At 64.4% G+C, this 57092-nt stretch carries 51 protein-coding genes, 2 tRNA genes and 1 pseudogene (1 of these 54 running past the window's edge); 37 read left to right on the top strand and 17 right to left on the bottom strand.

The window, feature by feature from the left end:
* The 6 genes from Q2941_RS20145 to Q2941_RS20120 all read left to right on the top strand — a co-directional run.
* Positions 1 to 1805, top strand: partial view of an efflux RND transporter permease subunit gene (locus Q2941_RS20145; RefSeq protein WP_458193514.1) — the 3' portion only. It extends 1297 nt beyond the left edge of the window; the window shows 1805 of its 3102 coding nt (coding positions 1298–3102); the start codon falls outside the window, past its left edge; it ends in the stop codon at positions 1803 to 1805.
* 57 nt (positions 1806 to 1862) lie between these two features.
* The gene (locus Q2941_RS20140; RefSeq protein WP_254112386.1) at positions 1863 to 2603 is read left to right on the top strand and encodes a tRNA-uridine aminocarboxypropyltransferase; all 741 of its coding nucleotides are present in this window, start codon (positions 1863 to 1865) and stop codon (positions 2601 to 2603) included.
* 105 nt (positions 2604 to 2708) lie between these two features.
* Complete coding sequence (locus Q2941_RS20135) at positions 2709 to 3506, top strand: ABC transporter permease (RefSeq protein WP_084801747.1); 798 nt, start codon at positions 2709 to 2711, stop codon at positions 3504 to 3506.
* 9 nt (positions 3507 to 3515) lie between these two features.
* Complete coding sequence (locus Q2941_RS20130; protein ID WP_458193513.1) at positions 3516 to 4283, top strand: ABC transporter ATP-binding protein; 768 nt, start codon at positions 3516 to 3518, stop codon at positions 4281 to 4283.
* Between the two features lie 360 nt (positions 4284 to 4643).
* Positions 4644 to 4717 (top strand) — tRNA-Cys (locus Q2941_RS20125).
* 196 nt (positions 4718 to 4913) lie between these two features.
* Positions 4914 to 5066 carry a hypothetical protein gene (locus Q2941_RS20120; RefSeq protein WP_458193512.1) on the top strand — a complete coding sequence of 51 codons (153 nt, stop codon included), beginning with the start codon at positions 4914 to 4916 and terminating at the stop codon, positions 5064 to 5066.
* Between the two features lie 46 nt (positions 5067 to 5112).
* Here Q2941_RS20120 and Q2941_RS20115 read toward each other — a convergent pair whose 3' ends face one another.
* Positions 5113 to 5292 carry a hypothetical protein gene (locus tag Q2941_RS20115; RefSeq protein ID WP_027527053.1) on the bottom strand — a complete coding sequence of 60 codons (180 nt, stop codon included), beginning with the start codon at positions 5290 to 5292 and terminating at the stop codon, positions 5113 to 5115.
* Between the two features lie 262 nt (positions 5293 to 5554).
* Between Q2941_RS20115 and Q2941_RS20110 the strand changes: the two genes are divergently transcribed.
* The 11 genes from Q2941_RS20110 (at position 5555) to Q2941_RS20060 (ending at position 17438) form a co-directional block, all read left to right on the top strand.
* The gene (locus tag Q2941_RS20110) at positions 5555 to 5815 is read left to right on the top strand and encodes a hypothetical protein (RefSeq protein WP_027527052.1); all 261 of its coding nucleotides are present in this window, start codon (positions 5555 to 5557) and stop codon (positions 5813 to 5815) included.
* 290 nt (positions 5816 to 6105) lie between these two features.
* Positions 6106 to 7269 carry a PspA/IM30 family protein gene (locus Q2941_RS20105; protein WP_458193511.1) on the top strand — a complete coding sequence of 388 codons (1164 nt, stop codon included), beginning with the start codon at positions 6106 to 6108 and terminating at the stop codon, positions 7267 to 7269.
* 10 nt (positions 7270 to 7279) lie between these two features.
* Positions 7280 to 7951 (top strand): OB-fold-containig protein, encoded by a 672-nt coding sequence (locus tag Q2941_RS20100; protein WP_254112388.1) that lies wholly within the window; start codon positions 7280 to 7282, stop codon positions 7949 to 7951.
* Between the two features lie 11 nt (positions 7952 to 7962).
* Positions 7963 to 9666 (top strand): flotillin family protein, encoded by a 1704-nt coding sequence (locus tag Q2941_RS20095; RefSeq protein ID WP_254112389.1) that lies wholly within the window; start codon positions 7963 to 7965, stop codon positions 9664 to 9666.
* Between the two features lie 229 nt (positions 9667 to 9895).
* Positions 9896 to 10264: a hypothetical protein gene (locus Q2941_RS20090; protein WP_027527048.1), complete on the top strand. Its 369-nt coding sequence runs from the start codon at positions 9896 to 9898 to the stop codon at positions 10262 to 10264.
* A 154-nt stretch (positions 10265 to 10418) separates the two neighbouring features.
* A tRNA-Asn gene (locus tag Q2941_RS20085) sits at positions 10419 to 10493 on the top strand.
* A 165-nt stretch (positions 10494 to 10658) separates the two neighbouring features.
* Positions 10659 to 10838: a hypothetical protein gene (locus tag Q2941_RS20080; RefSeq protein ID WP_254095211.1), complete on the top strand. Its 180-nt coding sequence runs from the start codon at positions 10659 to 10661 to the stop codon at positions 10836 to 10838.
* A gap of 139 nt (positions 10839 to 10977) precedes the next feature.
* A complete protein-coding gene (locus Q2941_RS20075; RefSeq protein ID WP_458193510.1) occupies positions 10978 to 11643 on the top strand; it encodes a protein-L-isoaspartate O-methyltransferase family protein in 666 nt (221 codons plus the stop codon).
* Positions 11644 to 11842: 199 nt separating this feature from the next.
* Positions 11843 to 13249 carry a TolC family outer membrane protein gene (locus Q2941_RS20070; RefSeq protein ID WP_027523246.1) on the top strand — a complete coding sequence of 469 codons (1407 nt, stop codon included), beginning with the start codon at positions 11843 to 11845 and terminating at the stop codon, positions 13247 to 13249.
* Between the two features lie 413 nt (positions 13250 to 13662).
* Positions 13663 to 14421, top strand: coding sequence for a PopZ family protein (locus Q2941_RS20065; protein ID WP_254112391.1), 759 nt, complete (start codon positions 13663 to 13665; stop codon positions 14419 to 14421).
* Between the two features lie 143 nt (positions 14422 to 14564).
* Entirely contained in the window at positions 14565 to 17438 is a 2874-nt protein-coding gene (locus Q2941_RS20060) for a valine--tRNA ligase (protein WP_458193509.1), read from the top strand.
* Between the two features lie 110 nt (positions 17439 to 17548).
* Here Q2941_RS20060 and Q2941_RS20055 read toward each other — a convergent pair whose 3' ends face one another.
* Positions 17549 to 18151, bottom strand: coding sequence for a DNA-3-methyladenine glycosylase (locus Q2941_RS20055; protein ID WP_458193508.1), 603 nt, complete (start codon positions 18149 to 18151; stop codon positions 17549 to 17551).
* Between the two features lie 129 nt (positions 18152 to 18280).
* Here Q2941_RS20055 and lipA point away from each other — a divergent pair, with 129 nt between their 5' ends.
* Both lipA and Q2941_RS20045 read left to right on the top strand, forming a co-directional pair.
* Positions 18281 to 19237 carry a lipoyl synthase gene (gene lipA / locus Q2941_RS20050; RefSeq protein ID WP_458193507.1) on the top strand — a complete coding sequence of 319 codons (957 nt, stop codon included), beginning with the start codon at positions 18281 to 18283 and terminating at the stop codon, positions 19235 to 19237.
* A gap of 6 nt (positions 19238 to 19243) precedes the next feature.
* A complete protein-coding gene (locus tag Q2941_RS20045) occupies positions 19244 to 19714 on the top strand; it encodes a type II toxin-antitoxin system RatA family toxin (protein ID WP_027523251.1) in 471 nt (156 codons plus the stop codon).
* Here Q2941_RS20045 and Q2941_RS20040 read toward each other — a convergent pair whose 3' ends face one another.
* The 8 genes from Q2941_RS20040 to Q2941_RS20005 all read right to left on the bottom strand — a co-directional run bounded on the left by Q2941_RS20040 (position 19715) and on the right by Q2941_RS20005 (position 26823).
* Positions 19715 to 20530 carry a c-type cytochrome gene (locus Q2941_RS20040; protein ID WP_458193506.1) on the bottom strand — a complete coding sequence of 272 codons (816 nt, stop codon included), beginning with the start codon at positions 20528 to 20530 and terminating at the stop codon, positions 19715 to 19717.
* Positions 20530 to 22152 (bottom strand): b(o/a)3-type cytochrome-c oxidase subunit 1, encoded by a 1623-nt coding sequence (locus Q2941_RS20035; RefSeq protein ID WP_027523253.1) that lies wholly within the window; start codon positions 22150 to 22152, stop codon positions 20530 to 20532. The genes Q2941_RS20040 and Q2941_RS20035 overlap by 1 nt, the downstream gene beginning before the upstream one ends.
* Entirely contained in the window at positions 22139 to 22705 is a 567-nt protein-coding gene (locus Q2941_RS20030; RefSeq protein ID WP_027523254.1) for a cupredoxin domain-containing protein, read from the bottom strand. The genes Q2941_RS20035 and Q2941_RS20030 overlap by 14 nt, the downstream gene beginning before the upstream one ends.
* Entirely contained in the window at positions 22702 to 22878 is a 177-nt protein-coding gene (locus Q2941_RS20025; RefSeq protein ID WP_027523255.1) for a hypothetical protein, read from the bottom strand. Before Q2941_RS20025 ends, Q2941_RS20030 begins: the two co-directional genes overlap by 4 nt.
* Positions 22879 to 22886: 8 nt before the next feature.
* A complete protein-coding gene (locus Q2941_RS20020) occupies positions 22887 to 24140 on the bottom strand; it encodes a cytochrome c (protein ID WP_027523256.1) in 1254 nt (417 codons plus the stop codon).
* 10 nt (positions 24141 to 24150) lie between these two features.
* Positions 24151 to 24852 (bottom strand): c-type cytochrome, encoded by a 702-nt coding sequence (locus Q2941_RS20015; RefSeq protein WP_027523257.1) that lies wholly within the window; start codon positions 24850 to 24852, stop codon positions 24151 to 24153.
* A gap of 183 nt (positions 24853 to 25035) precedes the next feature.
* Positions 25036 to 25638 (bottom strand): CinA family protein, encoded by a 603-nt coding sequence (locus Q2941_RS20010; RefSeq protein WP_254112393.1) that lies wholly within the window; start codon positions 25636 to 25638, stop codon positions 25036 to 25038.
* Positions 25639 to 25641: 3 nt separating this feature from the next.
* Complete coding sequence (locus tag Q2941_RS20005; protein WP_027523259.1) at positions 25642 to 26823, bottom strand: bifunctional 2-C-methyl-D-erythritol 4-phosphate cytidylyltransferase/2-C-methyl-D-erythritol 2,4-cyclodiphosphate synthase; 1182 nt, start codon at positions 26821 to 26823, stop codon at positions 25642 to 25644.
* 279 nt (positions 26824 to 27102) lie between these two features.
* Between Q2941_RS20005 and dusB the strand changes: the two genes are divergently transcribed.
* The 7 genes from dusB (at position 27103) to hflX (ending at position 36640) form a co-directional block, all read left to right on the top strand.
* Complete coding sequence (gene dusB / locus Q2941_RS20000; protein WP_084801452.1) at positions 27103 to 28104, top strand: tRNA dihydrouridine synthase DusB; 1002 nt, start codon at positions 27103 to 27105, stop codon at positions 28102 to 28104.
* Complete coding sequence (locus Q2941_RS19995; RefSeq protein ID WP_458193505.1) at positions 28101 to 29276, top strand: two-component system sensor histidine kinase NtrB; 1176 nt, start codon at positions 28101 to 28103, stop codon at positions 29274 to 29276. The genes dusB and Q2941_RS19995 overlap by 4 nt, the downstream gene beginning before the upstream one ends.
* A 9-nt stretch (positions 29277 to 29285) precedes the next feature.
* Positions 29286 to 30728, top strand: coding sequence for a nitrogen regulation protein NR(I) (gene ntrC, locus Q2941_RS19990; protein WP_458193504.1), 1443 nt, complete (start codon positions 29286 to 29288; stop codon positions 30726 to 30728).
* A gap of 254 nt (positions 30729 to 30982) precedes the next feature.
* A complete protein-coding gene (locus tag Q2941_RS19985; protein WP_027523263.1) occupies positions 30983 to 33355 on the top strand; it encodes a sensor histidine kinase NtrY-like in 2373 nt (790 codons plus the stop codon).
* 17 nt (positions 33356 to 33372) lie between these two features.
* On the top strand, positions 33373 to 34743 hold the full coding sequence (gene ntrX, locus Q2941_RS19980) for a nitrogen assimilation response regulator NtrX (RefSeq protein WP_254112395.1): 1371 nt from the start codon (positions 33373 to 33375) through the stop codon (positions 34741 to 34743).
* Between the two features lie 254 nt (positions 34744 to 34997).
* Positions 34998 to 35246 (top strand): RNA chaperone Hfq, encoded by a 249-nt coding sequence (hfq, locus tag Q2941_RS19975; RefSeq protein WP_007591126.1) that lies wholly within the window; start codon positions 34998 to 35000, stop codon positions 35244 to 35246.
* A gap of 11 nt (positions 35247 to 35257) precedes the next feature.
* On the top strand, positions 35258 to 36640 hold the full coding sequence (hflX, locus tag Q2941_RS19970; protein ID WP_027523265.1) for a GTPase HflX: 1383 nt from the start codon (positions 35258 to 35260) through the stop codon (positions 36638 to 36640).
* Positions 36641 to 36660: 20 nt separating this feature from the next.
* On the opposite strand, the gene mazG is transcribed toward hflX, so the two are convergent.
* Entirely contained in the window at positions 36661 to 37518 is an 858-nt protein-coding gene (gene mazG / locus Q2941_RS19965) for a nucleoside triphosphate pyrophosphohydrolase (RefSeq protein ID WP_458193503.1), read from the bottom strand.
* Positions 37519 to 37643: 125 nt separating this feature from the next.
* On the opposite strand from mazG, the gene queC reads away from it, so the two are divergent.
* The gene (queC, locus tag Q2941_RS19960; RefSeq protein ID WP_458193502.1) at positions 37644 to 38357 is read left to right on the top strand and encodes a 7-cyano-7-deazaguanine synthase QueC; all 714 of its coding nucleotides are present in this window, start codon (positions 37644 to 37646) and stop codon (positions 38355 to 38357) included.
* Between the two features lie 133 nt (positions 38358 to 38490).
* Here the strand turns inward: queC and Q2941_RS19955 are convergent, their stop codons facing one another.
* From Q2941_RS19955 to nthA, 3 genes are read right to left on the bottom strand one after another with little or no spacing between them, the layout of a single operon-like run.
* On the bottom strand, positions 38491 to 38874 hold the full coding sequence (locus Q2941_RS19955) for a nitrile hydratase accessory protein (protein WP_035662477.1): 384 nt from the start codon (positions 38872 to 38874) through the stop codon (positions 38491 to 38493).
* Positions 38874 to 39533, bottom strand: coding sequence for a nitrile hydratase subunit beta (gene nthB, locus Q2941_RS19950; protein ID WP_254112397.1), 660 nt, complete (start codon positions 39531 to 39533; stop codon positions 38874 to 38876). The genes Q2941_RS19955 and nthB overlap by 1 nt, the downstream gene beginning before the upstream one ends.
* Positions 39533 to 40168, bottom strand: a complete 636-nt coding sequence (gene nthA, locus Q2941_RS19945) for a nitrile hydratase subunit alpha (RefSeq protein WP_027523270.1) — start codon at positions 40166 to 40168, stop codon at positions 39533 to 39535. Before nthA ends, nthB begins: the two co-directional genes overlap by 1 nt.
* Positions 40169 to 40370: 202 nt before the next feature.
* Here nthA and Q2941_RS19940 point away from each other — a divergent pair, with 202 nt between their 5' ends.
* The 6 genes and pseudogenes from Q2941_RS19940 (at position 40371) to Q2941_RS19915 (ending at position 46788) form a co-directional block, all read left to right on the top strand.
* A complete protein-coding gene (locus Q2941_RS19940) occupies positions 40371 to 41846 on the top strand; it encodes a DASS family sodium-coupled anion symporter (protein ID WP_458193501.1) in 1476 nt (491 codons plus the stop codon).
* A 221-nt stretch (positions 41847 to 42067) separates the two neighbouring features.
* Complete coding sequence (locus tag Q2941_RS19935) at positions 42068 to 43189, top strand: methionine ABC transporter ATP-binding protein (RefSeq protein WP_458193500.1); 1122 nt, start codon at positions 42068 to 42070, stop codon at positions 43187 to 43189.
* The gene (locus tag Q2941_RS19930) at positions 43179 to 43844 is read left to right on the top strand and encodes a methionine ABC transporter permease (protein ID WP_027523273.1); all 666 of its coding nucleotides are present in this window, start codon (positions 43179 to 43181) and stop codon (positions 43842 to 43844) included. Before Q2941_RS19935 ends, Q2941_RS19930 begins: the two co-directional genes overlap by 11 nt.
* Positions 43845 to 44034: 190 nt before the next feature.
* Positions 44035 to 44709: an HAD family hydrolase gene (locus tag Q2941_RS19925; protein WP_458193499.1), complete on the top strand. Its 675-nt coding sequence runs from the start codon at positions 44035 to 44037 to the stop codon at positions 44707 to 44709.
* Between the two features lie 96 nt (positions 44710 to 44805).
* Positions 44806 to 45795, top strand: a pseudogene (locus tag Q2941_RS19920) (PAS domain-containing sensor histidine kinase); the annotation flags it as partial.
* 150 nt (positions 45796 to 45945) lie between these two features.
* Positions 45946 to 46788, top strand: coding sequence for a hypothetical protein (locus tag Q2941_RS19915; RefSeq protein WP_458193498.1), 843 nt, complete (start codon positions 45946 to 45948; stop codon positions 46786 to 46788).
* Positions 46789 to 46857: 69 nt separating this feature from the next.
* Here Q2941_RS19915 and Q2941_RS19910 read toward each other — a convergent pair whose 3' ends face one another.
* Both Q2941_RS19910 and Q2941_RS19905 read right to left on the bottom strand, forming a co-directional pair.
* Entirely contained in the window at positions 46858 to 48183 is a 1326-nt protein-coding gene (locus Q2941_RS19910; protein ID WP_458193497.1) for a GDSL-type esterase/lipase family protein, read from the bottom strand.
* 138 nt (positions 48184 to 48321) lie between these two features.
* Positions 48322 to 49572 carry an acyl-CoA dehydrogenase family protein gene (locus Q2941_RS19905; protein ID WP_458193496.1) on the bottom strand — a complete coding sequence of 417 codons (1251 nt, stop codon included), beginning with the start codon at positions 49570 to 49572 and terminating at the stop codon, positions 48322 to 48324.
* 169 nt (positions 49573 to 49741) lie between these two features.
* On the opposite strand from Q2941_RS19905, the gene Q2941_RS19900 reads away from it, so the two are divergent.
* Complete coding sequence (locus Q2941_RS19900; protein WP_458193495.1) at positions 49742 to 50695, top strand: helix-turn-helix domain-containing protein; 954 nt, start codon at positions 49742 to 49744, stop codon at positions 50693 to 50695.
* Between the two features lie 20 nt (positions 50696 to 50715).
* Here Q2941_RS19900 and Q2941_RS19895 read toward each other — a convergent pair whose 3' ends face one another.
* Positions 50716 to 51912: a M24 family metallopeptidase gene (locus Q2941_RS19895; RefSeq protein ID WP_458193494.1), complete on the bottom strand. Its 1197-nt coding sequence runs from the start codon at positions 51910 to 51912 to the stop codon at positions 50716 to 50718.
* Between the two features lie 463 nt (positions 51913 to 52375).
* Between Q2941_RS19895 and Q2941_RS19890 the strand changes: the two genes are divergently transcribed.
* Genes Q2941_RS19890 through Q2941_RS19880 form a run of 3 tightly spaced genes read left to right on the top strand, consistent with a single transcriptional unit; the run spans position 52376 to position 56976 of the window.
* On the top strand, positions 52376 to 53395 hold the full coding sequence (locus tag Q2941_RS19890; RefSeq protein WP_027523280.1) for a TRAP transporter substrate-binding protein: 1020 nt from the start codon (positions 52376 to 52378) through the stop codon (positions 53393 to 53395).
* 21 nt (positions 53396 to 53416) lie between these two features.
* On the top strand, positions 53417 to 55306 hold the full coding sequence (locus Q2941_RS19885; protein WP_027523281.1) for a TRAP transporter large permease: 1890 nt from the start codon (positions 53417 to 53419) through the stop codon (positions 55304 to 55306).
* Between the two features lie 20 nt (positions 55307 to 55326).
* Positions 55327 to 56976 carry an acyl-CoA synthetase gene (locus Q2941_RS19880; protein WP_458193493.1) on the top strand — a complete coding sequence of 550 codons (1650 nt, stop codon included), beginning with the start codon at positions 55327 to 55329 and terminating at the stop codon, positions 56974 to 56976.
* The last annotated feature ends 116 nt before the right edge of the window (positions 56977 to 57092 follow it).

Here is a 57092-nt window from a genome sequence, read left to right as displayed (position 1 = left end):
GCTTCACCGTGCTGTCGATCAGCCTGTCGCTGATCGCGGCGTTCACGCCGCTGATCTTCATGGACGGCATCGTCGGCCGGCTGCTCCGCGAATTCTCGCTGACACTGACCTTTGCGATCGTGGTCTCGACGCTGGTCTCGCTCACGGTCACGCCGATGATCTGCGCCCATTACATCCGTCAGACCACCTCGGGCACGGCGACGCTGTTCGACCGCGTCATCGAAGGCTCGCTGTCGCGCATCGTCGCCTTCTATGCCCGAACCTTGCGCACGGGGCTCGAATTTCCGCTGCTGACCTTGCTCGTCTTCTTCGCCACCATCGGGCTGACGGTGACGCTCTACATCAAGATCCCCAAGGGTTATTTTCCGACCGACGACTCCGGCTTCGTCATCGGCGCAACGCGGGCGTCTGCCGATATCTCGTTCCAATCGATGCTGGGTCTGCAGCAGCAGCTCGCCGACATTGTGATGGCCGACCCGGCCGTCGCCGGCATCGGCTCGGTGCTGGGCGGCGGCGGGCCCGGCCCGGCCACCTCGAACCGCGGCACCATGTTCATCAGCCTGAAGCCGCCGGCCGAGCGGAACTATGTCTCGACCGAGATCGTCATCGATCGCCTGCGCCGCAATCTCTATCGCGTCGCCGGCATCCGCCTGTTCATGTTCGCGGCACAAGACGTCCGCACCGGCGGACGGCAGAGCGACTCGAACTACCAATATACGCTGTCGAGCACCGATCTCGACCTGTTGCAGCAGTGGGCGCCGATCGTCGCCAAGCGAATGGAGACGGTCGAAGGCATCACCGACGTTTCCGCCGATCGCGATCCGGGCGGATTGCAGCTCACCCTCTCCATCGACCGCCAGAACGCCTCGCGGCTCGGCGTCCGCGTGCAGGACATCGACAATGCGCTGAACAACGCGTTTGCGCAGCGGCAGATCTCGATCATCTACACCCAACGCAACCAGTACATGATCGTGCTCGAGACCGACCCGAAATTCCAGGTCGACCCGACCAATCTCGACCGCATCTATGTTGCGGGCGCCAATGACGTGCAGGTGCCGTTGTCAGCCGTGGTCCGCGCCCAGCGCGGGCTCGCCTCGCTCGCCGTATTTCACTCGCAAGGATTCCCTTCGACGACCGTCTCGTTCAACACCTTGCCGGACGTGCCGTTGCAGGTCGCGACCCAGAACATCCAGCGCGCGGTCGAGGAGCTGCACATGCCCGAAGGCATTCGCGGCAGCTTTGACGGCAGCGCCGGCGATTTCGCCCGGACCAGCGGCCGGCAACCGCTGCTGATCCTTGGCGCGCTGGTGGCGATGTATATCGTGCTCGGCGTGCTCTACGAGAGCCTTGCCCATCCACTCACGATCATCTCGACCCTGCCATCAGCCGGGCTCGGGGCGCTGCTCGCGCTCCAGCTCACCAACACGCCGCTGACGGTGATTGCCTTCGTCGGCATCATCCTCCTGATCGGCATCGTCAAGAAGAACGGCATCATGATGGTCGACTTCGCTCTCGATGCCGAGCGGCAGCGCGGCCTGTCCTCGGCGGATGCGATCTTCGAGGCCTGCCAGGCGCGCTTCCGCCCGATCCTGATGACGACCATGGCGGCGCTGTTCGCCGGCATTCCGCTGGTCATTGCGACCGGACCCGGCACGGAACTGCGGCGTCCGCTCGGCATCACCATCATCGGCGGACTGTTCGTATCGCAGATCCTGACGCTCTACACGACGCCGGTGATCTATCTCTTGATCGATCGCCTGCGCCGCCGCTCCGAGCCGGGCGCAGCGCATGTGCCGGCGGAATAACGGTTGTTGAAGGCAATAACGGTTGTTGAAGGCTTGGGCCAAGCGTATAGCGGCTGGATGTCGAACCCGTCTGACGTCGCCACCATAGCGCCCGAACCCGTCGCCGATTGTCCGCACTGCCAGAAGCCGATGCCGCTGTGCATCTGCGACAGCGTCACGCCGCTCGACAGCCGCATCGCGCTGCTGATCCTTCAGCATCCGCAGGAGCAGGACAGGGCACTCGGCACCGCGCGGCTGACGGCGCGGCATTTTGCCGATGCGACGGTGCGGGTCGGGCTGTCATGGCCGAGCCTTGCCAAGGCGCTTGGGCAACCCGTGGCGGATCCCGCGCGCTGGGCGGTGCTCTATCTCGGATCGGCGCGCGCCACTGATCTCGATAGCGACGCCGAGATCATCGCGCTTACGCGCAAGGGAGATATCGCCGACAACCAACGCGCCATCCTGAACAGGATCGAGGGCGTGGTGCTGCTCGACGGCACCTGGAGCCAGGCCAAGGCGCTGTGGTGGCGCAATCCCTGGATGCTGAAGTGCCAGCGCGTGATCCTCAATCCCGCAGCCCCCTCACGCTATGGGCGCTTGCGACGCGAGCCGCGCCGCGACGGGCTTGCCACCATCGAGGCTGCGGCCATGATGCTCGCGAGCCTCCAGCAGCGTCCGGATATTGCCGAGACGCTGCATGCGAGTTTTGAACGGATGTTAACACGCTATCGCAAAGTGCTGGCGGAGATGCCGGAACTTGCGCCAAAACCGGCAGGCCGAGGCCGCCGGCGCGATTTTCGCCGCAGCCGCCGCGGCTGACCGCCTGCGCCAAGGGCTTGCCCGCTGCGGAGCGGGAAGATAGAGACTCGGGGGCAGATATTGCCATCCCGTGATCGGGCCTAGCGTTGGAAAGCCAGGAGCGGGATGGGAAGTCGCATTCAGGCTGCGGCCAGAGAAATCGTCCGGCAAGGCGCGCAATTCGATCGCTGGGGCACGCTTGCCCTGATGGACATCTCCTTGCGGTATCGCCGCACGGTGATCGGCCCGCTCTGGATCACGCTGACGCTCGCTGCAACCATCGCCAGCGTCGGCACGGTCTATGCGACGCTGTTCAAGCAGGACGTCGCGGTCTTCCTGCCGTCCTTCGCCGTCGGCCTGATCGTCTGGATCCTGATCGCCGCAACGCTCCAGGAAGGCTCCAACGTCTTCGTGGCGTCCGGCCATCTGATCAAGGCCGTGCCGGCGCCGCTGATCGTGCACGTGCTGCAGATGACGGCGCGCAACGTCGTCATCTTCCTGCACCATCTGCTGCTGGTCGGTCTGCTCTATGTCGTGATGCCCTGGCCGCTGCACTGGACCTTGGTGCTCGCCGTTCCCGGCTTTGCTATCCTGCTGGTCACGCTGGTCGGCGGCGCGACTGCGCTCGGGCTGCTCTGCGCGCGCTTTCGCGACATCGGATCGGCGATCGTCAGCGGTCTGCAATTCATCTTCTTCCTCACGCCGATCATCTGGACCGAGGACGCAGTGCGCGGCACCGCCTTCCACTGGCTGACGCGGGTCAATCCGTTCGCAACGTTGCTCGATCTCGTGCGCAAGCCGCTCTTGTCGCAGCCGGCCGATCCGGAGCAATGGCTGCTCGGATCGCTCTACGCGATCGGCATGGCGCTGATCGGCCTTGGCTGCTACGCGAGATACCGCCATCGCGTGGCGTACTGGCTCTAGGTGCGCGCCATGAGCCCCGCTGCCTACATCGTGCTGCGCAATGTCTCGGTCGCGTTTCCCGTGCTGTCGTTTCGCGACCGCTCGCTGCGCAGCCGGTTCGTGCGCGCGGTGACGTTGCGCAATGCCGGCAATGCGCCGCGCCCGCACCTTGTCTCCGCGCTGAACGGGGTCGATCTCGATATCCACGCCGGCGACCGGCTCGGCATCATCGGCGCCAATGGCGCCGGCAAGACGACGCTGCTCAGGGTGCTGGCCGGCATCTACCATCCGACCGCAGGTACGGTCGATGTCTGCGGCCGCTGCCTGTCGCTGTTCGATCTCGCCGCCGGTTTCGACGAAGAGGCGACCGGCTACGAGAACATCCTGCGGCGCGGGCTGGTGATCGGAGCGCGGCGTACCGAGATCGAAGCGCGGCGTGCGGAGATCGCTGAGTTCACCGAGCTCGGCGACCGGCTCGACCTGCCGCTGCGTACCTATTCCAGCGGCATGATGCTGCGCCTGATCTTCGCGGTCGCAACTGCGATCGAAGGCGAGATCGTGCTGCTCGATGAGTGGATCGGCGTCGGCGACCAGCAGTTCCGCAGGAAAGCGCGCCAGCGGCTCGACGCGATCGTGGCGCGCGCCGGTATCCTCGTGCTCGCCTCGCACGACATCGATCTCATCAAGAACACTTGCAACCGCGCGATCCTGTTGCGCGAGGGACGTATCGTTGCCGCAGGTTCGACCGAAGAGATCCTCGGCCAATACCTGGCTGGCGCCGGCGAGGGCAGGGGCTGACTCCCGGCTGTTGGCCCTCTGAGTCGGATGCCTCGGCTGGTTCGCGTTTGTGACCTGACCAAGGCGGGCGCGGCAAAAAAAATCGAAATTATGTGCTGGAGCCCATCGCAAGGCTGAGCGATCGTAGAAATCGAGCACCACGGGCTAAAGTGGTGCCACAGGGAAAAGCGCTCATGCTCGCCGCGCTCGAGATTAATTTTGCGCTGTGGGGGATGATCATCTGTGCAAGCATCAAGCTCGCTCAGATGTTTGGGTAGCGGCCGCCCCGCCGCAATTTGGACGACCTTCCACAACTGATCGGAAGTCGGACGAAGGCGGTTGCCTAAGTCTTTGATCCCCTATATCAGTCCGGCCTTACGGGGCCACGTGGCGGAGTGGTTACGCAGCGGTCTGCAAAACCGTTTACACCAGTTCAATTCTGGTCGTGGCCTCCATCACAAACTCCTGATTTCCCAGCACAATTACGCCGGCGCGCGGGGGGCTTTTTTCCGCCGGATGCTGGGACGCGCCCGGAACTCACCCGGATTTGTCCGGGGTTGGCGGTTGAGCGCGATTCAGGTGCCTTGGCATGAAGATCGCATCACCTAGATCTGGATGATGAATCCTTGAACCGAGAATCCTGGAGCGCACGTGGGCGAGATCGTCCGATTTATTCCGAAGTCCGAGATCGAGCGGGCCCGTCTGATACGGGAAGCCCGCGCGATCTATGAGAGCATCTTTCCGTCCACTGGTCCCGTCAGGGATCCGCGTGAGTCGGACGACCAGTCGGGCACCCAAAGCTGATTGGTTGACGCGGAGCTAACGGAGAAAGGAGCGCGGGACGTCGCGATCAGCCGGCGGCGTACCAGCCATCCGGAAACGGCAGCAGCGGCCAGGCGCCCTCGTTATCGTTGGCGGCTTTGAGCGGCGCGTCAAAATTCCACGAGCGGGGCACGAATTCCTCCTCCGGCACGGGCTCGATGGCGGCCCGCACGGCATCCAGCAGCAAGTTGAACTCGGCTTCGCTCATCGCATCCTCCGGACTCAGTCCCGACGGCGCAAATTCGCAAAACCGGCTTTTTTCCCAATTGAGCGGATCGATCGAATTTTATCGATCCGGCGATCGGCGCTCGATTGGTTAGCGTTTCCCTAAGAAACCCGCGCGGAAGCTAGGCGGTTCCACCGCCCGGACAGTGTGAAAGAGATCACATTCCCAGAAGTTTCTTTCCCGTAAGTCTGACGTGACGCCGGCCGAGGTGGGCCGGGGGCGAAGCCGACGGGAGACGTCAGTCATGAAGGCGAGGTTCCTAAAGTTCGCAGGCGTGAAGAGCCGGGCCCGCCGGGCCTCGACTCTCGGATTGTTCCTGACGCTGTTTGCTTCCGCCGCTCATGCGCAAGGCACGCCCGAGCAGCGCCGGGCCTGCACCCCCGACGTCTATCGCCTCTGCGCCGGCGAGATCCCCAACGTCCGCGCCATCACCGCGTGCCTGCGGCGCAACAAGACGAGCCTGAGCGAGGCCTGCCGCGCCGTGTTCGAGCAGGCGGGCGGCTGAGCCGGCCACCTGTGGGTTCGTGCGCAGCAAGTTGGCGCATGTACAGTCGAAATCGACGCCGTTGCCATGTGGATATGCTGCGGACAAGCTGTGCGTGGCCGCTGCCGGCCGTTCCCATTTCGATGAAAATTGCAACCACCGCGTGCAAGAAGTCTTGATAGGCGGTGATCTATCAGTGACCGGCCGCCTTGAACGCCGCCGGTATCAGCGGCGACTAACCAATACAGTGCATAAGGATCAGTGGAACGTGATCGTCGATCCCGCTTGTAAAGCACCAAAATGATGCTTTAGTGCTTTCCATGAGCCAATCGCCCCGACAAGCGCCATCCGCGCTGCGTTACAGGCTCGCCCCTGAGCCGGCCGTCAAAGCCGCGCTGGAGGCGACCTTCGAGGCCTATGACCGCATGATGGAGATTCTGGAGGAGGTTGCCCGCACGCATAATGTGGGCTCCAACGTCGTGCTGCTGCATGCCCACGCCTACGACGCGATCCGAAAACAGACCGGGCTGCCGTCACGCCTGGTAACGCTGGGCCTGCGCGACCGCGCCGACTATCGCGCGGCAAGCGGCCGGCGGCTGCCGCTCGACGACAAGCTCGCCAAGCTCAAGGGCCCGACCACGATCTCCATCGCCACCGTGCAGGGGCGCTTCAGCGTGCCGTTCGATTACGTCGGCTACGCCGAGGGCTGGGGACAAAGCGTGCCCGCCCATCTGATCCGGACCGACGATGGTTTCGAAATTCACTACGGCGTCACGCCGAACAATCTGCCAGAGGAGGAGAACGCCGTGGATACCATCGCTGCCGCCCCCGAGAACTTCCTGTCCCGGGTCGGGCGCCTGATCGCGGGCATCGCCTATGACGCGATCGAGCAGGCCGAAGGCAAGAACAAGCTGAAGGTCGTGGGCCAGGCCATCCGCGAGATCGAGAACGCGGAGAACGAAGCGCGCGAGGCGCTCGCGGCCGCGCGCGCCGAGGAATATCGGCTGAACGCCCGGCGCAGCGAGATCGAGCGCGCGATGACCGATCTTGCCGAGAAGATCCAGGGCGCGATCGACGACAGCCGTGACGACCTCGCCCGCGCCGGCATCGCGCGGCAGATGGACCTCGAAGCGCAGTTCGAGGTGCTGTCGCGCGCGATCGACGAGAACAACGAGAAGATCGAGCAATGCGTCACCTCGCTGCGCGCGGTGCTCTCGGCACTCCAGGATGCCGAGCAGCGGCGCGCCGACCTCGAAAAAAGCGAGGCGGCCGCCGGCACGCATTCGACCGAAACGTCGAAGAAACAGACCGGCAACTCGGCCGCAGCAAAGGCGCTGCGTGCGGGCAAGGCGGTGGCGCGGGCCACCGGCGTGCCGGCGGGCATTCCGTTTTCGAGCGACATCGACGAGCTCAGCGCGTTGCATCGCGACAAGGAGATCGCGGCGAGGCTTGCGCGGTTGAAGACGCGCTCCTGAGTTCGCTCCGATGAGCACATTGCTCGAACATGTAATGGCGCCGGAGGTCAGGCCGTTCGCAATCGCGGCGGCCATGATCGTCATCGTCGGATCGGTCGAGGTGGTCTCGATGATGGTCGGGGCTTCCCTGAGCGAGATCCTAGGCACCAACATCGATTTCGGCCACCACAGCGACAATGGTGTGATCAACGCCATCTCCTGGATCAATCTCGGTGGCGTGCCACTGTTGATCTTCCTCCTGCTGTTCCTCGGCGCCTTTTCGATCACCGGCTTCCTGATCCAGGACATTGCGCGGATGGTCGCCGGCCCGTTACCGGCGAGCGTCGCCGCGCTCGGCGCGGGGGCTGCGTCAATTCCGCTGGTGCGCATCTCCAGCGGCTTCATCGCCAGGATCATTCCAAAGGACGAAAGCTATGCCGTCGGCCTCGGAGATCTCGTCGGTCGTATCGGCGAGGTCGTCATCGGTCCCCTGGACCAGGGGCCGCCCGGGCGCGTCAGTGTCGCCGACGTCCATGGCAACCGGCATTTCGTCTGGGCGGTCGCGGCGCCTTCGTCCGAGCCGCTGGCGCAGGGAAGCCTCGTCCTGCTGGTCGATCGCGTCGGCACCCGCTTTTTGGCGGTGAAAGCCGACGATGAACTCAAACCATCCAAATCCACTCTAAGCAATCAGCAAAGTAATTAGCGGAGAAATCTATGTTTGACATCGCAGTCCCGGCCATGATCGGCGTTGCGCTGATCCTCGTCCTGGGCATCGTCTTCACCACCCTCTACAAGCGCGCCACGCGCGACGAAGCGTTCGTCCGCACCGGCCTCGGTGGCAAGAAGGTCGTGCTCGACGGTGGCGCCATGATCCTGCCGATCTTCCACTCCTATGCTAGCGTCAACCTGAAGACGCTGCGGCTCACGGTCGAGCGCAAGGAGCGGGAATCCCTGATCACCAAGGATCGCCTGCGCGTCGACATCGTCGCCGAGTTCTATGTCCGCGTCCGCCCCGACGATGAGAGCATTGCGCTGGCGAGCCAGACGCTGGGCGCGCTGACCAATGACGCCGAAGCGCTGCGCAACCAGGTCGAAGCCAAATTCGTCGACGGCCTGCGTTCGGTGGCAGCCACCATGACCATCCTGGAACTGCAGGAGAAGCGCAGCGATTTCGTCAAGCACGTGCAGGCGACCGTGGAATCCGACGTCAAGTCCAACGGTCTTGAGCTGGAGTCGGTGTCGTTGACAAAGCTCGACCAGACCGACGTCAAGTTCTTCAACCCGGAAAACTTCTTCGACGCGGAGGGTCTCACCCAGCTCAAGACCATCACCGAGACCCGCCGGCGCGACCGCAACGCCATCGTCCGCGACAACGAGGTGGCGATCGCACAAAAGGACCTCGAGGCGCGGCAGCAGACCCTTGGGATCGAGCGCACCAAGAAGGAGGCCGAGCTCTCACAGGAGCGCGACATCGCCAACAAGACCGCGAGCACCCGCGCGGAAGTCGCCACCGCGACACAGACCGCGCGCCTCACGGAAGAGAACGCCCGCATCGACACCGACCGCGCGGTCGCCGAGAAGGAGGCCGGCGCCAAGCAGATCAAGGAAACGGCGGTGATCGAATCCGATCTCGCGATCAACAAGCGCAAGACCGACGCGCAGCGCGAAATCCAGATCGCGACGCAGGAGAACGAGATCCAGATCGCCGCCAAGAGCAAGCAGACCTCCGAAGCCGTCGCCGAAGCCAAGACTGCGGAAGCCGTGGCCGTGTCCGCGGAGGAAAAGGTCGTGACCGCACGCGCGGTCGAGGTTGCCGACCGCGCCCGCCTGACCCAGGTGCTCGCCGCACGCACCGAGGCCGAACGCAAATCGACCGAGCTGATCGTTGCGGCCGAAGCCGAGAAGAAGGCGGCGCTCGACCGCGCCGAGGCCACCAAGACGCTCGCGAGCGCGGAAGCCGAGGCCAACAAGATCAAGGCAGTCGGCGTCAAGAACATCGGTGAAGCCGAGGCGGCCGTCATCACCATGAAGAACGAGGCGCAGAACAAGCTCGGCAGCAACGTGATCGATTTCGAGATCGCCAAGAAGCGGATCGAGATGATGCCCTCGGCGCTCGCCGAGATGGTGAAGCCGATCGCCAACATCAAGGACGTTCGCATCCTGCACACTGGTGGCGCGTTCGGCGGCAGTGGTGCGAACGGCAGCAATGCCGGCTTCGGCGAAGGTCTCGCCGGCGAGCTGTTGAAGGTGCATGCGCTGCGGCCGATGATCGACGAGATCCTGCGCCAGAGCGGATTTGCGCCGGGTGAGGATCCCGTGAAGGCGCTGGTCGGCGCGGTCACCGGCAAGAGCAATGGTGCTGCGGTCGAGGTTGCGGCAAGCGTGCCCGCGCCTCAGACAACCGACGCAGCAGAGTAGGCTGTGATGCGTCGGCTATGAATGCCCATTCATTGCTGGCGTGAGCCCTAGTCGATAAGAACAGGCCGTGCGCTTCTCGCGTGGCGTACCGTTCCGGAGTGCAGGTCGATCGTGTGTTGAACCTTTCGATCGCTCTCCGGACGAGTTTTGCAAGGCAACGCCATTTGTTGCCCCGGCACCTGCGCCCAGGATGGGCAGGCGGCGGATGTTCTTTTTCATTGGGGCTCTCATGAAATATTTTCTGTCTGCACTCATTGCACTCGGTCTCTCGGTCGCAGCCGCGCCGTCGCAGGCCGCGGATTCCCGCAACGTCTCCGTCGTCAACGAGACCGGCTACGCCATCAAGTTTCTCGGCTTCAATTCGCCGGACGATGGTCTGGACGAATGGGACAACGAGCTCGACAAGACCTTGCAGAACCAGGCGAGCACTTATGTCGAGTTCGACGACGACGATGAAGGATGCGTCTGGAACATCCGCGTCGACTGGCAGAACTACAACGAATCCGTGCTGTGGAAGAACGTCAACCTCTGCAAGTTCAACGTCCTGAGGCTGCGCTACGACCCCGGTACCAAGACGACCTCCTTCATTGCGGAGTGAGCGTCGGATCACGGCGCGTTCGCGCCCACAGCAGGACCGGCGGGGAGGGGACGCGCGCCCTCCCTCGTGATGGCGAGGATATGACGAATTCGTCCTTTGCAAGCGCCGGAGGCTTTGTTATACGCAGCCGCGCGCGAACGTCGGTTCGCCCTTTTCCTCGGTAGCTCAGCGGTAGAGCATCCGACTGTTAATCGGATGGTCGCTGGTTCGAATCCAGCCCGGGGAGCCAAATTTCTCATCAACTTCAATATCTTGCCGCGCACTGATGTGCCGGAGCGCGAGGCTGTTCACGCGGACGTGCACGTCGTCTGCCGCGCCTACATCGCTACGACGCCAATTCGACTCAATTCAAATCGAGGTTCCCTGACGCTGGGCTTACGCGGAGCTGATTCCGATGCCGAACGTTCAGGTCGACCATTCCCACTTGTCCCCCTCGATTCTGCCCACCGACATCCCCGATCTCAGCGACGACGAATGCCTCGCGCTGCTCGCTCGCGCGGTCGAGACGCGCGATTCGGCCCGGCTGGATGAAGTCGCGGCCTTGATTGGCCGGCTCGCCGTCGCGATCGAATAGGGCCCAAGGCCCCAAGTCCATGCTGACGAGCCCGAGGCTTCCGCCTCGAGGCAATCGCCGTGTTGCGTTTTGGCGGGGCATGTTCCAAAGATGCCGCCACGTTTTTCCGCGGCGCCGTCCGCATTCCAGGGTTCCCTAAATGTCCGGTTTTGCGACCGCGCGCCAAAAGATGGTCGATGGCCAGGTGCGCACCAGTGACGTCACCGATCGCCGCATCCTCGATGCCATGCTCACCATCCCCCGCGAGGCTTTCGTGCCCGCAAGCCGGCAGGCGCTGGCCTACCTCGACCTCGATCTCGACGTCGCCGAGGCCGGATCGGCCAAGCGGTACCTGATCAAGCCGGCGCTCACCGCCAAGCTGCTGCAGGCGGCCGAGATCGGCGAGGCTGATCGTGTCCTGGTGGTCGGCTGCGCCAGCGGTTACGTCGCGGCACTTGCCGCCAGGCTCGCTGCGCAAGTCACGGCTACGGAAAGCGATTCGGCGCTTGCCGCAAAAGCGAATAGCAATCTGGCTGCCCTCGGATTTGCGAATGTGACGTGCGCAGCCGCGCCCAGCGCGGATGGGGACCCGGCGGCTGCCCCCTACGATGTGATCATCCTGAACGGGGCGACCGAAGTGACACCCCACGTGCTCTTCGAGCAGCTCAAGGAAGGCGGGCGGCTGGTCGGCGTGTCGGCCGAGACGACGCCCCCGCGGGCCATGATCGTGACCCGCGCCCATGGCGAATTCGGCCACCGCGCGCTGTTCGACGCAGCAGCCCCGGTTCTTCCCGGCCTGGCGCGGGCGCCCGCCTTCGTCTTCTGACGGGGTGGAACTCGTTAAAAATACCGTTCTGAATCAGAAGTGTGGCAGGGATGCTGCACGTGAAGACTTTCCGCTGCGAACAACCGCCGGGTAGTTCCGTCCGGCTTGACCACGTCCTATGGTGCGCCGGGGGCAACGACTCTCTGTCACCCGGCTCGCGGGCACGAGCCGGCGATAAGAATGAAACGGAACTTCTGGGATGCATGGGGTGAAGCTCTTCACCGGAGCTGCGGCTTCGGTCCTCCTGATGGCGCTCGCGGGGCATTCGTCGGCCTTGGCGGAGACGATCGAAGGCGCGCTGGTGCGCGCCTATCAGGATAATCCGCAGCTCAACGCGCAGCGCGCATTCGTCCGTTCGACGGACGAAAACGTGCCGCAGGCATTGTCCGGATATCGCCCCAAAGTCTCGCTGAACGCGAGCGTCGGCGCTCAAGTTCTGCACAGCGACTCGACGGCAGCCAGTACCGGTGGCCTCGTGATACACACGGTCAACAGTGGCAATAATGCACCGCGTGCAGCCGGTCTCACCGTGTCCCAGACGCTGTTCAACGGCAACCAGACCGGTAACCGGACCCGGGCCGCGGAGAATCAGGTTTCCGGCGCTCGCGAGGGATTGCGCAATCTCGAGCAGCAGGTGCTGTTCTCGGCGGCGCAGGCCTACATGGACTATCTGCGCGATTCGGCGACGGTCGAGGTCAACAAGAGCAACGTCCGCGTGCTCGAGCAGACGTTGAAGCAGACGCGAGACCGCTTCAACGTCGGCGAAGTCACCCGCACCGACGTGGCCCAGTCCGAAGCACAACTGGCTGCGGGGCGAACCCTCGAGCAGCAGTCCGAAGCAACGCTGACGGCGACGCGTGCGAACTATCGTCGCATCATCGGCATCGAGCCCGTCAATCTCGCGCCCGGCTCGCCGGTGGATCGCCTGCTGCCGCAGTCGCTGCCAAAGGCGGTCGAGCTAACGCTCATCCAAAACCCGACCGTAACGGCGGCGATGTTCGGGATCGATGTCGCCTTCATGAACCTGAAGGTGAACGAAGGCGCGTTGCTGCCGACGCTCACGTTCCAGGCCACGGTCAATCAAGCCTATGAGCAAACTCTGATCACTCCAAGCACGTTCAGCGCTGCCGCCATCGCACAGGCCTCGATGCCACTGTATCAGGGCGGCGGCGAATATTCGCTGATCCGGCAGTCCAAGGAGTCGCTGGCGCAGCAGCGGCTCGCGCTCGACCAAACGCGCGACCAGGCTCGGTCCGACACCGTATCTGCCTGGGGCCAGCTCGACGCGTCCAAGGCGCAGGTGCAATCGACGCAGGCCCAGGTGACGGCGTCCGAGATCGCACTGAACGGCGTGCGCGAGGAGGCAAAGGCCGGCCAGCGCACCACGCTCGACGTCCTCAACGCGCAGCAGGCGCTGGTCAACGCCCGCATCAACCTTGTGCAAGCGCAGCACGACCGCGTCGTGAATTCCTATCGCGTTCTCAGCTCGGTCGGCCGCCTGTCTCCGCAGGTGCTCGGCCTGAAGACCAACGTCTACGATCCCAGCGTGCACTACCACCAGGTGCGCGATAGCTGGGCCGGCGTGCGCACGCCCGACGGACGCTGATCTCCGCGACCAGAAGCATGATCCGGAAAAGTGTGAAGCGGTTCTCCGAAAAGATCATGCTCAGACAACAACCTAAAGCGCGATGACGATTCATTCGAATCTCGTCGCGCTTTAGGTCGGCGTTGCATCATGGCGATGCCGACTTGCGGTTTGCTTGCAATCATCAAACGCCCTGACATAGCCTTTCACTGAGATGCTGGCGCGATTCGCGCCGCACCTCATGTTGTTTGCGTAAGGCTTCGGTGACGTGGGCAGGGGGCGCACCGCCGCGCAATGAGTCGCAATCGCCGTGATCTGGGGACAAGTCAGGCGGTCGTGGCGAAAATGCTGAGCCACCCGTTCGGAACCGGCCAATCCTGTCGTGCTTGGTGTAAAACAACGCATGCGAGGGCGTTGATGATGTGGAGTCGGAGATGACGCAGCCTGCAAAGGTGCAAGAACCCTCGATGGAGGAGATTCTGGCCTCGATCCGGCGCATCATTGCCGACGATGAGGCCAAGCCTCCGCTGGCCGAGAAGGCCGCCGAACCTGCCAAGCCCGCTGCCGCGCCGGCGCCCAAGCCGGCCGCGATGAATGACATTCCGCCGTCCAAGATCGCGCCGGCCAAGCCTGCCGCCGAAAAACCGGCTGCGCCACCACCGGCTGCAAAGCCTGCGGCTCCGGCGCCGGCCGCAAGCAACAACCAGGACGATATCGACGCACTGCTGGCGGGGCTGGACGAGGCGACCCCCGCGCCCGAGATGCGGGCGCCGGAACCCGAGCCCGAGCCCGACGTGCTCGAGCTGACCGACGAGATGGCGGTGGAGACGCCAGCGCCTCCACCACCGAGCTTTCGCAAGGTTGAGCCGGGCGACGATGTCGAATTCGCCGAAGCCGCGGCGACGCCGTTCCGGCCGGCTCCTCCGCCACCGTCCTACCAACCGGTGAATTTCGACGCGCCGCCGCTGCCGCCGCAGCAGCCATTCCTGGCACAGACCACGGTCTCCGCCGTCGAATCCGCCTTCAATTCCCTGGCCCATACCGTCCTGAGCTCGAATGCGCGCACGCTGGAGGACCTGGTCAAGGAGATGCTGCGGCCGATGCTGAAATCCTGGCTCGACGACAACCTGCCGGGCCTCGTTGAACGCATCGTGAAGGCGGAAATCGAGCGGGTCTCGCGCGGCGGCCGGTAAGGCCGGGCCGCGTGGTCCCGATAAAGCCCTGCTTTTATGACCCATTGGGCCTGGCGACCGGGCCGGAAAGCCGTTTCGCCGCCTGGCTTTCCGTTGACACTTTCCGTTGACTTGGCCGCCGCGCACGGCTTTTTAGCAGCCCCATGATCGAGAAAAACTACCAGCCCGCCGATATCGAAGCCCGCATGTCCGTCGTCTGGGAGGACAGCCTTGCCTTCAAGGCAGGCCGTCCCGACCGGCGCGACGCCACCCCCTTCACCATCGTGATCCCGCCGCCGAACGTGACGGGCTCGTTGCACATGGGCCACGCGCTCAACAACACGCTTCAGGACGTGCTGTGCCGCTTCGAGCGCATGCGCGGCCGCGACGTGCTGTGGCAGCCTGGTACCGACCATGCCGGTATCGCGACCCAGATGGTGGTCGAGCGGCAGCTGATGGAGCGTCAGCAGCCCGGCCGCCGCGAGATGGGCCGCGAGAAATTCCTGGAGCGGGTCTGGGAGTGGAAGGCCGAGAGCGGCGACACCATCATCAACCAGCTCAAGCGGCTCGGCGCCTCCTGCGACTGGTCGCGTGAGCGCTTCACCATGGACGAGGGCCTGTCGAAGGCCGTCATCAAGGTGTTCGTCGAGCTCCACCGCGATGGCCTGATCTACAAGGACAAGCGGCTGGTCAACTGGGACCCGAAGCTGCTCACCGCGATCTCCGATCTCGAGGTGCAGCAGGTCGAGGTCAAGGGCAGCCTCTGGTATCTGCGCTATCCGATCGAGGGCAAGAGCTTCAGCCCCGACGATCCCGCGAGCTTCATCGTCGTCGCCACCACGCGCCCGGAGACCATGCTCGGCGATACCGGCGTTGCCGTGCATCCCGAGGACGAGCGCTATCAGAAGCTCGTCGGCAAGCACGTCATCCTGCCGCTCGTCGGCCGCAAGGTCAAAATCGTCGCCGACGATTACTCCGACCCCGAGAAGGGCTCGGGTGCGGTGAAGGTGACGCCGGCGCACGACTTCAACGATTTCGAGGTCGGCAAACGCCATGGCCTGCGCCAGATCAGCGTGCTCGACAAGGAGGGCTGCCTCGATCTCGTCGACAACGAGGATTACCTGCGCGACCTGCCGGAGGGCGCCTCGCAATTCGCCGCGGAATTCCACAATGTCGAGCGCTTCGCCGCGCGCAAGCGCATCGTCGAGCGGCTGGAGGCGTTCGGCTTCATCGAGCGCATCGAGCCGCACACCCACATGGTGCCGCATGGCGACCGCTCCGGCGTCGTGATCGAGCCCTTCCTCACCGACCAGTGGTACGTCGACGCCAAGACGCTCGCAAAGCCCGCCATCGCGGCGGTGCGGAACGGCGAGACGACCTTCGTGCCGAAGAACTGGGAGAAGACCTATTACGAGTGGATGGAGAACATCCAACCCTGGTGTATCTCGCGTCAGCTCTGGTGGGGCCATCAGATTCCGGCCTGGTACGGGCCGGACGGCAAGGTGTTCGTCGCCGAGACCGAGGAGGAGGCAGTCAGCCACGCGCTCGGCTACTACGCCGAGCAGGAGGTCATCACGCCGGAGCAGGGGCGCGAGATGGCGCTCGACCGCAACAAGCGCGAGGGCTTCATCACCCGCGACGAGGACGTGCTCGACACCTGGTTCTCCTCCGCGCTGTGGCCGTTCTCCACTCTCGGCTGGCCCGACGATACGCCGGAAGTGAAGCGCTACTACCCGACCGACGTGCTGGTCACCGGCTTCGACATCATCTTCTTCTGGGTCGCCCGGATGATGATGATGGGCCTGCACTTCATGAAGGAGGTGCCGTTCTCGACCGTCTACATCCACGCCCTCGTCCGTGACGAGAAGGGCGCCAAGATGTCGAAGTCGAAGGGCAACGTCATCGATCCCCTGCACCTGATCGACGAGTACGGCGCCGACGCGCTGCGCTTTACGCTCGCCGCGATGGCAGCCCAGGGGCGCGACATCAAGCTCGCGACCAGCCGCGTCGAAGGCTATCGCAATTTCGCGACCAAACTCTGGAATGCCTGCCGCTTCGCGGAGATGAACCAGTGCGTGGTGCCCGAGGGTTTTGAGCCCGCGAAAGCGACGCAGACCCTGAGCCGCTGGATCGCGCACGAGACCGCGCACACCACGCGCGAGGTGACGGAAGCGATCGAGGCCTATCGCTTCAACGATGCGGCGGGCGCGATCTACCGCTTCGTCTGGAACGTCTATTGCGACTGGTATGTCGAGCTCGCAAAGCCCGTGTTGCTCGGCCCGGATGGTCCGGCGAAGGCCGAGACCCGCGCGATGGTCGCCTGGGCGCGCGACGAGATTCTGAAGCTGCTGCACCCCTTCATGCCCTTCATCACCGAAGAGCTGTGGGAAGTGAGCGCCAAGCGCGAGGAGTTGCTGACGCTGGCGCCATGGCCGCTGAAGTCCGCCGGGCCGACGGCGGAAGAGCTCGCGATGGTCGCGGCATCGATGCCGAATGACGGGGCCTTCATGTCCCCGATGGTGCTGCCGATCTTCGACCACGCCGACTTCACCGATCCTGCGGCGGAAGCCGAGATCGGCTGGGTGATCGACCTGGTGACGCAGATCCGTTCGGTGCGCGCCGAGATGAACATCCCGCCGGCGACGCTGACGGCGCTGGTGCTGGCCGGCGCCTCCGCGGAGACGAAGGAGCGCGCGCCGCGCTGGACCGATGTCATCAAGCGCATGGCGCGGCTCTCGGACATCTCCTTCGCCGATCGCGCGCCTGACGGTGCCGTGCAGATCCTGGTGCGCGGCGAGGTCGCAGCGCTGCCGCTGAAGGGGGTGGTGGATCTCGCCGCCGAGCGCGTGCGTCTCGACAAGGAGATCGCCAAGGCCGATGCCGACATCAAGCGCGCCGAGTCCAAGCTGGCGAACGAGAAATTCGTCGCCAATGCGGCCGAAGAGGTCGTCGAGGAGGAGCGCGAAAAGCGCGAGGCCGCGCTGGCGCGCAAGGCGAAGCTGTTCGAGGCGCAGGAGCGGCTGAAGCAGGTGTCGTGATCTTTCGGTCATTCCGGGGCGATGCGCAGCATCGAACCCGGAATCTCGAGATTCCCCGAAGCGCAATTGCGCTCGGAGGTCTGGTCCTTCGGACCATCCCGGAATGACAGCTACCTCGGAAACGGCTTGCTCAAAAACTTCGAGCCCTTGACGCCGTAGCGCCAGGGCAGCTCGACCGCCTTGGTGAGGCCGATCCGGATGCCGATCGCGATCTCCTTGTCGCCGGTGCGCGCGTGCAATGCGATCGGCGGGCGGTCGAGGGGCAGGGCGTTGTGCGCAATCGTGATGCCAAGCGCTTCCGTCAGCTTGCCGGGTCCCGAGCATAATGCATGCACATCGACGAGATGGCGCCGGCGGCGCATCGCGGCAATCCCATGCGTCGGCTCCAGCGCGCGGATCAGGACGGCGCTGGCCGAGCCTTCCTCCTCGCAGACGAAGTTCACGCACCAATGGATGCCGTAGGAGCGGTAGACATAGGCAAAGCCGGGCGGGCCGAACATCACCCGGTTCCGCGGCGTCGGCCCGCGGTAGGAGTGCGCCGCCGGGTCGGTATGATGATAGGCCTCGACCTCGACGACAATCCCGCCGACGCCGTTCACCAGCAGTGTCGCGCCGATCAGGTCGGGCGCGACCTCGTGGACGCTGCGCGCGAAGAAGCCACGCTTCAGCGGCTTGCCCAGGGTGGGTGTGGAGGGCTTCGATTTTGGAGCCATTCGAGGTGAGAATCGCTAGACGACAGAGCAGGATATTGCCCATATCTGCCATGTTCCCTGAAGCGGCGCGAGCGGGTTGCGATGCCCTGCGATACCGACTAGGTAGGACCTGAACAGACCGGATACCCCATGGTCGTTATTGTCGACACCATCACCAACCCGCCGCGCCCGCGTCACCCGGAGAAAGTGAACCGGCCCGATGCCGCTTCGCCGCCGAAGCCGGACTGGATCCGCGTGCGCGCGCCGAACACCCGCGGCTATGCCGACACCCGCAACATCGTGCGGGCCAACGGCCTGCATACCGTGTGCGAGGAGGCGGGCTGCCCGAACATCGGCGAGTGCTGGGACAAGAAGCACGCCACCTTCATGATCATGGGCGACACCTGCACCCGCGCGTGCGCCTTCTGTAACGTCAAGACGGGCCTGCCCAACGCGCTCGACGCCGCCGAGCCGGAGCATGTAGCCGAGGCCACCGCCAAGCTGGGGCTCGCCCATGTCGTGATCACCTCGGTCGACCGCGACGATCTCGCCGATGGCGGTGCCGAGCATTTTGCCAAGACGATCCGCGCGATCCGCGCCGCCTGTCCCTCGACCACGATCGAGGTCCTGACGCCCGACTTCCTGCGCAAGGAGGGGGCGCTCGAGGTGGTGGCAGCGGCCAAGCCCGACGTCTTCAACCACAATCTCGAAACCGTGCCGTCGCGTTACCTGACGGTGAGGCCCGGCGCGCGTTATTTCCATTCGATCCGGCTGTTGCAGCGGGTGAAGGAGATCGACCCCACCATCTTCACCAAGTCCGGCATCATGGTCGGCCTGGGCGAGGAGCGCCACGAGGTGCTCCAGGTGATGGACGATCTGCGCTCCGCCGAGGTCGACTTCCTGACCATCGGCCAGTATCTCCAGCCGACCCGCAAGCACCACGCCGTGATGCGCTACGTGCCGCCGGATGAGTTCGGCTCATATGAAAAGGTCGCCTACACCAAGGGGTTCCTGATGGTGTCGGCGAGCCCGTTGACCCGTTCGTCGCATCACGCAGGTGACGATTTCGCGAGACTGAAGGCAGCGCGGGCGGCTCACGCCCGCTGACGTCATATGCACCGAGTTTCGAGCAAGCACCGCGTCAACCATAGCGCGCCAGAGATGTTCGATCTGGTCGCCGATGTCGAGCGCTACCCGGAATTCGTGCCGCTGTGCAGCGCGCTGAAGGTGCGCCAGCGGGTTGCAAAACCCGATGGCACCGAGGTGCTGGTTGCCGACATGACGGTGTCGTTCAAGCTGGTCAAGGAATCCTTCACCAGCCGTGTGACGCTTGATCGCGCCAATCTGAAGATCATGGTCGAGTACCTGCAGGGGCCCTTCAGCAAGCTCGAAAACCGCTGGACCTTCGAGCCGAAGGGCGAGGGGGTCTGCGACGTCGGCTTCTTTCTGTCCTACGAGTTCAGGAGCCGCATGCTCGCGATGCTGATGGGCTCGATGTTCGACGCCGCCTTTGCACGCTTCTCCGCCGCGTTCGAGAAGCGGGCAGACGCGATCTACGGCCGGCGGAAGATCGCATCGTCCTGATCAATCTACCGCCTTGACGATGTCAGGCGGTTGCGACGCGTAGTAGGCGGCAGCCTCGTCGATCTCCTGCGGCGTCATCGCGCGCGCGATGTTGCGCATCTGCTGGCTGATGTCGTTGCGCCGATCGCCACCGGCGAACGCCCGTAGCTGGGCCTTCATATAGGCCTCCGATTGGCCTTCGAGCCAAGGGCTGCCGACCTTGTTGTCGAGGCTGCCATGGCAGGAGCCGCAGGGTGCGATCCCCCGCATGGGCGCGCCGTAGATCACGATGTTGGGCTTCGGCAGTTGCGGTGTCGGATGATAGGCCGGCAGCCGCGGCAGAAAGGCGTAGTAAAGGGCGAGGTCGCCCATTTCCTGATCGGTCAGGCCGGTCGCAAACGGCGACATCACCGCGTTGGTGCGCGCGCCGGAACGGAAGTCGTGCAGCTCCTTGTAGATGACGGCGGCATATTGGCCGGCAAGATTGGGCGAATCCGCTCGGCTGATGCCGGTCGGACCGTGGCAGATCGCGCAGCGCTGTGCGAGCGTGGCGCCGCGTCCGATCGCTTCCTGGTTCGGACGTGACAGCGTGTGCGAGGTCAGCACGACCTCCGACAGGCGTTTGTCCTGCGCCTGCGCAGCAGCCGCCGCGGAGCGTTGCGGCACGCCGGCTGCGCTGCAGATCGCATCCCAGACATTGGCGAACTGAACCCAGGGCTGCGCGAACGGCAGCACGATGAAGCCGACAATCGCCGTTACAACGAAGATTGCAGCGGTGATACCGATGCTCGTCTTGAAATGGCGGTTGGTGAGGGTGAAAAGGTCGCGCGCACTCATCACTGCGCTCCCACATACACGGCCGGCACCGACGTGCCTTCGGTCAGTGCCAGCGTCAGGATCGGGTAGCCATAGTTGGTGATGGTGAGCCCGATCATCAGCGCCACCCACAGCGCGTGCGTGTTGAGCGCTAGCGGAACGGTCGCTGGCTGATGCACCGCGAGGCTGAAGCGATACGCGCCGGCCTCGACCGCAGGCGAGCGCATGCCGCGCGCCAGAATGACCAGGAAGAGAATGCCTGATGTCAGCAGGGTGAAGCCGCCGATGGCAGAGAACGTAACCGAGAGCGCCTGGGGCGCGATCGCGGGATCGGCGAAATCGAAATAGGCCATGCGGCGCGGCATGCCCAGGATGCCGACCCAGTGCCACGGGAAGGTGGTGATGATCATGCCGATGAACCACAGCCAGAGCTGGGTACGGATGAGGCGGAGATCGACGAACTCACGGCCCGTGAGATGCGGCCACAAATCATAGGCTATCGCGAAATACATGATCACGATGGCGCCGCCGAAGATCAGGTGGAAGTGGCCGGTGATCCATTGCGTGTTGTGGATCGAGCTGTCGAGCTGATAGCTCATGTTGATCAGGCCACCGGCGCCGCCGAAACCGAGCATCACGAAGGAGAAGGCGAGCGCCAGCATCATCGGATTGTCCCACGGCAGCGCCCGCATCCAGCCGAACAGGCCGTGACCACCGCGCAGGCGCGCTGCAATCTCGACGGAGGCGCAGATCGTGAAGACGGTCAGAAGCGTCGGCAGCGCGACCAGCGCGGTGAACGCGGAATGGACGAACTTGAAGCCGGCGCCGACCTGCGGATCGCCGAATGTATGGTGCATGCCGATCGGCATTGCCACCACCAGGAACAGAATGAAGGCGATCCGCGCCATGGTGTCGGAGTAGACGCGGCCGCCGATCGCGCGGGGCACGATGGCGTAATAGGCGATGTAGGTCGGCACCAGCCAGAAATAGACGATGGCGTGCAGCGTCCAGGAGAAGAACACGCGGGCAAGACCGGCGTCGATCGTGGCCTTCAGGCCGACCGCGACGGGGATGATCTGGAGCAATAGCTCGAGCGCGGCGCCAACCGCGGTCCAGGCCCAGAGATAGGAGCCCGCGACATTGGCGAACATCGCCAGCGGCACCGGCTTGCCGGGATTGGCCCCTTTCCAGACACGCAGATTGATCGACATCAGCGCGACCCAGATCCAGGACCCGACGACGACCAGCACGACGCCGACGTAGTAGAAGGGGCTGCCGATCAGCGGCGGATAGAAGGTGTAGAGCACGGAGGCGCGGCCGAGCGCGACCGGGATCATCGCCATGATGCTGCCGCCGACGATCAGCCAGAATCCGGCCCAGGCCCAGCGTACGCCGACCAGGCGCTGCTCCAGCGCGGACTCGCTGATCGCATAGCCAAATCCCATCGCGACCAGGGTCGGGAAGACGTAGCCCATGACTGTGCCGTGCGCAGTCAGCGAGCGGTAGTAGAGCTCGGGATTGGAAAGCCAGGTCCCGAGCGGGCTGCGGATGAACATCTGCCAGGCGCCGAGCGTGAGCGCCACGCCGAACACGGCGAAAGCCAGCCAGAAATGGGCGAGGACCAGCTTCCTATTGGCCAACACAGCTCAGCCTCCCGCTGCTCTTTGCAAGCTCCGCGAACTTCGCCTTGTCGATCACCCTGACCTTGCCCCACATGCCTTCATGACCGAAGCTGCAAAACTCCTGGCAGGGCATCAGATAGTCGCCGGTCCGCTCAAAGCGCATGAGTTGCTCGGAGACGTAGCCCGGCACCAGCATGGTGTTGATGTTGGTACCCTGGATCAGGATACCGTGGACCACGTCGGCGCTGGTGGCGCGCAACGTGATCGGCGTCTCGGCCGGCACCAGCAGGCAGGCGGGCGTGAAGGAATATTGCTGGCCGATCGCGCGCACCGTCACCGCGCCATTGGACTCCAGCACGCTGCCGAGATTGCTTTCGACGAATTCTCCTGAAAGATGCAGCCGCGACGGATCAGTGGTCTCGACGCGCGCCTGCGGCATGGTGGCGCGATGGATGCCGGCAATCGCCGCGATCACCGCCATCGCGACGATAATGATGACAGAGAGGGTCGCCCATCGCCGCTCGGTGCGCCGCGCAATCTCGGCGCCCTGATGTCCCGTGTCCTGTGCGCTCATTGCAGCGCCCCGCGCGGCAGGAAGACGAAGAGATAGAAAGCGAACCACATCATGACCACGCAGGCGGTTGCAATGCCGGCGAGCGCGATTGCGCCGGACGGCCCTCGCGCGACGACCTCGTCGACAGCCTGGTCGGCGGCGGCAGAGCTGGTCGGTGGATCAGAGTTGATCATGGCGCGTCTCAATTGAGGGGAGCGGAGCGCAGCTCGTTGGCCTCGCGCGCCGACACCGGCGTGCCGCGATTGCCCCAGGCCGTGCGGATATAAGAGACGACGGCGGCGATCTCGTTGTCCGAGAGCAAGCCGGCAAAGGGCGGCATGCCATAGGGCATTGGATTGCCCTCAGTGCCGGGCGGATAGCCGCCGTTGAGCACCATGCGGATCGGATTGACTGCCGATTGCATTTCGATCGACTGATTGTTGGCGAGCGGCGGCCAGTGTGGCGGCTTGCCTTCGCCCTGCGCGCCGTGACAGCTCGCACAGTTCTTGTCATAGACGGTCTTGCCGAGGCTGATGAGCAAGCTGCTTTCGGTCGTCGGCAGCGCCGAGCTCGCCGGCGGCGGAGGTGAGGGCTCCGAGATGCCCTTCAGGTAGACCGCCATCGCCCTGGTGTCCTCGTCGCTGAGATATTGCAGGCTGTTGTGCACGACCTCGGCCATGGGACCATAGACCACGCCGCGGGCCGAGACGCCGGTCTGGAGCAGGTCGGTGATGTCCTTGATGCTCCAGTCGCCGAGCCCGGCCTCGCGGTTGGACGTGAGCGAGGGCGCGTACCAGTTCTGCATCGGAATCAGCCCGCCCTTGAAGGCGTCCGACTGCGAGGTGCCGCCGAGCGCGTTGATCGGCGAATGGCACATGCCGCAATGGCCGAGACCCTCGACCAGATAGGCACCGCGATTCCACTCGGCGGACTTGGTCGGATCGGGCTTGAATTCGCCCTCGTTGAAGAACAGCGTGCGCCAGCCGAGAATGAGCTGGCGATTGGAATAGGGGAAGCGAAGGTCGTGTTCCCGGTTCCTCTGGTTCACGGGCGGGATCGACTTCAAATACGCGAAGATCGCCTCGCTATCGGCCCGCGTGACTTTTGTGTACGAGGCGAACGGCATCGCCGGATACATCAACCCGCCATCCGGAAAGCGGCCGGTGTGCATTGCTTTGTAAAAGTCCTCCGCGGTCCATTTGCCGATACCGGTCTCCCGATCCGGCGTGATGTTCGACGAGTACAACGTGCCGAAAGGCGTCGGCATGGCGCGCCCGCCGGCGAAAGTGCGGCCCTCGGGTGCCGTGTGGCAGGCGATGCAGTCGCCGGCGCGCGCCAGATACTCGCCGCGTGCCACGATGTTGTCGCTGGGCGGGCTGGCCTTCTGCTGCGCCTGGGCAGATCCGACGAAGACCGACAACAGCAGAGCGGCCAGGATTCGTGAACGCGATGGCATCCTCGTCTCCTCAATCCGGTTCGCTACCGCAGGCGAAGGGCAGCACGTAGGTGCCCTTCGGCGCCGGAGCGGCATTCACTGGCGCCGGGTGGTTCGCCAGCCATGCCGCGACGGCCGTGACGTCCTCCTCTGTGAGGCGGGCGGCCACCTGCTGCATGCAGTCCGGCGCCTTCGCAGTGCGGGTGCCATACCGCCATGCTCCGAGTTGAGCGCTGATGTAGTTCGGACGCAACCCGAGCAGGCCCGGAATTCCCGGCTCCATGCCGGTCAAGGCTGGGCCATGGCAGCTGCCGCACGCCGGTATCTGGCGCTGGGGATCGCCGCGCGTCACCAGTGACTGACCGCGCTGGAGAACCTCCTGGCTGGCATCGGTGGCTGCGACGGGCGGCAGCGCTGGATGCTGATCGGCGAAGTAGTCCGCCATCTGCTGGAGGTAGGGATCGGTGAGGAATTCCAGCAGATAGTTCATCGGCGGGTACTTCCGCCGGCCACTCTTGAACGCAAGAAGCTGGTTGTAGAGATAGCCGGCCGGCTTGCCCGCAAGCCGCGGGAAATAGACGTCGCTGGTGCCTTCGCCCTTGTTACCGTGGCAGGGCGTACAGGCCTCGACGCGCGCCGCCATCGTGTCGGGCGGCTGATTAGCCGCTTGAGCGGTCGCAAAATCGCAAGCGGCCAAGTACAGGACGATTGAGACCGCGCAGCGAGAGAACACGTTGCCGCCCTCCCGAATGTGGCGTCGGGTTGATTCCCGACGCGCAACTTTAGAGCGCCATTATTGCGGTTATGTGGGCAGGCGCAAGCTGGACCGTGACAGCGATGTTGCGGCGCGCGTCTAGCGTACGAGGCGCGAGCGCTTTTGACAAAAGTCGATCGAGATTTGATCGGAAGATCGCCATCAACCCCGTGGCGGCCTGCGCCGCTTGACCGCGCCACGGCGCGGCGAGCGCGCCACCCGCGGACGCAGGCGGCTGGCGGCTTCGCGGCGCGGCTTTGCGGCGGCTTGCGGGCCGCGGGCGAGGTCCATCAGCATGCGCAGAGCCTCGACGACCGAGCGTAGCCGTACGGCGGTGCGGCCGATCGCGCCAAATCGGTGCTCGCGATGGATGATGCGGCCATCGCGCGCGGCGGCGGCAAAGTGGACGAGCCCGACCGGCTTGCCGGGCGTCGCGCCGCCGGGGCCGGCGATGCCGGTGATGGCGACCGCAAGATCGACGCCGGCGCGCTCCAGCGCACCGACCGCCATCGCGGTCGCGGTCTCCTTGCTGACAGCGCCGAAATTCAACAGCGTGCTCGCCTCGACGCCGAGCATCGCGCGCTTGGCGTCATTGGAATAGGTGACGAAGCCGCGGTCGATGACGTCGGAGGAACCTGGAATGTCCGTCAGCGCGCCGGCGACGAGGCCGCCGGTGCAGGACTCGGCGGTCGCGATCGTCAGCTTGCGCATCCGGCACAGATCGAGCAGCGAGCGGGAGAGGGCGCGTGCGTCGCTGCCGCCCATGGCCTAGACGCTCCAGGGAAGGCGGATGGTGGCGCTCGCGGTCGCCGCGATGCCTTCCTCGCGGCCGGTGAAACCGAGCCGCTCGCTGGTCGTGGCCTTCACCGCGACGCGCGAGATGTCGACGCCGGAGATTTCTGCGATCCGCGCGCGCATGGTGTCGCGCAAGGGACCGATCTTCGGCCGCTCGCAGATCAGCGTCACCTCGAGATTGGCGACGCGGCCCCCGCGCTGCGTAACGCGCTCGATGGCGTATTTCAGGAACTGGTCGGAGGAGGCGCCCTTCCACTTGGGATCGCTCGGCGGGAAGTGCGAACCGATGTCGCCGTCGGCGAGCGCGCCGAGGATGGCATCGACCAGCGCATGCAGGCCGACATCGCCGTCGGAGTGGGCCAGGAAGCCCTTGCTGTGCGGCACGCGGACGCCGCAGATCATGACGTGGTCGCCTTCACCGAAGGCATGCACGTCGTAGCCGGTCCCGGTCCTGATGTCGCCGAGCTGGCTGGCGAGGCGCGCTTCCTCGCGGACGAAGTCTTCGGGGGTAGTGAGCTTCATGTTTGCAACATCGCCTTCAAAGGTTGCGACCGTCAATCCCGCCCATTCGGCGATCGCCGCGTCATCTGTGAAATCAGTGCGTCCGTCCTTCGCCGCGCGACGATGCGCGTCGAGGATGACATCGAAACGAAAGGATTGCGGCGTCTGCGCGATCCGCAAGCGCGCGCGGTCCGGCGTTGCCTCGATCTGCCCGGCCGCGCCGACCAGCTTGACGGTGTCGTTGACAGCGATCGCGGGGATCGCGGCACTGTGGCGGCTGGCGGCTTCGATCGCGCGGGAGATCAGGGCCTGCGAGACGAAGGGGCGCGCTGCATCGTGGATCAGGACGAGATCCGGCTTGTGCGGGGCGAGCGCCTCAAGGCCGGCGAGCACGGAGGCCTGGCGCGTCGCGCCACCGCTGGTCGGGGGCTCGTGGCGCAGGCCTTGGACCGCAGCCGTGAACATGGCGCTGTCATCTGGGTTCAAGACCGGCTGCACCAGCGCGACGTCGGGGTGATTGCTAAAGGACTCCATGGCGCGAAAGATCACCGGCACGCCGCCGATCGCGCGGTATTGCTTCGGTCCGCCAGCACCTGCGCGAAGCCCGCGCCCGGCCGCCACGAGAACAACTGCGGTCCGCTCTGATTTCGCCATAGCGCTTAAATACTCAATTGGTAGTGATGATCGGGAAGAGGGCTGATTTTGGCATGCCTCTAGCACGGTCACCGCGGAAGAACACCGGTGATTGCCGGATTGTCGGTAACAGCTTTTTGCTGCACTGCACTTGAAAGATTGCAAGAACTGTCTAAACTGTAGGCATGACGCTTGACTGCACAAGAATTGTGCGCAAGATAGGTCATGGCAGGCGCGATGAGGCGCCGCCTTTGAGACGAGACGTCCGTGACCGGCCCGGTAGGATTAGGCGCTAAGCCATTGAAAATAGGCGATATTGATGTCGCCAACCCGGTCTTCCTGGCGCCCATGTCGGGGGTGACCGATTCCCCCTTCCGGCGTCTGGCTGCGGAGCTTGGGGCAGGTCTCGTTGTGTCCGAAATGACCGCCAGCGACGAGCTCGCCAATGGCCATAGAATGTCCCGGTTGCGTTGCGAGGCGACTGGCCTCGGCCCGCATGTGGTGCAGCTTGCCGGCTGCGAGGCCCACTGGATGGCGGAGGGCGCCCGGATCGCGGAAGCGGAAGGCGCCGACATCATCGACATCAACATGGGCTGTCCGGCCCGCCACGTCACCGGCGGACAGTCCGGCTCAGCGCTGATGCGCGACCTCGACCATGCCTTGCGCCTGATCGAGGCGACGATCGCGGCTGTGAAGGTTCCGGTCACGCTGAAGATGCGCCTCGGCTGGGACGACCGCACCCGCAATGCGCCGGAACTGGCGCGGCGGGCGGAGGCCGCCGGCGTCAGGCTGATCACCGTGCACGGCCGCACCCGCTGCCAGTTCTACAAGGGCGAGGCCGATTGGGATGCCGTGCGCGATGTCCGCGCGGCGATTTCCGTTCCGCTGGTGGTCAACGGCGACGTCACCTCATTCGAAAAGGCCGTGGCTGCGCTGGGGGCTTCCGGCGCCGACGCCGTCATGATCGGCCGCGGCGCGCAAGGCCAGCCCTGGCTGCCCGGCCAGATCGGCCGGCGCCTCCAGGGCGGGGCGGAGGAGGCCGCGCCCTCGCTGACCGAGCAACTCCATTATGCCCGCACGCTCTATGAGGGCGTCTGCGATCTCTATGGCTTGCGCATCGGCCTCAGGCATGCGCGCAAGCATCTCGGCTGGGCGCTCGACGTCGCCGCGCATCTCAGCCGCGCGCCGGCCGAGAAGCTGAAGGCGTGGCGCCAGAACATCCTCACATCCGAGGATCCGCGGGCCGTTCATCTCTCGCTGCAAGATGCCTTCGACGACTTCGCATGGAGCGCTGCTGCATGAGCTCAGCCGCTGAACATCGTCGGCCAATGCCGTCAAACGGCGATGCAATCCTCGACGCACTGCCCAATCCAGTGCTGCTGATCGGGCCGGACGGCAAGATCATCGACGCCAATATCGCGACGGAAGCGTTCTTCGAGATTTCGACCCAGTTCCTGAAGCGCCAGTCGCTCAAGGAGCTGGTACCGTTCGGCAGCCCGCTCCTCGCATTGATCGACCAGGTGCGCTCGTCGAACTCACCGATCAACGAATACAAGGTCGATCTGGGCACGCCGCGGATGGGAGGCGACCGCCAGGTCGATCTGCATGTCGCCCCGCTCACCGAGCGGCCCGGCTACATCGTGGTGATGCTCCAGGAGCGCACCATCGCCGACAAGATGGACCGCCAGCTCACTCATCGCAGCGCCGCACGCTCGGTGATCGCGCTCGCCGCGATGCTCGCGCATGAGATCAAGAACCCGCTCTCCGGCATCCGCGGTGCCGCCCAGCTCCTCGAGCAGCAGGCCTCCTCGGAAGACCGCATGCTGACGCGGCTGATCTGCGACGAGGCCGACCGCATCGTCACGCTGGTCGACCGCATGGAAGTGTTCGGCGACGAACGGCCCGTCGTGCGCGGTCCGGTCAACATCCATTCCGTGCTCGACCACGTGAAGCGCCTCGCGCAATCCGGCTTTGCCCGCAACATCCGCTTCATCGAGGACTACGATCCCTCGCTGCCGCCGGTGCTCGCGAACCAGGACCAGCTCATCCAGGTGTTCCTCAATCTGGTGAAGAACGCCGCTGAGGCCCTGATCGACGTGCCCGACGCCGAGATCCAGCTCACCACCGCCTTTCGTCCCGGCGTGCGCCTGTCAGTGCCCGGTCAAAAATCCCGGGTATCCCTGCCGCTCGAATTCTGCGTCAAGGACAACGGACCGGGCGTGCCCGATGATCTTCTGCCCAACCTGTTCGATCCCTTCGTGACCACCAAGCAGACCGGCAGCGGTCTCGGCTTGGCGCTGGTCGCAAAAATCGTCGGAGATCACGGTGGCATCATCGAATGCGAGTCTCAGCCGCGCAAGACCACCTTCCGCGTGCTGATGCCGATGTACTCGACCTCCATCAAACACGCCGATCAAAGCAGTCGCGCCGACTCTGCCGGGAAGCCGTCGCCTGCGTCACAGGGGGCAAAATGAGGATTGAATATGCCCGCAGGTAGCATTCTCGTTGCTGATGACGATACCGCCATCCGCACGGTTCTTAATCAGGCTCTGTCCCGGGCAGGGTACGAAGTCAGGCTGACCGGCAACGCCGCCACGCTGTGGCGCTGGGTCAGCCAGGGCGAGGGCGATCTCGTGATCACCGACGTGGTGATGCCGGATGAAAACGCCTTCGACCTGCTGCCGCGCATCAAGAAGATGCGGCCGAACCTGCCGGTCATCGTGATGAGCGCGCAGAACACGTTCATGACGGCGATCCGGGCCTCCGAGCGCGGGGCTTACGAATATCTGCCGAAACCCTTCGACCTGAAGGAGCTGATCGCGATCGTCGGCCGGGCGCTGGCCGAGCCGAAGGAGCGGACATCGAGCCCGGACGAAGATGCGGAGATGGAAGCGATCCCGCTGGTCGGCCGCTCGCCGGCAATGCAGGAAATCTACCGCGTGCTCGCGCGTCTCATGCAGACCGACCTCACCGTGATGATCACGGGCGAGTCCGGCACCGGCAAGGAGCTGGTGGCGCGCGCGCTGCACGACTACGGCAAGCGCCGCAACGGTCCGTTCGTCGCCGTCAACATGGCGGCGATCCCGCGCGACCTCATTGAATCCGAGCTGTTCGGACATGAGCGCGGCGCGTTCACCGGCGCCAACACCCGTGCCTCCGGTCGCTTCGAGCAGGCCGAGGGCGGCACGCTGTTCCTGGACGAGATCGGCGACATGCCGATGGAAGCACAGACGCGCCTGTTGCGCGTGCTCCAGCAGGGCGAATACACCACCGTCGGCGGCCGCACCCCGATCAAGACCGACGTGCGCATCGTCGCGGCCTCCAACAAGGACCTGCGCGTCCTGATCCAGCAGGGACTGTTCCGCGAGGACCTGTTCTTCCGCCTCAACGTCGTGCCGCTGCGTCTGCCGCCGCTGCGCGAGCGCATCGAGGACCTGCCGGATCTCGTGCGTCACTTCTTTGCACTCGCCGAAAAGGACGGCCTGCCGCCGAAGAAGTTAGATGCGCTGGCACTGGAGCGGATGAAGCAGCACCGTTGGCCCGGCAACGTGCGCGAGCTCGAAAACCTCGCGCGGCGCCTCGCTGCTCTCTATCCGCAGGATGTGATCACGGGCTCCGTCATTGACGGCGAGCTCGCGCCGCCCTCGGTCAGCCCGGGTGCCGCCGTCCAGCAGGGCGTCGACAATCTCGGCGGGGCCGTGGAGGCGTATCTATCCACGCACTTCCAGGGTTTTCCCAACGGCATGCCGCCGCCCGGCCTCTATCACCGCATTCTCAAGGAGATCGAGATCCCGCTGCTCACCGCAGCCCTTGCCGCCACCCGCGGCAACCAGATTCGGGCCGCGGACCTGCTCGGTCTGAATCGCAACACGCTGCGCAAGAAGATCCGGGATCTCGACATCCAGGTCTATCGGAGCGGAGGCTAGTCCTCATCGACGGTCATTCCGGGGCGGTCCGACAGGACCGAGCCCGGAATCTCGAGATTCCCCAATGCGCAATTGCGCATTGGGGTTCGCTGCTTCGCATCGCTCCGGAATGGCTGCCCAGGCGGCCCCCTGTGGATGCGTCGGTCAGCCACGGTAGACACGCCGTGGAATTGTCGCAATTCGGCAACAATGTGATATGAATGCATCAGTATCCGTGATCCGCGGATCCCGTTTTCAGCATCACCATTGCCGGAATGACCAGCCCAGATACCTCGGCCGCGTCCTTTGATACGCCTCCACCTGACGAGCCCAAGCGCGGCCTATTGCGGCGCTGGCTGGCGCCGTTTGCGGTCGGTCTGGCGCTGCTGTCGGCCTTCCTGACATTCGTCGTCCTGACCGGGCTGACCAGCATCGAGCCGACGCCCGAGGTGGTTCGCTCCTTCCTGATGATCAACGCTGGCACGATTCTGCTGCTGGTCGGCATCATCGTCCGGGAAGTCTGGCAGATGGTGCAGGCGAGGCGGCGGGGCCGGGCGGCGGCGCGGCTGCATGTGCAGATCGTCGGCCTGTTCTCGGTGATCGCGGTATTGCCCGCCGTTCTGGTGTCGATCGTTGCCAACGTCACCATCGAACGCGGCCTCGACCGGCTGTTCTCGGGTTCCACCAAGCAGGTGATCCAGAACTCGCTGACGATTGCCGGCGCCTACATGCAGGAACATGCGCAGCTCATCAATGGCGACACGCTGGCGATGGCCAATGATCTCGCCCATGCGCGACCGCTGTATGACCAGGATCGCATGACTTTCATGAAGCTCATGACCGCCGGTGCCGCGGCGCGCAATCTGCCGGTTGCGGTGCTGATGGACAAGGACGGCAAAATCGTCGCAAGCGCTGATACTGGTATTCGCCTCAACTACGAACCGCCGCCGCCGGGCATCCTCAAGAACGTCAATGAAACCGAGCCGCAAATCTCGGTGTTCCCCGAAAACTACGTCGCATCCGTGGTCCGTCTGCGGGCCTACGACGACATGTTCCTGTACGTGGCGCGTCTGCTTGATCCAGCCGTCGTTGCCCAGCTCAAGCAGACGCAGACCAGCGCAGCCGAATATGCGCAGCTCGAAACGCGCAGGCTCGGCATCCAGGTGGCATTCGCATTGATGTTCGCGGTGATCGCGCTGACCATCCTGATGGCCTCCGTGCTGATCGGTCTCAACTTCGCCAACGGGCTGGTGGCGCCGATCCGCCAGCTGATGGGCGCTGCGAGCGAAGTCTCGACCGGCAATCTCAATATCCAGGTCCCCGTCCACAAATCCGAAGGCGATCTCGCCCAGCTCGGCGAGACCTTCAACAAAATGACCCAGGAGCTGCGCAGCCAGCGCGACGAGCTGGTCAGCGCCAGCGACCTGATCGACAGCCGCCGCCGCTTCATCGAGGCCGTGCTGTCCTCGGCCTCCGCCGGTATCATCGGCGTCGATGCCTCCGGCAGCGTCGGCATCCTCAACCGCTCGGCGGAGAAGCTGATCGGCCACGCCGAATCCGAGACGCTCGGCCATCCCTTGTCGGAAGTGCTGCCCGAGCTCGACGACATGATGAAGACCGCGCGGGAAGGTACCCAGCGGCTGGTACAGGGCCAGATCACCATCCTGCGCGACGGACAGGAGCGCAACCTGTCGGTTCGCGTCAGCGCGGAAAAGACCAGCCAGCCGCGCGACAGCTACATCATCACGCTCGACGACATCACCGAGCTCGTCTCGGCGCAGCGCACTTCGGCCTGGGGCGACGTGGCGCGCCGCATCGCCCACGAGATCAAGAACCCGCTGACGCCGATCCAGCTCTCTGCCGAGCGCATCCGCCGCAAATTCGGCAAGACCATCACCGAGGAGAAGGACAAGTCGATCTTCGACCAGTGCACCGATACCATCGTGCGCCAGGTCGACGACATCAGACGCATGGTCGACGAGTTCTCGCGCTTTGCGCGCATGCCAAAACCCGTGATGGAAGGCGAGGATGTCGTCGATACCGTGCGGCAGGCGGTGTTTTTGATGAAGGTCGCTCATCCCGAGCTCGACATCGAGACCACTTTCAAGGACGACCCGCTGCGCGCGCAATTCGACCGCCGGCTGATTTCCCAGGCCGTCACCAACATCGTCAAGAACGCGACGGAAGCGATCGAGCAGGTGCCGCCGGAAGAGCTCGGCAAGGATGGTGGAAAGGGCCGCATCGATGTCGTGGTCTCGCGCGAGGCCCAGGACGTGCTGATCGACGTCGTCGACAACGGTATCGGCCTGCCCAAGGTCGCGCGCTCGCGGCTCCTTGAGCCGTATGTGACAACTCGGGCCAAGGGCACCGGCCTCGGGCTTGCGATAGTCGGCCGCGTCCTGGAGGACCATGGCGGGCGCATCGAATTGAAGGATGCCTCCGACTTCCGGGAAGGCCAGCGCGGTGCCTGGATGCGGATGCGTTTTGCGGTCTCGGGCCATGCCAACACCATCGAGGTGAAGGACGCGGCTCAAAAAGCCCGGGAAACACCCAAAGAACCGGACACAAAGGCGACGGCCGCCGAAACCAAAGAGCCGGCAGAAACGACTAATGATGCAACAAGAATCAAAGCCTCAACGGGCAACTGACAGAGCGGGCGCGACTCATGGCAAATGAAATTCTGATTGTCGATGATGAGGCCGATATTCGTGATCTCGTCGCGGGCATTTTGGAAGACGAGGGGTTCGTCACTAGGACCGCGCGTGACAGCGACTCTGCACTCGCAGAGATCGCCAATCGCAGGCCGCATCTGGTGTTCCTCGACATCTGGCTGCAAGGCTCCAAGCTCGACGGCTTGCAACTGCTCGAGCAGGTCAAGAAGGACAATGTCGAGCTTCCGGTCGTGATGATTTCCGGCCACGGCAACATCGAGACCGCGGTCGCCGCGATCAAGCGCGGCGCCTACGACTTCATCGAGAAGCCGTTCAAGGCCGATCGCCTGATCCTGGTGGCGACGCGCGCGCTGGAGAACTCGCGCCTGAAGCGCGAGGTGAGGGAGCTCAAGCAGCTCGCTCCGACTGCGAGCCAACTCGTCGGCCGCTCGCCCAGCATGAACCAGCTCCGCCAGACGATCGAGCGCGCGGCCAAGGCCAACAGCCGCATCCTGATCGTCGGCCCCGCGGGAGCTGGCAAGGAATTGACCGCGAGGACGCTGCATGCGGCCTCGGGTCGCGCCGACGGGCCTTTCGTCGTGATCAATGCCGCGGCGATCACGCCGGAGCGGATGGAGCACGAGATGTTCGGCGTCGAGCAGTCCAATGGCGAGCAGCCGCGCAAGCCGGGCGCGCTCGAAGAAGCTCATGGCGGCACGCTATTCATCGACGAGATCGCCGACATGCCGCGCGAGACCCAGAACAAGATTTTGCGTGTGCTGGTCGAGCAGTCGTTCCAGCGCGTCGGCGGCACCGGCAAGGTGCAGGTCGACGTCCGCATCATCTCCTCGACCGCCCGCAACCTCGAGGAGGAGATTGCAGCCGGCACTTTCCGCGAGGATCTTTATCACCGCCTCTCGGTGGTCCCGATCCGCGTGCCCGCACTCTCCGAGCGGCGCGAGGACATTCCGGAGCTGATCGACTATTTCATGGACCAGATCTCGGCGGCCACGGGGCTGCCCAAGCGCCAGATCGGCCAGGACGCAATGGCGGTGCTCCAGTCCCACGTCTGGCCCGGCAACGTCCGTCAACTGCGCAACAACGTTGAGAGAGTCATGATTCTCGCCGCCGGCGGGCCGGAGGTGATCATCACCGCCGACATGCTGCCGCAGGACGTCGGTTCGATGGTCCCGGCAATGCCGACCAGCAACAATGGCGAGCACATCATGGGCCTGCCGCTGCGCGAGGCGCGGGAGGTGTTCGAACGCGACTATCTGATCGCCCAGATCAGCCGCTTTTCCGGCAATATTTCGCGCACTGCCGAATTCGTCGGCATGGAGCGATCGGCACTACACCGGAAGTTGAAGGCACTCGGCGTCGGTTGAGCCGCGTCCGATCGGATACCCGTTCACAATATGAGAGGAAAATCATCGATTTCCGTAGTTTTTCGGAGGATTTGGATACGGACTGCCGCGTGAAGCGGCTTGCCTAATAAGCGTACCTGTCTTCTAATCGTTCCGCCGACCCTCCGAGGGGGATCTCATGAGGGAAGGCAACCGGGAGTGGCCCACATCACAGAAGAAGGCCGCAACCGGTCGGACTATCCAAACAACAAGAAACTCAAAGCGAGATAACAACAATGGCGGCAGACCGCGCACAAAACCTACAAGACACCTTCCTTAATCACGTTCGCAAAACCAAAACGCCACTAACGATCTTTCTGGTCAACGGAGTAAAGCTGCAGGGAATTGTGACCTGGTTCGACAATTTCTGTCTGCTGCTCCGGCGCGACGGTCACTCGCAGCTCGTTTACAAGCATGCGATCTCGACCATCATGCCCGGCGCTCCGATCCAGCTGTTCGAAGGCGGCGAGGATCAGCCGGCTTGAGAGTGATCTGATTGGAACCCCGGAATTTTGACGGGGGGGCTGACCGTCCGCGGTCGGCAGAGGCTGGGCAGACAGGGCGGGTGATCGTCATCGGCCCCTATATGCGGGCGCGCGCCGGCGGAGCCGACGCGCAATCGGAGAGCCATGTCCTGCGCGATGCCGAGGCGCGGCTCGAAGAGGCCGCAGGGCTTGCCCGCGCCATCGACCTCGTGATCGCCGACGCGCTGGTCGCGCCGATCAGCCAGATCCGCCCCGCGACCTATCTGGGCAAAGGGAAGGTCGAGGAGATTACCGGGCTGATCAAGAGCCTCGAGGTCGACCTCGTGGTGATGGACTGTGCGCTCTCGCCGATCCAGCAGCGCAATCTCGAGAAGGCCTGGAACGCCAAGGTGCTCGACCGCACCGGCCTGATCCTGGAGATCTTCGGCCGTCGCGCCAAGACCAAGGAAGGTTCGCTCCAGGTCGAGCTCGCGCATCTCAACTATCAGCGCTCGCGCCTGGTGCGCTCCTGGACCCATCTCGAGCGCCAGCGCGGCGGCTTCGGCTTCATGGGTGGTCCCGGCGAGACGCAGATCGAGGCCGACCGCCGCCTGATCTCCGAGCGCATCTCGCGGCTCGAGAACGAATTGAAGAAGGTGCAGGCGACGCGGCGCTTGCACCGCGCCGGCCGCCAGCGCGTGCCGTACCGCGTCGTCGCGCTGGTCGGCTACACCAATGCCGGCAAGTCGACGCTGTTCAACCGCCTGACCCGCGCCGACGTTCAGGCCGCAGATATGCTTTTTGCGACGCTCGATCCGACCTTGCGCGCCCTCAATCTGCCGCATGGTGGCAAGGCGATGCTGTCGGACACCGTCGGCTTCATCTCCAATCTGCCAACCCAGCTCGTCGCGGCGTTCCGCGCCACGCTGGAAGAGGTGTTGGAGGCCGACGTCATCCTGCATGTTCGCGACATCTCGCATGAGGACGCCGAGGCGCAGCAGAGCGACGTCGACGCCGTGCTGCGCCAGCTCGGCATCAACCCTGACGACTCCGGCCGCATCATCGAGGTCTGGAACAAGGTCGACCGGTTCGATTCCGAGCAGCGCGACGAGCTCGTGAACATCGCTGCGCGCAGGCCATCGGATCATCCCGCGATGCTTGTCTCGGCCGTGTCAGGCGAGGGGATCGATGCGCTCCTCACCGCGATCGAGGAGCGGCTGGCGGCAAAACGCACCACGCTCGATCTCTCCATCGATGCCGCCGACGGCGCCGGCATCTCCTGGCTGCATCGCAATTCCGAAGTGCTGGCGAAAGAGCTGCACGAGGGCCGCTTCGACATGACCGTGCGGGTGGACGAAACCAAGCGGGATATCGTGGTAAACCGCTTCGACGCCGTGCCGCATCACGCCGCGTAACGCCAAACGGCAGGGGCGAGTTAGCGGCCCGCTCGTTGGCTTCTCTCCGCCGCCGGCAACTTCTTCTCCTCCGCCTTTGCCGCGTTCCACAGCGCGTCCATCTCCTCCAGCGACGCCTGCTCCAGTGTGCGGCCCTGCGTCTCCAGCGCGCGCTCGATGTAAGAAAAACGTCGCTCGAACTTCGCATTGGTCGCGCGCAGCGCGGTCTCCGGATCGGCGTCGACATGGCGGGCGAGGTTGACGAGCGCGAACAGGAGGTCGCCGGTTTCCTCGGCCAGCTCCTGTCTGTCATTGCGGTCGAGCGCGGCTTCGATCTCGTCGGCTTCCTCTCGGATCTTCTTCAGCACCGCGCGCGGATCGTTCCAGTCGAAGCCTACGGTAGAGGCCTTACGCTGCAACGCCATTGCGCGCGTCAGCGCAGGCAGGCCAGCCTTGACGCTTGCCAGCAGCGATTTGTGCAACGTCTCCTCCGGCGGCCGCCGCGCAGCGCGCTCGGCTTTTTCCTCGGCCTTGATGCGCTCCCACGCGCTCTTGACGCCGGCGGGCTGGATGTTGCCGTCCTTGTCGGCAAAGACGTGCGGGTGGCGGCGGATCATCTTCTTCGTGATCGCCTCGACCACGTCGCCGAACGCAAACGCGTTCTCTTCCTCCGCCATGCGCGCGTGATAGACGACCTGAAGCAAGAGATCGCCGAGCTCCTCGCGGAGGTCGTCGAAATCGCCGCGGGCGATCGCGTCGGCGACCTCATAGGCCTCCTCGATCGTATAGGGCGCAATCGTCGCAAAATTCTGCTCGAGGTCCCAGGGACAGCCGGTGACCGGCGTACGCAGCGTCGCCATGATCTCGATCAGGCGTGAAATGTCGCGGGAAGGGGTCATTGCGGGCCAATTCTCCTCAATGTCAGCTTTATGCCGCAAGCGGCCCGGCGTTCCCAGCACAACGCCGTGAAATGAGCCGATTTCCACCGATTGGCGGCGCAGGCACGCGGTGCTAAATCGCGCCCATGAGCGAACAATTTTCATCCGAAACCGCCCTGGTGCTGTTTTCCGGCGGCCAGGATTCCACCACCTGCCTCGCCTGGGCGCTGAACCGCTTTGCGCGCGTGGAGACGCTCGGCTTCGAATACGGCCAGCGCCATGCCATCGAGCTTGCCTGCCGCGAGCACCTCGTCGGCGGCCTGAAGCGCTTGCGCCCAGATTGGGCGGCCAAGTTGGGGGAGAGCCATACGCTCTCGATCCCGACGCTGGCCGCGGTGTCCGAGACGGCGCTGACCCGCGACGTCGAAATCGCGATGGGCGCCGACGGACTGCCCAACACCTTCGTGCCCGGCCGCAATCTGGTGTTCCTGACCCTTGCCGCCGCGCTCGCCTACCGGCGCGGCATCACGCATATCGTCGGCGGTATGTGCGAGACGGATTACTCCGGTTATCCCGACTGCCGCGACGACACCATCCGTGCGATGCAGAGCGCGCTCTCGCTCGGCATGGCGCGCAAGTTCGAGCTGCATACGCCACTGATGTGGATCGACAAGGCCGCGACCTGGCAGCTCGCGCATGAGCTCGGCGGCGACCCTCTCGTCGATCTCATCCGCGCACAGTCCCACACCTGCTATCTCGGCGAACGTGGCGCGCAGCATGACTGGGGTTATGGCTGCGGCGAGTGTCCCGCGTGCAGCCTGCGAGCGAAGGGGTGGGCGGAGTACGTGACGCGACGGTAGCGCTACATACTCGGTGTCATCATCCGCGAAAGCGGATTGATCCAGTATTCCAGCGGCGGTTGTGGGATACGGAGAAGCCGCGGCGTACTGGATTCCCCGCTTACGCGGGGAATGACAGTGTGGGTTGGGGCGATTAGCCAAAATCCTCCGCCTGTAACACGATCGGCTGGCCGTGCGGAGTGCGATCGGCAGCGTGATCCCAGGCGTCGCGGTAGCGGTGCAGGGTTTCCGTGGAGGTGACCCCCTTGATGGCGACGAGCCTTTCCAGCGTGGCGAGCCAGTGCAGATAGTAGGTCTCGCCGGTGTCGGGATCGCCCGCTCCTTGCGCGCGGCTGATTTCCTCGGCGAGCGCGGCTGCCCATTCGTTCCAGCTGAACAGGCCGCGTTCGTAGAGTGTCAGCGCCATCGCGAAGGCATGGGCTTCCCAGGGCGCGCGGAAGACAGGGCCGTCGTCATCGCGGGGAATGCCGGGCACCGCGCGGATGGCTTCCCGCGCGGCCTGCGAACGCGTCGCCATCACGCGCGCTCCAGATAGGGCTCCCAGGCATCGACCGAGACGGTCAATGCCGGATCCGGCACGTCGGGCCACAGATCAGTGCCTGCGAACGTCACCGTGTAAAGCCATTGCGGATCTTCGCCAGCGCCGCGCGAGTTGCTGTCAGGGAACACGTGGCAGCCGAGAACCCGCTCGATGTGGCCGACATGGCCGCGCACATATTGCGGCAACCGGGTATGTGTTGCCGGGTGGATATTCTTGGCGCGTACGCGATCGCCGGCGGCAAACAGGGCAGGGCGTGTGGTCTCGCGCTCGGTCGGGCCGCCGCGACGGAGAACGGCCGCGACGTCGTCGCGCTTCAGGATCTTGTCGACGTTCTTTACGGGATGCAGCACCCTGCCGGCCGCGATCTCGTCGGCCGCAACGAGCCCGCGTTCTCCCATCAACCGCTCGATTCCAGCGAGCCATATCTCGTAATAGCTCTTGCTGAGATAATCCTCCGGCGGGCGGTTCTCGCGGGCAAAGCGCGACATGTCGATGTTCCACCTGCCCACCGTCGCCATTGCGAGCGTCAGCGCAAACGCGCGCCGCTCCCATTCGGCGTGAAACACCGGCTCATTCGGCTCGGGTCTGACGGGCCCTGACCAAGGCACGCCGCCCATGTCATGCGCACCGTCCATCACGCTACCTCGTGCGGCCGCTTTGGCAGGCCAGTCCCGATCATGCTGTCGCGGGTGACGAGATCGGCAAGGCGCTCCTCGCTCCAGCCCTCGGTGCCCGCGGGCCGCATCGGCAGCACGAGGTAACGGATCTCGGCGGTTGAATCCCAGACGCGGATTTTCGTGCCCGGCGGCAGCTCGAAGCCAAAATCCTTCAAGACGCCGCGCGGATCCTTCACCGCCTTCGAGCGATAGGGGGCCGACTTGTACCAGACCGGCGGCAAGCCCAGCACCGGCCACGGGTAGCAGGAGCACAGCGTGCACACCACCATGTTGTGCAGGTCCGGCGTATTCTCGACCACGACAAGATGCTCGCCCTGGCGTCCGACATAGTCGAGCTCGGCGACCGCGCTTGTGCCATCCTTCAACAGTCGTTCGCGATAGTCCGGGTCGGTCCAGGCCCGCGCGACCACGCGCGCGCCGTTGCGTGGGCCCACCTTGGTTTCATAGGTCTCGATCAGGACATCCAGCGCGGCCGGATCGACGTAGCCCTTCTCCGTCAGGATGCTCTCGAGCGCGCGCACGCGCAGCTCGGTCTCGGAGAGTTCCGAATGGTCGTGATCGTGATGATGGTGGTGGTCATGATCGCTGCTCATTCGGGCAAGATAGGCGCTTCGGTCCGCGCCTGTCGAGGCCCTGGCAAACCGCATGACGCCACGTGTTTGTGACCTCGCCGGTGGGTTGGCCTCGCGCGGCCGTTGATCGCGTCTTAGACTATCCGTATACGGCCCCTCGGGGCGCTGAACCTCGGTCAACGAGCCGGGATAACGCCACAGGAATTGAGGGGGAGAGCCCGTGATGGTTGACGCAAAGGCGCCCGAGGCGAAGGGATTTCGCTGGAAGCTGTTCGCCCCGCTCGTGGTGTGGCTTGCAATCTATCTGTGGCCGGTGCCTGCGGGTCTCAACGCCAATCAGTGGCACTATTTTGCGGTGTTTGCGGCGGTTATCACCGGTCTCATTCTTGAATCGATGCCGGTCGGCGCGGTCGGCCTGATCGGGCTGACGGTCGCCGGTATCAGCGGCTATATCGACCCCGATCCGACCAAATCGCTGCGCTGGATGCTGGCGGGCTTTGCCGAGAGCACGGTGTGGCTGATCGTCGGCGCGTTCGTGTTCTCGATCGGCTATCGCAAGAGCCAGCTCGGCCGGCGCATCGCGCTCGTTCTGGTGCGCAGCCTCGGGGGCAACACGCTCGGCCTCGGCTATGCGGTCGCCATGTCGGATTTCCTGCTGGCGCCGGCAACACCCTCGAACACGGCGCGCAGCGGCGGAATCGTCTATCCCATCATCAGCAACATCCCGCGCATCTACGGCTCCGAGCCCGGCCCGACCGCGGGCAAGATCGGCACCTATGTGATGTGGACTGCATTCGCCGCGACCGCAGTGACGAGCTCGCTGTTCTTCACCGCGCTCGCGCCCAATGCGGCGGCGCTCGCCATCGCCAAGAGGACCGCAGGCATCGACGTGAGCTGGGCGCAGTGGTTCATCGGCTTTGCGCCGCTCGGCATCCTCCTGATGCTGCTGGTTCCGCTTCTGGGCTATGCCATCTGCCGTCCCGAGGTGAAGCGCAGCCCCGAGATCTCCGAATGGGCGAGCCGCGAGCTCGCAACGATGGGGCCGATGTCGCGCCCCGAATGGATCATGCTGGCCCTGATCGTGCTCGCGATGTTCCTGTGGATCACGGGCTCGACCCCCGACATCAGCCTGCCGATCCTCGGCTCGAACTTCATCAACGCCACCACGGTCGTGTTCATCGTGATTTCACTGATGCTGATCACCGGCGTCGTCGAGTTCAACGACATCGTCAGCGAGAAAAGCGCCTGGGAGGTGTTCTTCTATTTCACCTCGCTGCTGACGCTGGCCTCCGGCCTGAACGAGATCGGCTTCATCAAATGGTTTGCGAACGAATACGCCAAACCGCTCGCCGGGCTGTCGCCGTCGACGGCGATGATCATGCTGGTCGCGCTGTTCTTCTGGATCCACTATTTCTTCTCGAGCATCACCTCGCACGCGGCGGCCGTGCTGCCGGTGGTGCTCGCGGTCGGCTCGGGCATCGCGGGCCTTCCGGTCACGACGCTTGCGATGCTCTGCATGTATTCGCTGGGCCTGATGGGCGTGATCTCGCCTTACGCCACGGGGCCGGCGCCGATGTATTTCGGCAGCGGCTATATCGGCAAGGGCCAGTTCTGGGGCTTTGGCCTGATTTTCGGGCTGATCTATTTTGCCGGATTGCTCGTGATCGTGCTGCCGTGGTTGCAGATCCGCGGAGGCTAGGACGGGGCGCGAACGAATTTTCTCCGGCGGAGAGAATTCTGGAAAGCTTTGCCTAGTACGGCCCGGATATCTGCGATTGCAACACAGGCCGGATCGGGCGATTGTGCGTGCTGCAATGCACGCGCGCAGTCCGGCAATCCCGCTCGCCTGACGCTTCCCAGCGCTGCCACCTCGCTTGGCCGCTCGAGCCCGGCGATGCCTTGCGAATGAGAGTTTTTCGAATGAATGCACACCAAGCGCTCGTGGTCGGGGAACCGATCAGGGCACACGCAGCAATTTCGCCCGGCGATACGCCCGACGCCATGGTCCGGTTTGAAGGCATCTCCAAGGTCTATCCGGCCTATCGCCACAAACCCGGCGTTCATGCGTTGCAAGACATCGACTTTGCGATTGCGCGCGGATCGATCACCGGCGTGATCGGCCGCTCCGGCGCGGGCAAGTCGAGCCTGGTGCGCCTGATCAACGGGCTGGAGAAACCGACCACCGGCCGCGTCGTGGTCGACGGTCGCGACATCTCCGCGCTCGCCGGCCGGAACCTGCGGCTCGCGCAGCGCTCGATCGGAATGATCTTCCAGCACTTCAACCTGCTGTCCTCGCGCACCGCCGCCGACAACATCGCGCTGCCGCTGGAAATCGCCGGCTGGCCGAAGACCGAGATCAGCGCGCGTGTCGCCGAGCTGCTCGCGCTCGTCGGCATCGCTGACAAGGCCGACCGTTATCCCTCGGAACTCTCCGGCGGCCAGAAGCAGCGCGTCGGCATCGCACGGGCGCTGGCGACGCGCCCCAACGTGCTGCTGTCAGACGAGGCGACCTCGGCACTCGATCCGCAGACCACGCGCGCAATCCTCGATTTGCTCGCGAACATCAATCGCGAGCTTGGCGTGACGATCGTGTTGATCACGCATGAGATGTCCGTGGTGCGGCAGCTCGCGAAGGAGGTGGTCGTGATCGATGCCGGCCACGTCGTCGAGCGCGGCCACGTCGCAGACATCTTTACCAATCCGCAGCATCCCATCACGCAATCCTTCATCGCCGAGGTTGTCGGCGATAGCCTGCCGGTGTCGCTGGCCTCGCGCCTTACGAGCGCACCGGTTGCGGGCGGGCAGGCCGTGATCCGCGTCCAGGTGCGCGGCACGGGTGCGGGCAACACGCTCGTGGCGCGGCTCGCGCGCGAGGTCGGCATCGACGTGGCGCTGCTTGCCGCGCGCATCGACGAGATCGGCGGCCAGCATGTCGGCTCGTTGACGATCGGGATTCCCGCCGGGGAGGGGGCGGCACAGCAGGTGCTGGCCTGGCTCGCGCAACACCAATTCGCTTCGGAGCGTCTCGGCCATGTCGCCTGAAATGATCAATCTCATCGTCCAGGCCACAGGCGAGAGCCTGTTCATGGTCTCGATCGCCGCGCTGCTCGGCACCGTCTTCGGCCTGCCGATCGGTGTATTCCTGGCGACCAGCCGCAAGGGCGAGCTGTTCGCCGCGCCCGCGGTCAATGCCGTGCTCGGCATGGTCGTGAACGCGACGCGCTCGACACCGTTCATCATTCTAGTGGTCGCAATCATCCCGTTCACGCGCCTCGTCGCGGGCACGTCGATCGGATCGACGGCGGCGATCGTGCCGCTGACGATTGCGTCGACGCCGTTCATCGCGCGGCTCGTCGAAGCCGCGATCCGCGAGGTCGATGCCGGGCTGATCGAGACGGCGTCCTCGTTCGGAGCATCGCCGCTGCAGATCGTGTTCAAGGTGCTGATCCCCGAGGCGCTGCCCGGCCTCGTCCTCGCGCTCACGCTCGCAATCGTCAGCCTGCTCGGCTACTCCGCGATGGTCGGTGCGGTCGGCGGAGGCGGGCTTGGCGATCTCGGCATCCGCTACGGCTACCAGCGCTTCATGCCGGAGATGATGCTCGCCGTCGTGGTCGTGCTGATCGCGCTGGTGCAGGCGGTCCAATCCGCCGGCGACTATCTGGCCCGCCGGGTCAATCGCCGACTGCGCCATCGCTGACGCCTGAGCATGATCCGGAAAAGTGTGAAGCGCTTTTCCGAAAAGGTCATGCTCAAACAATAGCCTAAGAGCGCGATGATGGTTCAATCCCATCGCGCTCTAGAGGAACAAGCTATCGTCTTGATCGTATGCTTCCATGTCGCGGCGGAGGCGAGGGCGCTCCGCCGCTACGATCAGATGGAGAGCTTGCATGCGCATCGAACCGGTCTTCCTGTTTGACCTCGACGGCACGCTGGTCGACAGCGTCTATCAGCACGTTCTCGCCTGGAAGCACGCGCTCGATGCCGAGGGCATCGAGCTCTCGGTCTGGCGCATCCATCGCAAGATCGGCATGAGCGGTGGTCTCTTCACCAACCAGCTCCTGCGCGAGATCGGGGTGGAGATCAGCGAGGAGCGCATCGACCGGCTGCGTCGCGCGCATGCGGCATCCTACCAGCAACAGGCGGGCCAGATCCGCCCGCTGCCGGGCGCGCGTGAATTGCTGCAATGGCTGTCGGAGGCGAAGATCCCGTGGGCGATCGCCACCAGCGGCCGGATGGAGACCGCGGCCGTGAATCTCGCCTCGCTCGGCGTCGATCCGCAACGCACGCCCGTGGTGACGCGCGACCAGGTCAAATATGCAAAGCCCGATCCCGATTTGTTTCTCGCGGCAGCCGCGCGGCTGAACGCGCCGATCGAGACGGCGGTCGTGGTCGGCGACAGCGTCTGGGACATGATGGCCGCCGTCCGTTGCCGCGCGCTTGGCGTGGGCCTCTTGAGCGGCGGCTACGGGCCGGACGAGCTGCGCCAATCCGGCGCCTTCCGCGTCTATGAAGATCCGGCCGACATGCTGCGCCGGATCGATGAGGTCGGCGGCCGGCGCTAAAGCCGGGAAGAGGAGAAGGGCGCCCGCCTCGAGATGAACCTTCCCGTGGAACCCGGACACAAAGACCGGTGACAGCCCTTACCCCACGGGATCGTTATGACCGGCGCAGATACTTCGGCCGCATCCTTTGATACACCTCCACCCGATGAGGCCAAGCGCGGCTCGTTGCGACGCTGGCTGGAGCCGTTTGTCGTCGGACTGGCGCTGCTCTCGGCCCTCCTGACCTTCGTGGTCCTGACCGACATGACCCGGATCGAACCGACCCCGAAGGTCGTCAGATCCTTCCTCCTGATCAACGCCGGCACCATCCTGCTGCTGGGCGGCGTCATCTTTCGCAAGGTCCGGCAGATGGTGCAGGCGCGCCAGCGGGGGCGGGCGGCGGCGCGGCTGCATTTCCGGATCGTGGGGCTGTATTCGGTGATCGCGGTGCTGCCGGCGGTGCTGGTCGCGATCGTTGCCAACGTCACCATCGAGCGCGGCCTCGACCGGCTGTTCTCCGGCCCGACCAGGGAGGTGATCCAGAACTCGCTGACGATTGCGGGCGCCTACGTCCAGGATCACGCGCAGCTGATCCGCGGCGACATATTGGGAATGGCGAACGACATCGCACACGCTCGTCCGCTCTATGACCAAGACCGGCGGTCGTTTCGCGAACAGCTGACGGCAAGCGCCGCGGCGCACAACCTGCCCACTGCGGTGCTGATGGACAAGGACGGCACCGTTATCGAAAGCGCCGATACCGGTGTTCGGCTCGCCTATTCGCCTCCCGCTCCGGAGTTCCTGAGCAATGTCGGTGAGAGCAAGCCCGAAATCGCGGTCCTGCCGGAGAACAATTACATGGCGGCCGTGATCCGGCTCCGCGCCTTCAACGACACCTTCCTCTATATTGCGCGTCAGCTCGACCCTCGCGTCGTGGCGCAAGTCAAGCGGACAGAGCTGGGCGTCGCCGAATATGCCCGGATCGAGTCGCGCCGGCTCGGTATCCAGGTCGGTTTCGCGGTGATGTTCGCAGTGATCGCGCTGACCATCCTGATGGCCTCGGTGCTGATCGGATTCAATTTCGCCAACTCGCTGGCCAGCGCCATCGAGGCGAAGGACGTAGATCCGAAAGCCCGCGAAAAAGCCGAAGAACGGCGCTAGCGCCGGCGCAAGGCGAGGGCGCCCGCCTTGGAATGAACCTTCCCGCGGAACTCCGGCACAAAGACTGAAGACAGCTCCTCACCCGGCGGGATCGTTATGAAGTGGCTTAGCCTGCTCTGCTTGCTCATGTGCGTCACTAGCGCAAATGCTGCCGGTTCCGAGCAGCGCTACCTCGAGCAGCGCTACCTCGACCTGCGCGATCGCTACATCGAAAAATTCTCCAAAGCGCCGGAGAACGACGAGACCTCCAAGCAGCACGAGGCGGCGCTCAAGGAGCTCGCGGGGGTGTTGCGCGGCCGACTCGGGCCTGTCGCGATCAAAGGGCTTCCGGCTGACCCACAGTCCAATGTCGACACCCTCTTCAAGGGCGACTCGGGCTTTGGCCATCTTGACGGACTCGCCTTCTACTCCAAAGCCGACAAGACGGAGGCCGTGGTGACGACCATGGCTCTGCTCAAGCACTGGCTCGGCGAGCACCGCGAGGACGGCATGCCGCAGGAGATGGGCGCCGCGTTCAAGTCAGACCGCTTCTATTACTCTGCGATCCAGGACGCCGCCTTCGCCAAATATGCGGAGCTGCCGATCGCCAGGCCTGCAGCGGCGAGCGTCGCGGTCGCCGTGCTGGGCTTGCGCGGCAACGGCGACATCAAGGGGCCGCCGAGCGAAATCGACGTGGTCGTGATCCAGGGCGAGAATGTCTATTTCGTCGCCGTCCGCGACGCCGTGAAGACAGCCGAGATCCCGGCCTGCGAGCAGGTCTGGAAACAGATGATGGCAAAGCCCATCAACAAGAAGGACCCGCGGGGCGATATGACCCGTGAGGATCAGGCGATGGCCGCGTTCACGGCATGCTTTGCCAAAGCGGCGCCGAACCAGAGCTGGTTCGCCAGCGCCGTCAAGAAGGCGCAGAGCCAGATCGAGCTATTGCCGCTGCGCTAGTCTTGGTGCGCGTCTCGCCGAAAAAAACCGGGCGATGCTCCTGAAAGCATGACCGAACCGATCGAAGCTCTATTTGCCTTTGCGCGGTGTGATCATCTCCAGTTCGATCGCATTGCCCATCGCGGCATATCCGGCGCGGTTGGGGTGGAGCTTGTCACCCGGTCCACCCGTCGATGAATTAGGCTGCATCGCCGCCTTGATCTCACCGGTCGCGGCATCGAACGTCGCCGAGTCGAAATCGACGACTCCATCGAAAATCTTGCTCGTGCGCAGGAACTCGTTGAGTGCCTTGCGCTTGGCGTCGACCTCAACGCGGCCATGCGTCGCGATGATGCTGTGCAGCGCCGATGTCAGGGTCGCGGCAACGATCGTCACGCCGGGGATGCGCTCGCGCAGCCGCGCGACGCCGTTGGAATAGCCGTTCTCCACCGTTTCCACGGCCGCGTCGGCGGCCCCGAAGTCGTTGATGCCTTCCATCCAGATCACCGCGGCGACGCCCGGCAGGCTGATGACGTCACGGTCGAGCCGCGAGATCGCCGAGGGGCCACCCGCAAACGGCTTGTCCGGGGAATAATCCGACGGGCCTGCGACCTGGTTGCCGCCGATGCCCTGATTGACGATGACGTAGTCGTCACCGAAACGCGCATGCAACCGGCGCGACAGGACATCCGGCCAGCGGTCATCGCCGTTGATCGTGGTCCCGGTACCGTCCGTGATCGAATCGCCGAAGGCGACGATTAGTTGGGTGCGATCGGCGACGCTCATGTCGACCTCATCCAGGAAGTACCAAGAGGTGGTCGAGAACGGGAAGCCGGTCTCGGCGATCTCGCTGCTCCTGGAACCATCGCCGGGCGCGGTCAGATAGGATGTGGTCAGCGCCTTCGCGTGCCACGTCATCGGACCGCTCTCTCCGGTCACGTGGAAGCTGACGGCAAGCTTCCGGCCCCTGAGCAGCGCCGCGGTGGAGGGGCCGACAAACCCCAGCGTGACGGGATCGGAGACGACGCTTTCGCCCGCAGGGATCGTGATGCTGGACTTGCCACCGAACTGAGCCGCGACATTGGTGCCCTCGACAATCGCGGCGCCGCTGTGTTGCAAGCCGACGAATACGTTGTCGAACGTCACCGGCCGGGTTCCAAACACGTTCGATAGCCGAATGCGGGTTTGGCCTCCCCACACATCAGGCCGAACGACGAGGCGAAAGCTCTGATCCCGAGCGCCCAGCTCCGGAGAGGGGAAGGCAAATCGGAGTTCGGGCTGCGCCGTCGCATTTCCTGCCGGATAGGGCCCTTGGGCCGAGCCTGTCCAACTCGCGATCCAGCGGTCCGCACGCGCCGGCACCGACAACGCAAGCAGGGCAACAACGGCCACCACGGCGCGCACAAAACCTTGCATCAGCGTCTCCTCCCGGTGCCATTTTTGGTTGCGGGCAGTCTGCTCCCAAGGTTGCCGCCAGGCAAGATGCGCTGCGCTCACGCCTCATGGCCCGCGGAGATCTGCGGCTGAAAGATCTTCAGCGAGGACATGGGCCCGCTAGTCGTGAATCCCCTCGGCGGCCGCCAAGGGATCGTAGGACGGGCTCCTGATCAACTCGTGCAACTGGCGCCGCCGCACGCCCATGTTTCCGCCGTCGTAGAGCGGGAAGCAGAGGGCATCCTGCATCAGGCTCGCGAGCGGATGCATATCCGTGTAGCTGTCGACGCCGACCAGCCTCATGGCATCGTAGACGACCTGCACGGCGAGCTCTGAGCAATACACCTTGGCCATGTGGGGAAGCTCGTGATCGCTTCCTCCGGACAGATCGAATTGCTCGCAGGCTTTCCAGCTCAGGTAACGGGCTGCCTCGATGCGCATCTTGATGTCGGCCAGCATGTACCCGACGTTCTGGTGCTCGATCACAGGAACCGGTCCAGATCGCCTGTCCGTGCGCGCGAAATTCAGCGCGCAATCAAACGCAGCGCGCATGACGCCGACCGTCGCGGCCCCGATCAGCGCAGCCGTCCATGCGAAGGCGGTGCCGATGATCTTCCCGCCCTGGCCGGGGGACCCGATGATGTTGCGCGCGGGGACGCGAACATTCTCGAAGCGCATGCGGGGTGAAATCGTGGCGCGATGGCCCAGAGTATCCAATATCCCGGTCACCTTGATCCCGGGCGTGTTGCCGGGGACCATGATGACCGCCAGCGACTCGGCTGGTCCCTTGCCAGGATCGGTGCGGCAGACGACGGAGTAGAGGTGGGCGCCTTTGCCGTCCCACCCGGTGCCGTTGGTCGTGTAGTGCTTCTCGCCATTGATGACCCAGTCATCGCCCTCGCGAATGGCGAAGGTGCGGACCCCGAACCTTGGATCGGGCGTGTCGAAATTGGCGCCTCCCGTGACCTCCGTGAATGCCAGCGCAGCGAGTCTCATGCCGTCTTCGATGAACGGCTTGAGGAATTCCGACTTTTGCAGCTCGGTTCCGAACCGCAGGACCGGCTGCAATCCCAGCCCCGTCGCCAGCACGGCCGATGGGACGTTGATATCGACGCGCGCAAGCTCTTCGGCACCGAGAGCGAAGTTGAGCGTCGACATTGCTGCGCCGCCATACTCTGCTGGAATAAGCGCCTTGACGAAACCAGCTTCGACCATTTTCGCGTAGAAAGGACGCGTCGCGTAGAAGCGCTCGTCCGGCTTGGCGTACTCGTCGATTTCCGGCTTGACCGCCGTCAGCACGGATTCCGCGAAAGCCCGCGCACCCGACCTGATCGCGAGTTGATCGGTGCTCAGCTTGAAGGTTACAGTCATTTGGCAGCTCCGGTTCGCGTGTGAACTGGCTGCCAGTTTCGGCCGTGGCGCAGCATCGCTTCTTGGCAATGAGAGAATGAAAACTTGGCCGTGAGCGAACGGCGATGGCCTCGATCTTGCTTGATGGACACAAGCCAAAGCCGCCATGCCAGGCGGAGAGGTGGGTCTGATGCAAATTTGGAACACCGAAGAGCTGCCCGACCGCGAACAGTTTGCCTATTGGCGCGAAGTGCTGTGCGAGGCCTTCGTGACGCTCAGGCCCGAGCTTGCCGAGCGACGAGACCTGCGGCGGTTTCCCAGCCGCGTAACGGCTCAGCCGCTTTCGACCATCAACGTGACGACCGTCCAGTCAAAGGCTCACCACGTCATCCGCGGGGATGCGGAGATCAGAAAGTCGCCCCGGGAGGTGTATTTCGTGAACCTTCAACTGGCGGGGCGCTGTCGCTACGAGACGGAAGGCAGAGAGACCATCGTTGGACCGAACCAGTTCGCCATTGTCGATTCGACGCGGCCGTATTTTCTCGATTTCATGGACGATTGGGACGTATTTTCGTTTCGCATCCCGCGGCACATGCTGCGACCATTGCTGCAGGCGCCCGACCGGTCGACGGGAATCTGCGTCTCGAACACCGGCGCTCTGGGCGAGATCACGATAAGCTTTCTCAAATCGCTCGCCGGCCGCGTCAGTGATCTGCCTGCGGACGCAGCGGAGTCCCTTGCCCTCGATCTGGTGAATCTGGTGGCGCTTTCAGTCGGCGGGACGGAGGAGGCGCGAATGGGTCAGCGCCAGTCCCTGCACCGCGGGCTTCACGCCGCCATCCTGAAGTTCATCGACGCCAACCTCGCCGATCCCTCGCTCTCTGCCGCCTCCGTCGCGACGCATTTCCGGATTTCCACCCGCTATCTGCACAAGGTGTTCGAGGAGTGGGAGCACTCGTTCGCGCAAACCGTGCTGGAGCACAGGCTGCTCCGCTGCGCGGCCGAACTTGAGGGACCAATGGATATGCGGGTCTCCGACATCGCCTTCCGCTGGGGCTTTGGCGACCTCTCGAATTTCAATCGCAATTTTCGCCAGCGCTTTGGACTGTCCCCACGGGATTATCGGCATCGGCGGCGGACCTGACGGATATCGGAGCCACGCCGCTAAAGCGCGCTACCGCCGAGATTCCAACCGCGGCCGGCTTCGCCAAAGATCTCGTAGCCCGTCGGCGTCACCACGACGGTGTCCTCGAGCTTGATGAAGCCGCGCTTGGGATGCTTCATGGTGGTCTCGATCGACACCACCATGCCTGACTCCAGCGGCAGCCGTGCGTCGGGATCATCGTAGGGAACCGGACCCTCGGCGGTCAGGCGAGGGGCCTCGTGGCTGACGAGGCCCATGCCATGGGCCAGGAAATCGGTGCAGTCGCGCTGGCTGATTTTCGCGAGCTCTTGCTCGGCCGCAGCATAGATCGCACCGCCAAGCGCGCCCGGCCGCACGGCGGCAAAGGCGGCGCGCTGGACGGCCTCGATCTCGGCCAGCAGGTCCTTCAATTCACCATCCGGCTCGCCCAGCACGGCCATGCGGGCGAGGTCGCCGATATAGCCGTGATAATTGCCGCCGGAGTCGAGCGAGAGCACATCGCCTTGCTCCCAGCGCTGCGGCGACGGCGCCCGGTTGTGGCTGTTGCCGCAGGCAAGCAGGCAATATTCGAAGGTCAGCCCGCGCTGGGCCTCCGCGATGCGCAAGGCGTCGGACAGCTGCTGCTTGGTCGTACCCGGGCCATGCTTCGAAATCACCTCCAGCATGGACGCGATCACGAGCTCTGAGGCGGTCTTGAGCTTGGCAAGCTCGGTGTCCGACTTGACTGCACGCAGGCGCTCCAGCAGCAGGAGCGCGTCCCAGAGCTCGCCATCGGCTAGGGTGTCGGCCAGCGCATGCCCGGCGTCCATCGGCAGAAACGCCATCTCGACCCCAACCCGCTTCATCGGCACGCCAGCGTCCTTCAAGGCGTCGACGGCGCGCGTGACGGCATCGACCGAGCCGTTGGACTCGGTCTTGACCTGCGGCACCCATGGTGCCGCCACCGCGCGCTGATGGGTCTCCAGGCGGTGCCCGACATAGATGGCCTTCCCGGGCTCGCCTTTGGGATAGGCCAGGACCGGCAGGTACCGGCTGACGCCCAGCGCATCCATGTAGTCGAAGAAGATCGCGCGCTCGGCGCCCAAGAGGTACTGCACATTGTGCTTGGAGGTCGCGATCAGCACATCGAGGCCGGCGGCCTCCATGAGACGGTCGAGCTTGGCGGCATCGAATGGAATGGCCCGAGACTCAGGCCCGCGCGCGACATGCTTCGGCATGATGAGACTCCCAGGAACAGCGGTCTTTGCCGCCTGTGTAGAGATTGGCCTTGGGCTTCGCTTGGAGAGTTAATTGTGAGCCGGGAGCGGGGTTCTGGGTAGCTGCGGAAATATCCGGCCTGATCTGCAAGCCCATATCCGTAATTCGCATAAGGTATATTATGGAATATTTTTATATCGAATTAGATCAGATATTTACACGGAATTCCTGACAGCACGCATTCGGTTGAGCTCCCAAATCGTCACAGCCGTTGAGCCTGGTGGCCGCTAACGGGCGCTACTTTGCATGGGGTTGTTTTGCCAGGTTTTGTGGTGAGCCCGCACCTCCGAAAGCCGATATTGCCGCGGCCCGGCTCCGCTGCAATAAGCGACACCTCGCGAGATCGCAGATGACCTCATGGCCTTCCGTCCGTATAGGTTTGCATCTCAGAACAACAACAAACCTTTTGGGAGCAAACCCCCGATGAGCTTTTCCCGACGCACGCTTCTCAAGGCCTCCGCCGCGACCGCCGTTGTTAGCGGTATCGGCGCACCCCATGTGGCGCGCGCCCAGACGGCCGAGTTTTCGTACAAATACGCCAATAACCTGCCGGACACCCATCCGCTGAACATCCGAGCCAAGGAGATGGCTGCGGCGATCAAGAGCGAGACCGGCGGCAAGTTCGACCTCCAGATCTTCCCGAACAACCAGCTCGGCTCCGACACCGACATGCTGAGCCAGATCCGCTCTGGTGGCGTCGAGTTCTTCACGCTGTCCGGCCTGATCCTTGCGACGCTGGTGCCAGCGGCCTCGATCAACGGCATCGGCTTCGCGTTTCCGGACTACGACACGGTCTGGAAGGCCATGGACGGCGATCTCGGTGCCCATGTCCGCGGCGAGATCAAGAAGGCCGGCCTCGAGGTCATGGACAAGATCTGGGATAACGGCTTCCGGCAGACCACGTCCTCGACCAGGCCGATCAACGGCCCGGACGATCTGAAGGGTTTCAAGATCCGCGTGCCCGTTTCGCCGCTCTGGACCTCGATGTTCAAGGCGTTCGACGCGGCGCCCGCCTCGATCAATTTCAGCGAGGTCTATTCGGCGCTCCAGACCAAGGTCGTCGAGGGCCAGGAGAACCCGCTGGCGATCATCTCGACCGCAAAACTCTACGAGGTGCAGAAGTACTGCTCGCTGACCAACCACATGTGGGACGGCTTCTGGTTCCTGGCGAACCGCCGCGCCTGGGAAAAGCTCCCTCATGACGTGCGCGACATCGTTGCCAAGAACATCAATGCCGCCGCCATCAAGGAACGCGCCGACACCGCCAAGCTCAATGCCAACCTTCAGCAGGAGCTGGCCGGCAAGGGCCTGACCTTCAACCAGCCGGCAACCGCGCCGTTCCGCGACAAGCTGCGCAGCGCCGGCTTCTATGCCGAATGGAAGGGCAAGTACGGCGATCAGGCCTGGGACCTCCTGGAAAAGGCCGTCGGCAAGCTGTCGTAACGCCTCAAGATCAAGGCCGTCATGGCTCATATCGAGGTTCAGGTGACCGAGGTGGTGGGCGAGGTGACCGTGCAGTCCCCTCGCCGACCTTCGTTTCTGGCCTCGCTGGAGCGCCTGCTCGGCTTCATCGTCGAGATCCCGGCGGCGATCCTGGTCGTCGCCGAGATCGTCATCCTGTTCGCCGGCGTCGTCGCGCGTTACGGATTTCACCGGCCGCTGATCTGGTCGGACGAGCTCGCCTCCATCCTGTTCCTGTGGCTGGCGATGCTGGGCGCCGCGGTGGCGTTCCGCCGCTCCGAGCACATGCGCATGACGGCGATCGTCGCGAGCGCGCGCCCGGCGATGCGGGCCTATCTCGATCTCGTAGCGGTCTGCGCCGCGCTGGCGTTCCTCGTGATGATCGTCTGGCCGTCCTACGATTACGCCTATGAGGAAAGCTTCATCACCACGCCGGCGCTGCAGATCTCGAACATGTGGCGCGCCGCGGCGCTGCCGGTCGGCATCTGCCTGATGGCGGCGTTCGCAGTGCTGCGCCTGCTGCGCGCCGCCGACTATCGGACCGTGCTGACGGCCGCGCTGACCGTTGCCGTCGTCGTCGGTTCGTTCTGGCTCGCCGAGCCGTATTTGCGGCCGCTCGGCAATCTCAACCTGGTGATCTTCTTCGTCGGCGTCGCCGGCTTCTGCGTCTTTGCTGGCGTTCCCATTGCGTTCGGCTTTGGCCTTGCGATCTTTGGCTATCTCGCGTTGACCACGCGCACGCCCGTGATGGTGCTGGTCGGGCGGATGGACGAGGGCATGAGCCATCTGATCCTGCTCTCGGTGCCGCTGTTCGTGTTCCTTGGGTTGTTGATCGAAATGACCGGCATGGCCCGGGCCATGGTGGCCTTCCTGGCGAGCCTGCTCGGCCATGTCCGCGGTGGGCTGCATTACGTGCTGGTCGGCGCCATGTATCTGGTCTCCGGCATCTCCGGCGCCAAGGCAGCCGACATGGCCGCGGTCGCGCCGGTCCTGTTCCCCGAGATGAAGCAGCGCGGCGCCAGGCCCGGCGATCTCGTCGCCCTCCTCGCGGCCACCGGCGCGCAGACCGAAACCATTCCGCCGAGCCTCGTGCTCATTACCATTGGCTCAGTCACGGGCGTCTCGATCGCGGCCCTGTTCACCGGCGGCCTGCTGCCCGGCGTGGTGCTGGCGCTGACGCTCTGCATGCTGGTCTGGTGGCGCTACCGCCACGAGGACATGGGCCATGTCCGCCGCGCCACGGCTGGCGAGATCGGCAAGACCTTCGTCATTGCCCTGCCCGCGCTGGCCCTGCCCTTCGTGATCCGCTACGCGGTGGTCGAAGGCATTGCGACCGCCACCGAGGTCTCCACGATCGGCATCGTTTACGGCGTCCTGGTCGGCCTTTTGATCTACCGCCGCTTCGACTGGCGGCGGCTGTTTCCGATGCTGGTCGAGACTGCGGCGCTGTCCGGGGCGATCCTGCTGATCATCGGCACCGCCACCGGCATGGCGTGGGGCCTGACGCAATCCGGCTTCTCGCGCTCGCTCGCATCAGCCATGACCGGGCTGCCCGGCGGCTCGGCTTCCTTCATCGCGGTTTCGATCCTGGCCTTCACCATCCTCGGCAGCGTGCTGGAGGGCATTCCGGCCATCGTGCTGTTCGGGCCGCTTCTGTTTCCGATCGCGCGCGCCGTCGGTGTGCATGAGGTGCACTATGCCATGGTCATCATCCTCGCCATGGGCATCGGACTGTTCGCCCCGCCCTTCGGCGTCGGCTATTATGCCGCCTGCGCGATTGGACGCGTTGACCCCGCCGAAGGCATCAGGCCAATCTGGGGCTACCTGCTGGCGTTGCTGGTGGGATTGATTATCGTTGCGATCTTCCCGTGGATTTCGATCGGATTCCTTTGAAGAGTTGAGGGAGTGTGCCGATGAATAAGAGGCAGAACCACTACAATATCGGCCTGGACAAGACGCCCGCCAACTACGTGCCATTGAGCCCGTTGAGCTTCCTCGCGCGCAGCGCCGCCGTCTATCCCGACCATGTCAGCACCGTCTATGAAAGCCGCAGCTTCACCTGGGCCGAGACCTATGAGCGGTGCCGGCGCTTTGCATCGTACCTGGCAGGCAAGGGCATCGGCGTCAGCGACACCGTGGCAGCCATGCTGCCGAACGTACCTGCGATGAACGAGGTGCATTTCGCGGTCCCGATGACCGGCGCGGTGCTCAATGCTTTGAACATCCGCCTCGACGCGCCCTCGATCGCGTTCCAGCTTGATCACGGCGGGGCCAAGACCATCCTGGTCGATCCCGAGTTTGCCGGTGTCATCACCGATGCGCTGGCGCAGATGAAGGGTCCAAAGCCGTTTGTGATCGACGTCGACGACACTTCATTCAAGGGCGGACAGCGTATCGGCGAGATCGAGTATGAAGCAGCGGTCGCGCAGGGCGCCCCCGGCTTCAACGCGATCCCGCCGCAGGACGAATGGGACGCGATCGCGCTGAGCTACACCTCGGGCACCACGGGCAATCCCAAGGGCGTCGTCACCCATCATCGCGGCGCGTATCTCAACGCCGTCAGCAACATCCTCGCCGGCAATCTCGGCCAGCATCCGGTCTATCTCTGGACGCTGCCGATGTTCCATTGCAACGGCTGGTGCTTCCCCTGGACCATTGCCGCATCGGCCGGCATCAACGTCTGCCTGCGCAAGGTCGAGCCGACCAAGATCTTCGAGCTGATCAAGACGCACGGCGTCACGCACATGTGCGGCGCGCCGATCGTCTACAACACGCTGATCAACGCGCCCGATGCGCCCAAGGGAAATGCCGCGCGGCGCATCGTTGGCCTGATTGCGGGCGCGGCGCCGCCCGTCGCCGTGCTCGAAGGCGCCGAGAGCATCGGCATCAGGCTCACCCACGTCTACGGGCTCACCGAGGTCTATGGCCCCGCCTCCGTCTGCGCCGAGCAGCCGGGCTGGGATGAACTGTCCGCGCCTGAGCGCGCGCGTATGAAGCGCCGGCAGGGCGTGCCCTACCCGCTGGAGGAAGGCGTCACCGTCATCAATCCGCAGACCATGCAGGAGGTGCCGCGCGACGGCGAGACCATCGGCGAGGTCATGTTCCGCGGCAACATCGTGATGAAGGGCTATCTGAAGAACGAGAATGCCACCAAAGAGGCCTTCGAAGGCGGCTGGTTTCACACCGGCGATCTCGGGGTGCTCGACGAGCACGGCTACGTCATCATCAAGGACCGCTCCAAGGACATCATCATCTCCGGCGGCGAGAACATCTCCTCCGTCGAGGTCGAGGACATCCTTTACAAGCACCCGGCCGTGCTGTTCGCAGCCGTGGTGGCAAAACCCGACCCGAAATGGGGCGAGGTGCCCTGCGCCTTCGTCGAACTGAAGGACGGCGCGAGCGCCAGCGAAGCCGACATCATCGCGTTCTGCCGCTCGCATATGTCGGGCTTCAAGACCCCGAAGGCCGTGGTGTTCGGGCCGATCCCGAAGACGTCCACGGGCAAGATCCAGAAATTCCTGCTGCGCAACCAGGTGGACTCGGCGAAGGCGATATCAGCCTGATTCGCCTGTTGCGTGCGATCGGGGCTCGGGTTCCCGTGAAAGTCCGGAAACGGCCGGAAAAGATTTGAAAAAAATCCCGGCCTGCCTACGGTTTCACAACTGTCTCTTATACACAT

Source organism: Bradyrhizobium sp. UFLA05-153 (assembly GCF_054185185.1).
The sequence above is the reverse complement of the archived record's forward strand: the minus strand, read 5'-3'. Positions and strand labels throughout refer to the sequence as shown.

What these genes read in the sequence shown, in the direction of transcription:
- Q2941_RS20100 (WP_254112388.1), top strand. Translation starts at nt 7,280, where the DNA reads ATGAGCACATTGCTCGAACATGTAATGGCGCCGGAGGTCAGGCCGTTC.
- Q2941_RS19895 (WP_458193494.1), bottom strand. Translation starts at nt 51,912, where the DNA reads ATGCCGAAGCATGTCGCGCGCGGGCCTGAGTCTCGGGCCATTCCATTC.
- lipA (WP_458193507.1), top strand. Translation starts at nt 18,281, where the DNA reads ATGGTCGTTATTGTCGACACCATCACCAACCCGCCGCGCCCGCGTCAC.
- Q2941_RS19905 (WP_458193496.1), bottom strand. Translation starts at nt 49,572, where the DNA reads ATGACTGTAACCTTCAAGCTGAGCACCGATCAACTCGCGATCAGGTCG.
- Q2941_RS20135 (WP_084801747.1), top strand. Translation starts at nt 2,709, where the DNA reads ATGGGAAGTCGCATTCAGGCTGCGGCCAGAGAAATCGTCCGGCAAGGC.
- Q2941_RS20130 (WP_458193513.1), top strand. Translation starts at nt 3,516, where the DNA reads ATGAGCCCCGCTGCCTACATCGTGCTGCGCAATGTCTCGGTCGCGTTT.
- Q2941_RS20040 (WP_458193506.1), bottom strand. Translation starts at nt 20,530, where the DNA reads ATGAGTGCGCGCGACCTTTTCACCCTCACCAACCGCCATTTCAAGACG.
- Q2941_RS19985 (WP_027523263.1), top strand. Translation starts at nt 30,983, where the DNA reads ATGACCAGCCCAGATACCTCGGCCGCGTCCTTTGATACGCCTCCACCT.
- Q2941_RS19930 (WP_027523273.1), top strand. Translation starts at nt 43,179, where the DNA reads ATGTCGCCTGAAATGATCAATCTCATCGTCCAGGCCACAGGCGAGAGC.
- Q2941_RS20080 (WP_254095211.1), top strand. Translation starts at nt 10,659, where the DNA reads ATGCCGAACGTTCAGGTCGACCATTCCCACTTGTCCCCCTCGATTCTG.
- Q2941_RS19890 (WP_027523280.1), top strand. Translation starts at nt 52,376, where the DNA reads ATGAGCTTTTCCCGACGCACGCTTCTCAAGGCCTCCGCCGCGACCGCC.
- hfq (WP_007591126.1), top strand. Translation starts at nt 34,998, where the DNA reads ATGGCGGCAGACCGCGCACAAAACCTACAAGACACCTTCCTTAATCAC.
- Q2941_RS20140 (WP_254112386.1), top strand. Translation starts at nt 1,863, where the DNA reads ATGTCGAACCCGTCTGACGTCGCCACCATAGCGCCCGAACCCGTCGCC.
- Q2941_RS19880 (WP_458193493.1), top strand. Translation starts at nt 55,327, where the DNA reads ATGAATAAGAGGCAGAACCACTACAATATCGGCCTGGACAAGACGCCC.
- Q2941_RS19940 (WP_458193501.1), top strand. Translation starts at nt 40,371, where the DNA reads ATGGTTGACGCAAAGGCGCCCGAGGCGAAGGGATTTCGCTGGAAGCTG.
- Q2941_RS20070 (WP_027523246.1), top strand. Translation starts at nt 11,843, where the DNA reads ATGCATGGGGTGAAGCTCTTCACCGGAGCTGCGGCTTCGGTCCTCCTG.
- Q2941_RS20005 (WP_027523259.1), bottom strand. Translation starts at nt 26,823, where the DNA reads ATGGCGAAATCAGAGCGGACCGCAGTTGTTCTCGTGGCGGCCGGGCGC.
- Q2941_RS20045 (WP_027523251.1), top strand. Translation starts at nt 19,244, where the DNA reads ATGCACCGAGTTTCGAGCAAGCACCGCGTCAACCATAGCGCGCCAGAG.
- Q2941_RS20095 (WP_254112389.1), top strand. Translation starts at nt 7,963, where the DNA reads ATGTTTGACATCGCAGTCCCGGCCATGATCGGCGTTGCGCTGATCCTC.
- Q2941_RS20110 (WP_027527052.1), top strand. Translation starts at nt 5,555, where the DNA reads ATGAAGGCGAGGTTCCTAAAGTTCGCAGGCGTGAAGAGCCGGGCCCGC.
- Q2941_RS20020 (WP_027523256.1), bottom strand. Translation starts at nt 24,140, where the DNA reads ATGCCATCGCGTTCACGAATCCTGGCCGCTCTGCTGTTGTCGGTCTTC.
- Q2941_RS20055 (WP_458193508.1), bottom strand. Translation starts at nt 18,151, where the DNA reads ATGGCTCCAAAATCGAAGCCCTCCACACCCACCCTGGGCAAGCCGCTG.
- Q2941_RS19885 (WP_027523281.1), top strand. Translation starts at nt 53,417, where the DNA reads ATGGCTCATATCGAGGTTCAGGTGACCGAGGTGGTGGGCGAGGTGACC.
- Q2941_RS19900 (WP_458193495.1), top strand. Translation starts at nt 49,742, where the DNA reads ATGCAAATTTGGAACACCGAAGAGCTGCCCGACCGCGAACAGTTTGCC.
- Q2941_RS19925 (WP_458193499.1), top strand. Translation starts at nt 44,035, where the DNA reads ATGCGCATCGAACCGGTCTTCCTGTTTGACCTCGACGGCACGCTGGTC.
- nthB (WP_254112397.1), bottom strand. Translation starts at nt 39,533, where the DNA reads ATGGACGGTGCGCATGACATGGGCGGCGTGCCTTGGTCAGGGCCCGTC.
- Q2941_RS20010 (WP_254112393.1), bottom strand. Translation starts at nt 25,638, where the DNA reads ATGGGCGGCAGCGACGCACGCGCCCTCTCCCGCTCGCTGCTCGATCTG.
- Q2941_RS19915 (WP_458193498.1), top strand. Translation starts at nt 45,946, where the DNA reads ATGAAGTGGCTTAGCCTGCTCTGCTTGCTCATGTGCGTCACTAGCGCA.
- Q2941_RS20075 (WP_458193510.1), top strand. Translation starts at nt 10,978, where the DNA reads ATGTCCGGTTTTGCGACCGCGCGCCAAAAGATGGTCGATGGCCAGGTG.
- nthA (WP_027523270.1), bottom strand. Translation starts at nt 40,168, where the DNA reads ATGAGCAGCGATCATGACCACCACCATCATCACGATCACGACCATTCG.
- Q2941_RS19995 (WP_458193505.1), top strand. Translation starts at nt 28,101, where the DNA reads ATGAGCTCAGCCGCTGAACATCGTCGGCCAATGCCGTCAAACGGCGAT.
- Q2941_RS19935 (WP_458193500.1), top strand. Translation starts at nt 42,068, where the DNA reads ATGAATGCACACCAAGCGCTCGTGGTCGGGGAACCGATCAGGGCACAC.
- Q2941_RS19910 (WP_458193497.1), bottom strand. Translation starts at nt 48,183, where the DNA reads ATGCAAGGTTTTGTGCGCGCCGTGGTGGCCGTTGTTGCCCTGCTTGCG.
- Q2941_RS20065 (WP_254112391.1), top strand. Translation starts at nt 13,663, where the DNA reads ATGACGCAGCCTGCAAAGGTGCAAGAACCCTCGATGGAGGAGATTCTG.
- mazG (WP_458193503.1), bottom strand. Translation starts at nt 37,518, where the DNA reads ATGACCCCTTCCCGCGACATTTCACGCCTGATCGAGATCATGGCGACG.
- ntrC (WP_458193504.1), top strand. Translation starts at nt 29,286, where the DNA reads ATGCCCGCAGGTAGCATTCTCGTTGCTGATGACGATACCGCCATCCGC.
- ntrX (WP_254112395.1), top strand. Translation starts at nt 33,373, where the DNA reads ATGGCAAATGAAATTCTGATTGTCGATGATGAGGCCGATATTCGTGAT.
- Q2941_RS19955 (WP_035662477.1), bottom strand. Translation starts at nt 38,874, where the DNA reads ATGGCGACGCGTTCGCAGGCCGCGCGGGAAGCCATCCGCGCGGTGCCC.
- Q2941_RS20060 (WP_458193509.1), top strand. Translation starts at nt 14,565, where the DNA reads ATGATCGAGAAAAACTACCAGCCCGCCGATATCGAAGCCCGCATGTCC.
- queC (WP_458193502.1), top strand. Translation starts at nt 37,644, where the DNA reads ATGAGCGAACAATTTTCATCCGAAACCGCCCTGGTGCTGTTTTCCGGC.
- Q2941_RS20025 (WP_027523255.1), bottom strand. Translation starts at nt 22,878, where the DNA reads ATGATCAACTCTGATCCACCGACCAGCTCTGCCGCCGCCGACCAGGCT.
- Q2941_RS20030 (WP_027523254.1), bottom strand. Translation starts at nt 22,705, where the DNA reads ATGAGCGCACAGGACACGGGACATCAGGGCGCCGAGATTGCGCGGCGC.
- Q2941_RS20115 (WP_027527053.1), bottom strand. Translation starts at nt 5,292, where the DNA reads ATGAGCGAAGCCGAGTTCAACTTGCTGCTGGATGCCGTGCGGGCCGCC.
- Q2941_RS20090 (WP_027527048.1), top strand. Translation starts at nt 9,896, where the DNA reads ATGAAATATTTTCTGTCTGCACTCATTGCACTCGGTCTCTCGGTCGCA.